The 52919-nt window shown below is 68.5% G+C and carries 53 protein-coding genes, 1 rRNA gene and 2 pseudogenes; 31 read left to right on the top strand and 25 right to left on the bottom strand.

Features of this window, described 5'->3' with window-relative positions; translation table 11 throughout:
- A pseudogene (locus tag HYG95_RS20615) lies at positions 1–554 on the bottom strand (hypothetical protein); the annotation flags it as partial.
- Between the two features lie 384 nt (positions 555–938).
- Here HYG95_RS20615 and HYG95_RS20610 point away from each other — a divergent pair.
- Together HYG95_RS20610 and HYG95_RS20605 are read left to right on the top strand one after the other, a co-directional pair.
- Positions 939–2456 carry a SulP family inorganic anion transporter gene (locus tag HYG95_RS20610; RefSeq protein ID WP_181700155.1) on the top strand — a complete coding sequence of 506 codons (1518 nt, stop codon included), beginning with the start codon at positions 939–941 and terminating at the stop codon, positions 2454–2456.
- 1 nt (position 2457) lies between these two features.
- On the top strand, positions 2458–2826 hold the full coding sequence (locus HYG95_RS20605) for a MerR family transcriptional regulator (protein ID WP_181700153.1): 369 nt from the start codon (positions 2458–2460) through the stop codon (positions 2824–2826).
- On the opposite strand, the gene HYG95_RS20600 is transcribed toward HYG95_RS20605, so the two are convergent.
- On the bottom strand, positions 2827–3873 hold the full coding sequence (locus HYG95_RS20600) for a hypothetical protein (protein WP_181700151.1): 1047 nt from the start codon (positions 3871–3873) through the stop codon (positions 2827–2829).
- Positions 3874–4042: 169 nt separating this feature from the next.
- On the opposite strand from HYG95_RS20600, the gene HYG95_RS20595 reads away from it, so the two are divergent.
- The 6 genes from HYG95_RS20595 to HYG95_RS20570 all read left to right on the top strand — a co-directional run bounded on the left by HYG95_RS20595 (position 4043) and on the right by HYG95_RS20570 (position 10810).
- Positions 4043–6115, top strand: coding sequence for an acyltransferase family protein (locus HYG95_RS20595; RefSeq protein WP_181700149.1), 2073 nt, complete (start codon positions 4043–4045; stop codon positions 6113–6115).
- A gap of 56 nt (positions 6116–6171) precedes the next feature.
- Positions 6172–6753 carry a TerD family protein gene (locus tag HYG95_RS20590; RefSeq protein ID WP_067496979.1) on the top strand — a complete coding sequence of 194 codons (582 nt, stop codon included), beginning with the start codon at positions 6172–6174 and terminating at the stop codon, positions 6751–6753.
- A 157-nt stretch (positions 6754–6910) separates the two neighbouring features.
- The gene (gene nhaA / locus HYG95_RS20585) at positions 6911–8200 is read left to right on the top strand and encodes a Na+/H+ antiporter NhaA (RefSeq protein ID WP_370465861.1); all 1290 of its coding nucleotides are present in this window, start codon (positions 6911–6913) and stop codon (positions 8198–8200) included.
- Positions 8201–8215: 15 nt separating this feature from the next.
- Positions 8216–8743 carry a TerD family protein gene (locus HYG95_RS20580; protein WP_181700145.1) on the top strand — a complete coding sequence of 176 codons (528 nt, stop codon included), beginning with the start codon at positions 8216–8218 and terminating at the stop codon, positions 8741–8743.
- Positions 8740–9441, top strand: a complete 702-nt coding sequence (locus HYG95_RS20575; RefSeq protein WP_181700143.1) for a response regulator transcription factor — start codon at positions 8740–8742, stop codon at positions 9439–9441. Before HYG95_RS20580 ends, HYG95_RS20575 begins: the two co-directional genes overlap by 4 nt.
- The gene (locus HYG95_RS20570) at positions 9428–10810 is read left to right on the top strand and encodes a HAMP domain-containing sensor histidine kinase (RefSeq protein WP_181700141.1); all 1383 of its coding nucleotides are present in this window, start codon (positions 9428–9430) and stop codon (positions 10808–10810) included. Before HYG95_RS20575 ends, HYG95_RS20570 begins: the two co-directional genes overlap by 14 nt.
- A 196-nt stretch (positions 10811–11006) precedes the next feature.
- Here HYG95_RS20570 and HYG95_RS20565 read toward each other — a convergent pair whose 3' ends face one another.
- Positions 11007–11672, bottom strand: a complete 666-nt coding sequence (locus tag HYG95_RS20565) for an MspA family porin (RefSeq protein WP_067496968.1) — start codon at positions 11670–11672, stop codon at positions 11007–11009.
- Positions 11673–11706: 34 nt separating this feature from the next.
- Complete coding sequence (locus tag HYG95_RS20560; protein WP_225280896.1) at positions 11707–12351, bottom strand: MspA family porin; 645 nt, start codon at positions 12349–12351, stop codon at positions 11707–11709.
- Positions 12352–12636: 285 nt separating this feature from the next.
- On the opposite strand from HYG95_RS20560, the gene HYG95_RS24940 reads away from it, so the two are divergent.
- Complete coding sequence (locus HYG95_RS24940; protein WP_157105087.1) at positions 12637–13008, top strand: hypothetical protein; 372 nt, start codon at positions 12637–12639, stop codon at positions 13006–13008.
- Positions 12957–13421 carry a CinA family protein gene (locus tag HYG95_RS20550; protein WP_370465860.1) on the top strand — a complete coding sequence of 155 codons (465 nt, stop codon included), beginning with the start codon at positions 12957–12959 and terminating at the stop codon, positions 13419–13421. The genes HYG95_RS24940 and HYG95_RS20550 overlap by 52 nt, the downstream gene beginning before the upstream one ends.
- Here HYG95_RS20550 and HYG95_RS20545 read toward each other — a convergent pair.
- Positions 13418–14455 carry a beta-ketoacyl-ACP synthase 3 gene (locus HYG95_RS20545; protein WP_181700137.1) on the bottom strand — a complete coding sequence of 346 codons (1038 nt, stop codon included), beginning with the start codon at positions 14453–14455 and terminating at the stop codon, positions 13418–13420. The genes HYG95_RS20550 and HYG95_RS20545 overlap by 4 nt on opposite strands.
- Before the next feature lie 93 nt (positions 14456–14548).
- Between HYG95_RS20545 and HYG95_RS20540 the strand changes: the two genes are divergently transcribed.
- Complete coding sequence (locus HYG95_RS20540; RefSeq protein ID WP_181700135.1) at positions 14549–15130, top strand: TetR/AcrR family transcriptional regulator; 582 nt, start codon at positions 14549–14551, stop codon at positions 15128–15130.
- On the opposite strand, the gene HYG95_RS20535 is transcribed toward HYG95_RS20540, so the two are convergent.
- The 7 genes from HYG95_RS20535 to HYG95_RS20505 all read right to left on the bottom strand — a co-directional run bounded on the left by HYG95_RS20535 (position 15121) and on the right by HYG95_RS20505 (position 19988).
- Positions 15121–16044: an alpha/beta hydrolase gene (locus HYG95_RS20535; RefSeq protein ID WP_181700133.1), complete on the bottom strand. Its 924-nt coding sequence runs from the start codon at positions 16042–16044 to the stop codon at positions 15121–15123. The genes HYG95_RS20540 and HYG95_RS20535 overlap by 10 nt on opposite strands.
- A gap of 40 nt (positions 16045–16084) precedes the next feature.
- Positions 16085–16627, bottom strand: a complete 543-nt coding sequence (locus HYG95_RS20530; RefSeq protein WP_181700131.1) for a YaeQ family protein — start codon at positions 16625–16627, stop codon at positions 16085–16087.
- A 13-nt stretch (positions 16628–16640) separates the two neighbouring features.
- Positions 16641–16991 (bottom strand): MmcQ/YjbR family DNA-binding protein, encoded by a 351-nt coding sequence (locus HYG95_RS20525; RefSeq protein ID WP_067496964.1) that lies wholly within the window; start codon positions 16989–16991, stop codon positions 16641–16643.
- A gap of 31 nt (positions 16992–17022) precedes the next feature.
- Complete coding sequence (locus HYG95_RS20520; RefSeq protein ID WP_220139656.1) at positions 17023–17850, bottom strand: metal ABC transporter permease; 828 nt, start codon at positions 17848–17850, stop codon at positions 17023–17025.
- Positions 17851–17891: 41 nt separating this feature from the next.
- Complete coding sequence (locus tag HYG95_RS20515) at positions 17892–18620, bottom strand: metal ABC transporter ATP-binding protein (protein WP_181700127.1); 729 nt, start codon at positions 18618–18620, stop codon at positions 17892–17894.
- Positions 18617–19546, bottom strand: a complete 930-nt coding sequence (locus HYG95_RS20510) for a metal ABC transporter substrate-binding protein (protein ID WP_181700125.1) — start codon at positions 19544–19546, stop codon at positions 18617–18619. The genes HYG95_RS20515 and HYG95_RS20510 overlap by 4 nt, the downstream gene beginning before the upstream one ends.
- Positions 19547–19613: 67 nt before the next feature.
- Positions 19614–19988: a cupin domain-containing protein gene (locus HYG95_RS20505; protein ID WP_181700123.1), complete on the bottom strand. Its 375-nt coding sequence runs from the start codon at positions 19986–19988 to the stop codon at positions 19614–19616.
- A 70-nt stretch (positions 19989–20058) separates the two neighbouring features.
- Here HYG95_RS20505 and HYG95_RS20500 point away from each other — a divergent pair, with 70 nt between their 5' ends.
- Entirely contained in the window at positions 20059–20508 is a 450-nt protein-coding gene (locus HYG95_RS20500; protein ID WP_181700121.1) for a MarR family winged helix-turn-helix transcriptional regulator, read from the top strand.
- Between the two features lie 199 nt (positions 20509–20707).
- Entirely contained in the window at positions 20708–20932 is a 225-nt protein-coding gene (locus HYG95_RS20495; RefSeq protein WP_181700119.1) for a hypothetical protein, read from the top strand.
- Positions 20933–20936: 4 nt separating this feature from the next.
- Here the strand turns inward: HYG95_RS20495 and HYG95_RS20490 are convergent, their stop codons facing one another.
- Together HYG95_RS20490 and HYG95_RS20485 are read right to left on the bottom strand one after the other, a co-directional pair.
- Complete coding sequence (locus HYG95_RS20490; protein WP_181700117.1) at positions 20937–22361, bottom strand: amidase; 1425 nt, start codon at positions 22359–22361, stop codon at positions 20937–20939.
- Between the two features lie 94 nt (positions 22362–22455).
- Entirely contained in the window at positions 22456–23148 is a 693-nt protein-coding gene (locus tag HYG95_RS20485; protein ID WP_181700115.1) for a hypothetical protein, read from the bottom strand.
- 100 nt (positions 23149–23248) lie between these two features.
- On the opposite strand from HYG95_RS20485, the gene HYG95_RS20480 reads away from it, so the two are divergent.
- From HYG95_RS20480 to HYG95_RS20435, 10 genes and pseudogenes are all read left to right on the top strand, one after another.
- The gene (locus HYG95_RS20480) at positions 23249–24508 is read left to right on the top strand and encodes an ATP-grasp domain-containing protein (protein WP_181700113.1); all 1260 of its coding nucleotides are present in this window, start codon (positions 23249–23251) and stop codon (positions 24506–24508) included.
- The gene (locus tag HYG95_RS20475) at positions 24505–25326 is read left to right on the top strand and encodes a hypothetical protein (protein ID WP_370465858.1); all 822 of its coding nucleotides are present in this window, start codon (positions 24505–24507) and stop codon (positions 25324–25326) included. The genes HYG95_RS20480 and HYG95_RS20475 overlap by 4 nt, the downstream gene beginning before the upstream one ends.
- Positions 25323–26405, top strand: coding sequence for a PLP-dependent cysteine synthase family protein (locus HYG95_RS20470; protein ID WP_181700111.1), 1083 nt, complete (start codon positions 25323–25325; stop codon positions 26403–26405). The genes HYG95_RS20475 and HYG95_RS20470 overlap by 4 nt, the downstream gene beginning before the upstream one ends.
- Complete coding sequence (locus HYG95_RS20465) at positions 26402–27667, top strand: MFS transporter (RefSeq protein ID WP_181700109.1); 1266 nt, start codon at positions 26402–26404, stop codon at positions 27665–27667. Before HYG95_RS20470 ends, HYG95_RS20465 begins: the two co-directional genes overlap by 4 nt.
- Positions 27664–28641 carry a kinase gene (locus HYG95_RS20460; protein ID WP_181700107.1) on the top strand — a complete coding sequence of 326 codons (978 nt, stop codon included), beginning with the start codon at positions 27664–27666 and terminating at the stop codon, positions 28639–28641. Before HYG95_RS20465 ends, HYG95_RS20460 begins: the two co-directional genes overlap by 4 nt.
- Positions 28638–29351, top strand: a pseudogene (locus HYG95_RS20455) (ABC transporter ATP-binding protein); the annotation flags it as partial. The gene HYG95_RS20460 and the pseudogene HYG95_RS20455, both read left to right, overlap by 4 nt.
- A gap of 194 nt (positions 29352–29545) precedes the next feature.
- Positions 29546–30625 (top strand): iron ABC transporter permease, encoded by a 1080-nt coding sequence (locus HYG95_RS20450; RefSeq protein ID WP_181700103.1) that lies wholly within the window; start codon positions 29546–29548, stop codon positions 30623–30625.
- A gap of 32 nt (positions 30626–30657) precedes the next feature.
- On the top strand, positions 30658–31632 hold the full coding sequence (locus HYG95_RS20445) for an ABC transporter substrate-binding protein (protein ID WP_181700101.1): 975 nt from the start codon (positions 30658–30660) through the stop codon (positions 31630–31632).
- A complete protein-coding gene (locus HYG95_RS20440) occupies positions 31629–32189 on the top strand; it encodes a GNAT family N-acetyltransferase (protein ID WP_181700099.1) in 561 nt (186 codons plus the stop codon). Before HYG95_RS20445 ends, HYG95_RS20440 begins: the two co-directional genes overlap by 4 nt.
- 66 nt (positions 32190–32255) lie before the next feature.
- Positions 32256–33833 carry an AIM24 family protein gene (locus tag HYG95_RS20435; protein WP_181700097.1) on the top strand — a complete coding sequence of 526 codons (1578 nt, stop codon included), beginning with the start codon at positions 32256–32258 and terminating at the stop codon, positions 33831–33833.
- 135 nt (positions 33834–33968) lie between these two features.
- On the opposite strand, the gene HYG95_RS20430 is transcribed toward HYG95_RS20435, so the two are convergent.
- Complete coding sequence (locus tag HYG95_RS20430; protein WP_181700095.1) at positions 33969–35198, bottom strand: hypothetical protein; 1230 nt, start codon at positions 35196–35198, stop codon at positions 33969–33971.
- Positions 35199–35390: 192 nt separating this feature from the next.
- Entirely contained in the window at positions 35391–36677 is a 1287-nt protein-coding gene (locus tag HYG95_RS20425) for a hypothetical protein (RefSeq protein ID WP_181700093.1), read from the bottom strand.
- Positions 36678–37008: 331 nt separating this feature from the next.
- Between HYG95_RS20425 and HYG95_RS20420 the strand changes: the two genes are divergently transcribed.
- Both HYG95_RS20420 and HYG95_RS20415 read left to right on the top strand, forming a co-directional pair.
- The gene (locus tag HYG95_RS20420) at positions 37009–38154 is read left to right on the top strand and encodes an acyl-CoA dehydrogenase family protein (RefSeq protein ID WP_181700091.1); all 1146 of its coding nucleotides are present in this window, start codon (positions 37009–37011) and stop codon (positions 38152–38154) included.
- Between the two features lie 97 nt (positions 38155–38251).
- Complete coding sequence (locus HYG95_RS20415; RefSeq protein ID WP_181700089.1) at positions 38252–38740, top strand: DUF4254 domain-containing protein; 489 nt, start codon at positions 38252–38254, stop codon at positions 38738–38740.
- 6 nt (positions 38741–38746) lie between these two features.
- On the opposite strand, the gene HYG95_RS25215 is transcribed toward HYG95_RS20415, so the two are convergent.
- Positions 38747–39055, bottom strand: a complete 309-nt coding sequence (locus HYG95_RS25215; protein WP_067496918.1) for an Rv3235 family protein — start codon at positions 39053–39055, stop codon at positions 38747–38749.
- Between the two features lie 314 nt (positions 39056–39369).
- Positions 39370–40200 (bottom strand): DUF72 domain-containing protein, encoded by an 831-nt coding sequence (locus HYG95_RS20405; RefSeq protein ID WP_370465856.1) that lies wholly within the window; start codon positions 40198–40200, stop codon positions 39370–39372.
- A 105-nt stretch (positions 40201–40305) separates the two neighbouring features.
- On the opposite strand from HYG95_RS20405, the gene HYG95_RS20400 reads away from it, so the two are divergent.
- The 5 genes from HYG95_RS20400 to HYG95_RS20380 all read left to right on the top strand — a co-directional run bounded on the left by HYG95_RS20400 (position 40306) and on the right by HYG95_RS20380 (position 45136).
- A complete protein-coding gene (locus HYG95_RS20400) occupies positions 40306–41505 on the top strand; it encodes an MFS transporter (RefSeq protein ID WP_181700087.1) in 1200 nt (399 codons plus the stop codon).
- Positions 41502–41696, top strand: a complete 195-nt coding sequence (locus HYG95_RS20395) for a hypothetical protein (protein ID WP_181700085.1) — start codon at positions 41502–41504, stop codon at positions 41694–41696. The genes HYG95_RS20400 and HYG95_RS20395 overlap by 4 nt, the downstream gene beginning before the upstream one ends.
- Positions 41697–41787: 91 nt before the next feature.
- Positions 41788–42333, top strand: coding sequence for a YceI family protein (locus HYG95_RS20390; RefSeq protein WP_181700082.1), 546 nt, complete (start codon positions 41788–41790; stop codon positions 42331–42333).
- 26 nt (positions 42334–42359) lie between these two features.
- Entirely contained in the window at positions 42360–43562 is a 1203-nt protein-coding gene (locus HYG95_RS20385) for an Ig-like domain-containing protein (protein WP_181700080.1), read from the top strand.
- Between the two features lie 125 nt (positions 43563–43687).
- Positions 43688–45136 (top strand): LCP family protein, encoded by a 1449-nt coding sequence (locus HYG95_RS20380; RefSeq protein ID WP_181700157.1) that lies wholly within the window; start codon positions 43688–43690, stop codon positions 45134–45136.
- Between the two features lie 70 nt (positions 45137–45206).
- On the opposite strand, the gene fadD32 is transcribed toward HYG95_RS20380, so the two are convergent.
- Positions 45207–47081, bottom strand: a complete 1875-nt coding sequence (fadD32, locus tag HYG95_RS20375) for a long-chain-fatty-acid--AMP ligase FadD32 (RefSeq protein WP_181700078.1) — start codon at positions 47079–47081, stop codon at positions 45207–45209.
- On the bottom strand, positions 47081–48301 hold the full coding sequence (locus HYG95_RS20370; RefSeq protein ID WP_181700076.1) for a KasA/KasB family beta-ketoacyl-ACP synthase: 1221 nt from the start codon (positions 48299–48301) through the stop codon (positions 47081–47083). The genes fadD32 and HYG95_RS20370 overlap by 1 nt, the downstream gene beginning before the upstream one ends.
- 181 nt (positions 48302–48482) lie before the next feature.
- On the opposite strand from HYG95_RS20370, the gene HYG95_RS20365 reads away from it, so the two are divergent.
- Positions 48483–49469, top strand: coding sequence for an acyl-ACP desaturase (locus tag HYG95_RS20365; protein WP_181700074.1), 987 nt, complete (start codon positions 48483–48485; stop codon positions 49467–49469).
- Here the strand turns inward: HYG95_RS20365 and HYG95_RS20360 are convergent.
- The 5 genes from HYG95_RS20360 to rrf all read right to left on the bottom strand — a co-directional run bounded on the left by HYG95_RS20360 (position 49457) and on the right by rrf (position 52916).
- On the bottom strand, positions 49457–50776 hold the full coding sequence (locus HYG95_RS20360) for a sensor domain-containing diguanylate cyclase (protein ID WP_181700073.1): 1320 nt from the start codon (positions 50774–50776) through the stop codon (positions 49457–49459). The genes HYG95_RS20365 and HYG95_RS20360 overlap by 13 nt on opposite strands.
- 48 nt (positions 50777–50824) lie before the next feature.
- On the bottom strand, positions 50825–51634 hold the full coding sequence (locus tag HYG95_RS20355) for an SAM-dependent methyltransferase (protein ID WP_181700071.1): 810 nt from the start codon (positions 51632–51634) through the stop codon (positions 50825–50827).
- Positions 51635–51720: 86 nt separating this feature from the next.
- Positions 51721–52368 carry a YdcF family protein gene (locus tag HYG95_RS20350; protein WP_181700069.1) on the bottom strand — a complete coding sequence of 216 codons (648 nt, stop codon included), beginning with the start codon at positions 52366–52368 and terminating at the stop codon, positions 51721–51723.
- A 151-nt stretch (positions 52369–52519) separates the two neighbouring features.
- On the bottom strand, positions 52520–52651 hold the full coding sequence (locus HYG95_RS24930) for a hypothetical protein (protein WP_255495570.1): 132 nt from the start codon (positions 52649–52651) through the stop codon (positions 52520–52522).
- A gap of 148 nt (positions 52652–52799) precedes the next feature.
- A 5S ribosomal RNA gene (gene rrf / locus HYG95_RS20345) occupies positions 52800–52916 on the bottom strand.
- Between the last annotated feature and the right edge of the window lie 3 nt (positions 52917–52919).

The following is a 52919-nucleotide window of genomic DNA, read 5'->3' as shown; positions in this document are numbered from 1 at the left end:
GGGGCGTTGTGGGCGGGCACACCGGTGAGCTCACCGTGGCAACCGCTCCATTCGCTCAGTTCCGCGAGGTAGTCACCGTCGACGGCGTGCCGGGCGGCGGCCGAGCGCATGGGTTCGGCCAGCTCGGGCAGCAGCATGTCCGGGACGTGGCGGGCCGCGGCGCCGAACCGTGCGGCACAGCGCGACACCGTACGCAGGTCGCGCGCCGGGATGGGCAGGTCGGGAAAGCGGCGGCGATCCGAGCGGCGCACATGGATGGCGGCGGCCAACCGGATGTCGTGGTCGCTCGGCGAGCGCGGGGTGAGCTCGACCCGCGCGAGGTGATCGGTCCGCGCGGGGTCGGGCAGTCGTTCGACGACCGCGTGCCAGCCCAGCATCGCGAACGCGACGGTCAGATGGTGCAGCGCGGCACCGCAGCTCACCGTCAGCGCACGGGCGCGCGGATCGGTCGCGCCGACCTGTCGGCCGAAATCGGCGAACAGGTCGACGCGGCCGTGACCGATGCGCCACCGCCACGGTTGGGTGTTGTGCACCGACGGTGCTCGCACGGCCATCTCCACCGCGTCACGGCACGTCTGTGTACTGGGTCTTTTGCGAAGCAATGTCCGCCCCCGATTTCCTTTTGGCGAATACTCCATTTCTAAAGCTCGGTAACCGACCCTAGGCGCGCCACCTGGCACTTTCCATGTGATCTGAGCCGTTGACCAGTTCGTGACCTGAGCGCCGATCGGCGAGAACCCCCGTCGATCGCCGAATCCTGCGCCCGCTCCCCAGTACGAGGACGGGCGACAGTGGCGAAGCTCGCACCTGCGGTTATCTCGTCGTGACCGCCGCCGACCAACTCTACCCTTACGGGAGGGTAGGGTTGGTCGATCGTACGAGCGTCCGCTCGTGCCGGCCGAGCGCCGTGAGGGCGAAACTTTCGTTGGGAGCAGCCGATGGGGACAGCCGTGTCCGCCGGTAGACAGACCGAAGGGTCGGTGATGGCCGCCCTGCGCAGCCCGCGCCGACTCCGCACCGAAGTGCTGGCCGGGCTGGTGGTCGCGCTCGCCCTGATCCCCGAGGCCATCTCGTTCTCGATCATCGCCGGGGTCGACCCACGGGTCGGCTTGTTCGCGTCGTTCACCATGGCCGTCACCATCGCATTCGTCGGTGGCCGCCCGGCGATGATCTCGGCCGCGACCGGCGCGGTCGCCCTGGTGATCGCGCCCGTCATGCGGCAGTACGGACTGGACTACCTGATCGCCACGGTCATCCTCGCCGGCGTGCTGCAGATCGTGCTCAGCGTGATCGGGGTCGCGCGGCTGATGCGATTCATCCCGCGCAGCGTGATGGTCGGGTTCGTCAACGCGCTGGCGATCCTGATCTTCACCGCGCAGATCCCACACCTGCTCGGGGTGCCGTGGCTGGTGTATCCGATGGTCGCCATCGGTATCGCGATCATGGTCTTGCTGCCCAAGCTGTCCGACGTCGTTCCTGCCCCGCTGGTGGCGATCGTGCTGCTCACCGCCGCGACCCTCGTGTTCTCGCTCGACGTGCCGAACGTGGGCGACGAGGGCGAGCTGCCGTCGAGCCTGCCATCCTTGCTGATCCCCGATGTGCCGTTCACGCTGGAAACGCTGAAGATCATCGCCCCGTACGCGTTGGCGACGGCGTTGGTCGGCCTGCTCGAATCGCTGATGACCGCCAAGCTCGTCGACGACATCACCGACACCCACTCCGACAAGACCCGCGAGGGCTGGGGCCAGGGTGTGGCCAACGTGGTGACCGGCTTCTTCGGCGGTATGGGCGGTTGCGCCATGATCGGCCAGACGATGATCAATGTGAAGTCCTCCGGTGCGCGCACCAGGATTTCGACGTTCCTGGCCGGATTGTTCCTGCTCATCCTGGTCGTCGGGCTCGGTGACATCGTCGCCCTGATCCCGATGGCCGCCCTCGTCGCCGTGATGATCATGGTGTCGGTGGGCACCATGGACTGGCACTCGATCGCCCCGAAGACCTTGCGCCGCATGCCTGTCGCCGAGACCTCCGTCATGCTGGTCACCGTCGCCGTCACGGTGGCCACGCACAACCTCGCCTACGGCGTGATCGCCGGTGTGCTCACCGCGATGGTGGCCTTCGCCCACCGCGTCGCTCACTTCACCGAGGTCGAGAAGATCGGCGAGGCCGATATCGACCACGACGGCGACATCGACACCCGGGTCTACAAGGTGCGCGGCGAACTGTTCTTCGCCTCGAGCAACGACCTGGTGTACCAATTCGACTACGTCGACGACCCACGCAATATCGTGATCGACATGTCCGACGCGCACATCTGGGACGCCTCGACGGTCGCCACCTTGGACGCGATCACCACCAAGTACGAGTCCAAGGGCAAGAAGGTCGAGATCGTCGGGCTCGACGCGGCCTCCGAACAGCGCCACGGCAGGCTCTCCGGGCACCTGGCAGGGCACTGAGATGCCCGCCCGCGCGCATTTGCAGATCGGTCAGGTCGCCGAACGAACCGAGTTGTCGGTCAAGACGATTCGGCACTACGACGAGGTGGGCCTGGTGCGGCCCTCGGCACGCAGCGCGGGCGGGTTCCGCCTGTACACCGAGGACGATATCGACCGACTGCTGGTGATCCGCCGGATGAAGCCGCTCGGCTTCACCCTGGCCGAGATGGGCGAATTGCTGTCCGCCCTCGACGATCTCAGCGACCCGTCGGCCCGCGAACTGCTCGCCGCGTTGCACGCCAAAGCCGAGGACAGCGTCGCGAAACTGCGCCGCCAGCTCGGTTACGCCGAGGAGTTCACCACGTTGCTCGCCGAGCGTCGAGCGCGTTGATCACTTCTGCCAGTAGTTCTTCGGGCCGACCGTGGTGGCCGCCGCGTTGGCGCCCGCCTTGCACCATTCCTCGAGGCTGCTGTTGTCGGACAGGTCGATGTAGATGCCGGTGGCCTGGGTGAAGTAGCGGTGGCTGTAGGCCGACCACTGCACCCGGGTGGCGGACATGATGTCACCGTGGCAGGTATCGCTGGCCAGACCCGTTGTGGGACACCAGATTCCCCAGTCCTGGGTCTGCCCGTCGAGGGTGTCGTAGGCGGAGCGGGCGGCGGAGTTCGTGGGGAACACCAGCACGTTCACCGACACCAGGATGTGGTCGTCCTTGTCGATATAGGAGCCGGTGATATTGGTGGTGCACCCGTTGGACGTGATCGCGGACGACACGTTGTCGGAGTTGCCCGGCTGATCGCACCCGTGTTCGCCGCTGGCACGCAGGGTGTAGAGCACACCCTTGGAGTCGGTGAAGCTTTGCGGCAGCAGGGCTTTCACGGTGAGCGGGGTGTCGTCGGTGGCGGCGCTGTCGAGGGTGTTCCAGTCGAACGGCTTCGAGGTCGGTGCGGCCGAGGTGGTGGAGTAGGTGGACGGCACCGTCGAGGACGTGGTGGTCGGCGCGGCGACGACCGGCGAATCGGAATCGGAGTTACCGCCGATCACCACCGCGATCACGATGAGCACGAGGAACGCGCAGACCACCGCACCGCCGATCAGCCACGGTGTCGACGAGGACCCCGACCGCGCGTACGGCGGACGCGGCTGCTGCCACTGCGGCTGCCCCATCATCGGTTGACCCTGCATCGGCTGACCGTGCATCGGTTGTCCCGGCACCGGCTGCTGCCACGGCTGGCTCACCGGTGGCTGCTGCCACGGCTGACTCTGCTGACCGACCGGCCACTGCGGCTGACTCATCGGCGGCTGCTGCCCGAAACCGGGCGTATCCGCGCGCACCGTCGGCGGGGCGGCATCGGCCTGTTGCCCGTCGGCACGCGGTGTCATCCACCACGAACCCTGATCTTCGGCACCCCCGGCGGGCGGATCTTCGCGTGTCACAGGTCTCTCCCAGCCCCGCGCGGCATCGATCGGTGATGTCCGCGTCCCTTCCCGAAATTTTGGCGCCTGTGCGGGTGGAAGGCAAACCCGTCGCGCCATGTTCGCTGCGGCGCACGGTTTTCGATGCCTCGATGTGACATCCACGCGGGCCGCGTGATAGTCACATGACATGGCGTGGTCACCCTCGGTTCTCTCGCCGGAGACCTCGGCAGGTTCGGGCTCGACGGCCGAACGACGCAGCGGCACAGTGCAATACCGCTCCGACCTCGACGGTCTGCGTGGCCTCGCGATCGGCCTGGTCGTGGTTTTCCACATCTGGTTCGGCCGGGTGTCGGGTGGCGTAGACGTCTTTTTGGTGCTGTCCGGATTCTTCTTCACCGGGATGCTGCTGCGCCGCGCCGAGCACGGTCCACGCGGGTGGGTGTGGCCGGTGGTGCGGCGGACCGCGCGGCGGCTGCTGCCTGCCATGGCGGTGGTGCTGGCCGGGGTGTTGGTTGCCTCGACGCTGTTGCTGCCCTACACGCAGTGGTCAGCGGTCGCGGCGCAGACGCTCGCCTCGCTGCTGTTCGCGCAGAACTGGGAATTGGCGCTCACCTGGGCCGACTATCTGGCCGCCGACCCGTCGGTGAGCCCACTGCAACACCTCTGGTCGATGTCGGTGCAGGGCCAGTTCTATCTGGCCGCGCTGATCCTGGTCGCGGTGTGCGCACGGCTGCGACAGGCCCGAGCCGTTGTCGGTGTGATCGTGGTCGCCGCTGCCGCGGCATCGTTCGTGTACGCGACCCGGGGCACCGCGACCCATCAGGGCTGGAACTACTACGACACCTTCGCGCGCGGCTGGGAACTGCTGATCGGCGCGGCGCTCGCGGTCGCCGCGCCGTACCTGGTGCTGCCGCGCTGGTGCCGGGCGCCGCTGGCGGCCCTCGGCATCGCGGGAGTCGTGCTGTGCGGCTGGCTGATCGGCGACGCCGCCAATCGTTTCCCCGGCCCGGCCGCCCTGCTTCCGGTGCTCGCGGCCGCCGCGGTGATCGTGTCGGTCGCCAACGTGCCACGCCACGAATGGGACGGGCCCAACCGGCTGCTCGCGCACCGGCACATGCGGTTGCTCGGCGAGCTCGCCTACCCGCTGTACCTGTGGCACTGGCCGATTCTCATCTTCTTCCTCACCGAACGCGACAGCCCCGACGTCGACCTGCTCGGTGGCACCGGGGTGATCGCGGTGTCGCTGGCATTGGCCTGGCTCACCAACCAGCTGATCGAGAAACCACTGCGCGCCAAGACGCGCCGGCCCGGCAGGCGCCTGGTCACCGCGGGCGTCGCGGCACTGCTCGCGGCCGTGGTGGCGACCGCGTCGGCCTGGGAGTTCGCCGTCGTGCGGGCGGCGCCACCGGCCGCGACCACCGACGTCGAGGCGACCAGGTACCCCGGTGCGCGAGCACTCACCGCGAACACGCCCGTCGCCCCCGAACCGTTGCGGCCCAACCTCTTCGAGGCCCGCAACGACCAGCCACCGCCGACGCTCGACGGTTGCATCGCCGACTGGAACACCCGCTCCGTCATCACCTGCACCTACGGCGACCCCGATGCCGAACGCACCATCGCCATGGCGGGCAGCTCCCACGTCGAACACTGGTTGCCCGCGCTGCAGGTGCTGGCCGAGGAGCATTCCTTCCGCATCCAGGTGTATCTGAAGATGGGCTGCCCCCTCACGCTTGCCGAGGACGCCACCTACAACGGCGAACCCATCCCCGACTGCCGGGACTGGTCGCGTGAGGTGATCGACCGGCTCGGCACCGACCGCCCCGACTGGGTGTTCACCATCGGCACCCGGCCCCGCGACGCGGGCGGCGACGAGACCCCGCCGGAATTCCTCGATGTGTGGACGGCCCTGTCCGAGCGCGGCCTCGCGGTGCTCACCCTGCGCGACACACCGTGGCTGCGCCGCGACGGCGTGCGCTACCGCGCCACCGACTGCCTGGCCTCGGGCGGCGACCGCATCAGCTGCGGCATGCGCCGTAGCGACGCACTCGACCCGATCGACCCGCAGCGTGAAGCGGCGGCGCCCTTCCCGCACGTCTTCCCCGTCGACCTCACCGACGCCGTGTGCGGCCCGACCGTCTGTGCCGTCGCCGAGGGCAATGTGCTGATCTACCACGACGAGCACCACCTCACCGCCACCTACTCGCGCACCCTCGCCGACGCGCTCGGCCGCGCCATCGGTCCCGTGCTCGGATGGTGGTGAGGTAGCGAAATCGCTTGGGCATGCGGGCAACTCGGGAAGTCCGTAGCCTCGGAGCTGTGATTACTCTGAAGAAGGAAGACGGCGCGGCCGATCTCGCCGGTATCACCAAGATGAGCGTGGGGGTGAGCTGGGACCCGTCGGCCGGTTCCAGCGGTGGACTGCTCGGCATCGCCCGCCGCAAGCGCGGCGTCGACCTCGACCTCGTCGCCGTCCTGATGCAGGGTGGCGAGCCGGTGCGTTTCGCCGGTCTCGATTCGCTCGACCCGCTCGGCAACGGCGCGGTGCTGCACACCGGTGACGAGCAGACCGGCGCGGCCGCGGGCGACGACGAAACCGTGCACGTCACCTTCGCGAATGTGCCCACCGCGATCGACGCCATCGTGTTCGTCGCCGCCGCGTTCAAGAAGGGGTCCTCGTTCGACAAGGCCAACAACGTCTCGTTCAAGATCTACGACGCCACCGGCGCCGACAGCCAGCCGGTGGCCGATATCTGGCCGTCGTTGCTCGGCGCCGAGAACGCCAACGCCATCGCGCGGGCCTTCCGCAACGGGCCGGTGTGGCAGCTCGAGGTGCTCGATCGCAAGGGCAAGATCAAGCAGGGTGACAAGCAGGCGCTGCTGCGTTTCGCCCTCGGCTAGCGACGCGCACGGTTTGCACGGGGTGCGGTCGGTGCGGCAAAGTTAGGCTCGGTGCGCCGGGAAGTCTGGTCGGCAGCCCGGCTCGAATTCGGTCGAGCGGGGTTCGAGCGAAGACGGGAACCCACATGTCCGCACCTACCTCTCCCCGGCACGGATGATCCGCGCGGCACGTCGCACCGTTCTCACCCGGGGCAGCTGGCCCGAGGCCCGTCGCGTCAGCGCGGTGCTGCGCCGCGAAACGGTCGGCGGTGTCCTGCTGATCGTCGCGGCGATCGTCGCCCTGGTCTGGGCCAATACGCCATGGGCGGATGCCTATGTGGCACTGCGCGACTACCGCATCGGCCCCGAATCGCTGCACCTGAACCTGACGCTGAGTCAGTGGGCCGCCGATGGGCTGCTCGCCATCTTCTTCTTCGTCGTCGGCCTCGAACTCAAACGCGAGTTCGTGGCGGGCGATCTGCGGGATCCGCGCCGCGCCGCGCTGCCGGTGGTGGCGGCCGTCGGCGGGATGGCTTTACCCGCGCTCATCTACTTCGCGATCAACCGGGGCGGCGCGGTCGACGGCTGGGCGATCCCCACCGCCACCGACATCGCCTTCGCGCTCGCCGTGCTCGCGGTGATCAACACCCACCTGCCCACCGCGCTGCGCACCTTCCTGCTCACCCTCGCCGTGGTCGACGACCTGCTCGCCGTCACTGTGATCGCCGTCTTCTACACCAGCGAACTGCACCTGCCCTACCTGGCGCTTGCCCTGATCCCGATCGCCCTGTTCGCTGTCGCGGTGCAGCGCCGGATCAGTTCGCCGTTCCTGCTGGTGCCGCTGGCCCTGGTGACGTGGTGGCTGGTGCATTCCTCCGGCGTGCACGCCACGGTGGCGGGCGTGCTGCTCGGTTTCACCGTTCCGGTGCTGGCCGGGCGCGGCGAGACCGACACCGAACACGGCCTGGCCGAGCGGTTCGAACACACCATCCGCCCGCTCTCGGCCGGGGTGGCGGTGCCGGTGTTCGCGTTCTTCGCGGCCGGTGTCACCATCGGCGGTCTCAGCGGGTTCACCGATTCCCTGGCCGACCGGGTGACGCTCGGCATCATCGCGGGCCTGGTCGTCGGCAAGCTCGTCGGCATCACCGCGACCACCTACCTCACCGCCAAACTCACCCGCGCCGAACTCGACGCCGATCTGGCCTGGGTGGACGTGGCGGGTGTCGCGCTGCTCGGCGGCATCGGTTTCACGGTGTCGCTGCTGGTCGGCGAACTGGCCTTCGCGGGCGACCACACCCGCGCCGACCACGTCCGCATCGGCGTGCTGTGCGGCACGCTGGCCGCGGCCCTGCTGGCGACCATCGTGCTGCGCGCCCGCAACCGCGTCTACCGCCGCCTCGACGAGGCCGAACACGTCGACGCCGACGGCGACGGCATCCCGGACGTCTATCAGCAGACCCCACCCTGATCCAGGAGCTCCACCATGTCTCTCACCCACGTGACCGTCGGCCTCGGCTGGGACCCCGCGCCACCGAGCGGCCCCTTCGGCAATACCCGCAAGGACATCGACCTCAATGTGACGGCCCTGGCGTTCGCGGGCAACGACTTCGTCGACGCGGCGTTCCACGAACAGCTCACCTCCCGGGACGGTGCCCTGCGCCATCTCGGCGACAGCGTCACCGGCGACGGTGACGGCGACAACGAGATCATCACCGTCGACCTCACCCGCGTCGACGCCGCGATCAGCACCATCGTCTTCCTCGTCACCTGCTACACCGGACAGACCTTCCAGCAGGTCGTCAACGGCTTCTGCCGCGTCGCCGACAGCGTCGCCGGGGTGGAACTCGTGCGCGTCGATCTGCGCAGCGCCACCTCGCACACCGGCTTCGTGCTCGGCAAACTGCACCGCACCGGTTCGGGCTGGGAGTTCGCGATGATCGGTGACCCGATCTTCGCCGATCACCCGACCGTCGCCCTGCCCCAGCTGACCGTATATTTGAGCCCGGTATGAGCGCGCAGTTGATGATCGTGGAGGACGACACCCGGGTACGGGAGTCGTTGCGGCTGGCGATGGAGGACGAGGGGTATGTCGTCGCCGAAGCCGAAAGCGCCGAACACGCGCTGGAACACGTGCACAACGTCGGGGTACCGGACGTCCTGATCGTCGACCTCATGCTCGGCGGCATGGACGGTTTCACCTGCATCCGCGAGGTGCGCCGCGAACACGACGTGCCGATCATCGTCGTCAGCGCCCGTGACGACACCCACGACGTGGTCGCCGCCCTGGAAGCAGGCGCCGATGACTTCGTCACCAAACCGTTCGAGGTCAAGGAGCTGACCGCCCGGATCCGGGCCGTGGGCAGGCGCACGCGCAACAGCACCGAACGCGAGGTGGTCGAACTCGTCCTCGACGCCGACCGGCAGCTGATCCTCTGCCCGGAGCGCGGTTCGGTGCGGCTGGCGGGCGAAGACGTACACCTGACGCTCACCGAATTCCGGTTGCTGTGCGAACTGGCACAGAACGACGGGCTCGTGCTGAGCAGGCAGGTGCTGCTCGACAAGATCTGGGACCGCGGCTTCTTCGGCGACGACCGCATCGTCGACGTGCACATCCGCCGCCTGCGCACCAAGATCGAACGCGATCCCGCCGAGCCGCGCCTGATCGTCACCGTGCGCGGGCTCGGCTATCGCCTCGATGCCGGGTCCTGAATTGCCCACCCGGTTACGTGGCCTGCGTGGTCGCGTGACAGCGGCGTTCGTCCTCAGCGCCAGTCTCGTCGCGGTGCTGCTGTCGGGCTCGGTGTATGCCATCAGCACCAATTACATGGAGTCCCAACGGGTTCGGACGGTCGAACGCGCGGTAGGAGTGCACGCCGAGATCCTGCGGTTGCGGATGGAATCGCTGGCCACGGGACAGGAGGCCCTCGAATCGTTGCGGCTGCCCGCCGGAACCATCGCCCTCCTCGATACCACCACGGGCACCGGTGTGCTCGGCGCCGACCAGGCCACCGTCGCCACGCTCGAACGGGCCGCCCAGGTGCCGTCGCCTGCCACCCGTGTCCGGATCGCGGGCGAGCCTTATCTGCGCACCGCGACCTACGTCGAAAACGGCGCCGTCCTCCAGGAATTCGCGCCGCTGCGCGAGCTGGAGGACACCCTGAAGATGCTGCGCACCATCCTTTTCGCCTGCGCGGTGCTCGCCGTCGCGGTGGCCGCCGCGCTCGGCGCCTGGGCCGCGCACCTCGCGCTGCGCCCACTGCGCCAGGTGGCGGGCACCGCGTCGCGCATCGCCGCGGGCGACCTCGACCTGCGCTTGTCGCGGCCCGAAGATGTCGACCTGTCGCCGACCGTCGAGGCCTTCAACGCCATGGTCGACTCTCTGCAGCGGCGCATCGAACGCGAACGCAGGCTCGTCTCCGACCTCAGTCACGAGTTGCGCACCCCGCTCACCACCCTGACCACCACCGCGACCGTGCTGGCCGGGCACCGCGACGAACTGTCCGAAAGACCGCGCGCCGCACTGGGACTGCTCGTGGAGGAGACCACCTACCTGCGCGGTCTGCTCGACGACATGCTCGCCCTCGCGCGCGCCGAGGCGGGCATCCACCGCTCCGACCCGGCGCCGCTGTCGCTGGCCGAACTGCTTGCCCACCTGCTCGCGAGCCGTCGCATCGAGGCCGAGGTACTCACGACCATCGACCCGGGACTGGTGCGCGGGCGGCGGATGGAACTCGAACGCGCCCTGCTGAACCTGCTCGTCAATGCCGAACGCCACGGTGGCGGTGTGGCCGCGGTGCGCGTCGAGCGCGACGGTGAGGACGTGCGGGTCACCGTCGACGATGCCGGACCCGGCGTCGAGGCGGCCGATCGCGAGCGCATCTTCGAACGCTTCGTCACCGCGTCGCGCCGGACCGGCGGCACCGGCATCGGCCTGGCGCTCGTCGCCGAAACCGTTGCGGGACACCAGGGCCGGATCCGCTGCGCGGAGCGGCCGGGCGGCGGTGCGCGCTTCGAGTTGACGCTGCCCGCGCTGGATCGTCACGTGATCGCAAAGAAAACGTCCGAGCCGCCGCAATGAATGTGGTCCATTCTCGTCACGGTCACCGGGTCGGGTGATCGCCACGGCCTCGGGCTGGAGGAGGACAAGTCGCGCTGCCACGGCACGCGGCCGATTCCCGAAGCCGTCGCGCGACACCGACACCGGTGACTTCTCGTCATGACACAGCGGGGCCCGGCGCCACTCGGACGCCGGGCCCCGCTGGGGTCGATCGGGATCAGCCGATGCTGAAGGGCTGGCCCCACAGGGTGACGACCGAGCTCACGTTCTCGGTCTCCACCTTGACCTTCACGAAGGCACGCGCCTGGGCGTACCCGGCGCAGCCGCTCAGGCCGATGGTCGAGTCGGCCCAGGTCACCGAGCCGCTCTTGCCCTTGAACTTGTTGTTGGTGCCGTGGTCCTCGTTGCCGTAGTCGTCGGCCTTCTCGATGTCGAGAATGTAGAACGACTTGGCCTGGCCGGGGCCGAGGCTCAGTTCGGCACCGGACTCGGCGCCGACGCTCACGTCCTCGCCGTCCCAGCTGCTCTCGCCTTCGACGCCACCCTCGACGCCGCCGCCGTCGATGTTGACCTGGCAGCCCACCACGTAGCCGGGGTAGATCTTGCCGCCCTTGGCGTTACCGGAGACCTCCACCTGCGCGGAGCCGGACACCCACGCGTTGCGGTGCACAGGGGTCGAGCCCATCGAGGGGCTGATGAGGGCCGACTCGCCGACCAGGCGGACGGTGACGGTCGAACCGTCGGACAGGGTCTTGACGATCTCGCCGCCGGGCAGCGGAACGAAGGTGTCGGCGTTGGCGGCACCGGCGGACAGCAGGCCGAAGGTCACGGCGGCCGCGCCGACCAGACCGGCCATGCGGGCCGAATTCTTACGGTCGATCATGTGTGTCATTCCTTGCGATCGAAGTCGGATGCGCTCAGCCGATGCTGAACGGGGCACCGTAGAGGGTGGTCTTGGAGTAGTGGTCGCCGATGATCTCCACGACCGAGTAAGCGCGGGCCTGTGCGTAACCGGCGCAGCCCTGGATCTCGATCTCGACGTCCTGGTACTCGACCGAGTAGACGCCCGCCTTCAGGATGTCCTTCTTCTCGATCTGGACGAACTTCACCTCGCCGGGGCCCAGGTCGAGGCCGACCGAGCCGCCGATGCTGCCGCCGGACAGGTCGATGCCGCCGGAGACGCCCGCGGAGATGGCGTCGTCACCGATGGCCACCTGGCAACCGACGATGTAGCCGGTGTTCAGCTGCGAGGCGCCGTGGGTGGAGGAGTTGTTGGAGCCGTCCTTGCCCGCCGGACCGTTGAACGGGCCGACCTCGCCCTCCGGCGTCGCGGTGACGTCGGCGGTGACGGTGCCCGAAACCCAGGCGACGCGGCCCGCGCCGTTGGCCGCAAGCGAAGGCGAAACGGTGGCACGCTCGGCGGTGCGGGTGATCGTCACGCCCGGGCCTGCCTTCTGGCCGTCGGGCAGCGGGACGAAAGCATCGGCGCCGGCGGAACCGGCGGCGAAACCACCGAGTGCGACCGCGGCGGCCGTGGCCACGTAGAAGCGTTTGATTGTCATTCTTCCCCTCATCAGGTTCGAGCGGTATCGCCTCGACGTCGGCACCTGGCAGGGCGCGTCGATGGCCGGATCGAAGCATTCACGCGCCCCATGGCGGGGTGAGAACCAGTCGAGGACCCGGCGATGAAGCTCATGGAACGAGAAGATTTCCGGTTCTTTGCGATGGTGTTGCGATGGGCGCAGACCGTTCGTCACACCTGCGGCGGTCAGCCAATGTTGCGAAGTTCGGTATAGGGGGCGTGATTTCGATGTTCCCTGGATAGTTGCTGCGTTACGGTTTCCCACATGGACGACATCGAGTTGGATTTGCCGAGCGTCGCTTCTCCCCACAACTCCGGGCGAATTCTCGACATCGGCGCGGTCGGATTGCGCAATCCGCTTCCGGTCGACGGTGAACAGACCCACGCCTATGTTTCCTGCGTCGACGGCACCACCCTGCGGCTGCCGGATTCTTTGCAGAACTGGGCCATGCAGACCCTCGCCGCGAACTACGACCTGCGCGCCACCGGCCTGCCGTCGCTGTTCCCGTGCCGGTTCGAGTTCGGCATCCGCGACGGGGCGGCCTACGCTGTTCCGGTCAGCGATCAGGCGCGTCAAAGGAGGCCATCATCACCACCGCAGCAGATGTCGGCGACTTCGCCAAGCGTCACGGGCTGACAGTCGCCGTAGCCGAATCCCTCACCGGCGGTAACCTCGCCGCCGCCCTCGCGGCGGCACCCGACTCCGCGCAATGGTTCCGCGGCGGGGTCGTCGCCTACTCCGTGACGGTGAAACAGTCCGTTCTCGGTGTGCCCGACGTGCCGGTGGTGTCGGAGACGGCCGCACTGGCCATGGCCGAAGGCGTGCGGGCACTGACCGACGCCGATATCGCCGCCGCGACCACCGGCGTCGGTGGCCCGGGCGATCAGGACGGCGAACCGGCGGGGTCGGTGTGGTGCGCTGTCGCCACCCGCGACAGCTCCTGGGCCGTGCACCGGAATTTCGACGGCGAACCCGAGCAGGTGCTCGAGCAGTCGGTGCGGTGCGCGCTGGAGATGTTGGGCGAGAGCGAGAAACGCTTCACCGGCTAGACGATCGGTGGCAGGTGCACCACCTGGCCCGCGTACGCCAGACCCGCGCCGAAGCCGAGCAGCAACGCGGTCTGGCCGGGTTCGGCGCCGCCGCTGCGCAGCAACTGTTCCATGGCCATCGGGATCGAGGCGGCACTGGTGTTACCGGTGTCGACGATGTCGCGCGCCACGGCGACGGTGTCGGGCAGGTCGAGGGTGCGGACCAGCGCGTCGGTGATGCGGATATTGGCCTGGTGCGGCACGAAGGCGTCCAGGTCGGCGGCGGTCACACCGGCCAGCTTCAAGGCCTCCCGGCACGCCTGCTCCAAAAAGGTGACGGCCCAGCGGAATACCTCCGTGCCGTTCATCCGGATGTAGGGCCGCACCGTCGTGCCGCCACTGGCCTCGGCGGCCGCCACTTCGGCGAAGTACTCCTGGAAGTCCTTGTCCTGCTTGATCGCCGAGGTACGTGACCCGTCCGAGCCCCACGCCACCGGGCCGATCCCCTCCTGCTCGGCGGCGCCGACGACCACCGCGCCCGCGCCGTCGGCGAAGATGAACGCCGTACCGCGATCGGTGCGGTCGAGCAGGTCCGAGAGCCGTTCCACACCGATCACCAGCACGTGGCGCGCCTGGCCGGAGCGGACCAGGTTGGCGGCATCGGCCAGCGCGTAGCAGAAGCCCGCGCACCCGGCGGAGATGTCGTAGGCAGCGGTGTCGTGCATGCCGAGTTCGGTGGCGACCACCGCGCCCGCCGAGGGGCCGAGCACCATCTGCGACGAGGTCGCCAGCAGCACGGCGTCGACCTGATCGGCGGTGATGCCCGCGGCGGTGAGGGCGTCGCGCGCGGCAGCGGTGCTCATCGACACGATGGTCTCGTCGTCTTCGGCCCAGTGCCTGGCGGCGATGCCGGATCGGGTCTTGATCCATTCGTCGGAGGAGTCGATGGCCTCGACGATCTCCGAGTTGGGCACGACGCGGCGCGGCCGGTACACGCCGAGGCCGAGAATTCCCGTGTGGGTGGTCGGAATCGAGGTGGCGATGGGGGTTGGCATGACATCCTCTCCATGTGAACCGATCGGTTCATCCGTCATAAGGTCTAACATGAACCGATCGGTTCAATCAAGCGTTTCGGGGAGGAGAGTCGGATGCCGGCCGGACCACGCGCCCGACTGATCGAGCACACCATCGCGACCGTGCAGGAGCACGGTGTGCACGCGGCGGCGTTGAGCGAGCTGCTCAAGCGGAGCAATACCTCACGCAACTCGCTCTACCAACATTTTCCCTCCGGCAAGAGCGAACTGGTGCAGACCGCGGCCCGCATCGTGTCGCGGCTGGTGTACTCGCACGTCAGCGCCGTGGCCGACGCCCTGCAGACCGCGCCGTCGGCGCAGCAGTGGCTGACCGACCTGTTCGCCTTCTGGCGGGTGCCGCTCGAACAGAGCGAGTTCCGGGCCGGATCGTTCATGATGGCCGCCGCGCTGGACGAGAGCGATCCGGTGGTGCAGTCGATCGCCGGGCAGGCCTTCGCCGAATGGACCGCGCGCCTGGCCGACGGCATCGTCGCGGCCGGGATCGAACGCGCGACGGCGGTGTCACTGGCCGGGTTCCTGCTCACCACCATCGAGGGCACCATCGTGCACAGCCGGGCGCTCAAGTCGGCGCATCCGTTCGATCAGGCGGTCACCCAGCTGGCCATCCTGTTCAACTATCACCTGTCTCAGCGTTGAGGTGAAACATCCTGTGCGCCATCGAGATCGGCGCACAGGGTGGTGACGATGCGGCGGCGGGCTTGCGCACCTTCGGGACTCGGGGTCAGCGGGTACACGTGCACCAGGCCCGGTTCCTCGATGTAGTCCAGGTCGACACCGGCCGCGCGGGCCTTGTCCCGCAGCAGTCGGGCATCGGGGTTGAGGATGTCGTCGGTGCCGGTGAACAGGGTGAGCGGGCCGAGGCCGGTGAGATCGCCGAACAGGGGGCTCACCATGGGGTCCTTCATCGGCAGCTCGCCGCTCCACCGGCGGCCGTAGACGAGGCCGCCGTCGCGACCGAGCCATGGGTCGCGCTGCTGCACGACCGCGATCTGCGGGTTCTCGAGAGTGAGGTCGAGCGCCGGGGAGATGAGGACGGTGCGTGGCAGCGTGGTGCCGAGGTCGCGCAGGTGCAGTGTGGTGGACAGGGCGATCTGGCCGCCTGCCGAATCGCCGGCGAGGAAGGTGGGGCCGTGTTCGTCGGCGCTGCTGCGGACGAGGTCGGCTACGCGGGGAATCACGTCCGCTGCCGTGCCGAACGGAATGAGGGGGTAGATCGGCACCGTCACCGTGAGCCGGGCACGGATCGCGAGCATGGCGGCCAGGCGCCAGTGCTGCACCGCGATCTCACCGACCCAGCCACCACCGTGCGCGTACACCAGGCCGCCGCGTGATTTTCCGGTGCGCGGGGTGAGGGTGTACACGGGCCAGCCACGATCGCGCACCACGGCGATGTCGACTCCGCGCAGGGTGCGTGGCGGGCCGTAGGGCAGTGGGCGAAGCGCCAGCTCGCGGATATGGGCCTCGGCGCGTTCGGCATCGATGTAGTTCCGGTTGCGGCGCGCTACTCGCAGGAACCCGGGAATCACGAACCGGCTCATCACTGTGGGCACCGCAACCTCCACTCGTACAGGTGCCCGCCAAATTACCCGTTCAGGCCAACGGTTGTTCGATGATGTCGGTCCGCAGACTCGAGCCGTTGAGATCGAGGTACACCATGCCCTCGGTGATCGACAGGCTCGCGGTATTGCGCCGATCCACCAGCCGCGCGGCCTCGTCGATGAACGCCCGATCGAAACTGTAGAGCGGAATCGCGGCCGCGTTGTGAATCTTCTTGCCCGCGTACTGCGCGAGCACCTTCACCGGATCCCGATGCGTGTACACCGCCGCCCGCCCCGCCAGCTTGCTCCCCCGATGAATCCGCTCCGAGTCCGGCGCCCCCACCTCGATCCACGCCGTCGTCCGCCCCGTCAGATCCCGCACCTGCACCGCGGGCTCGTCGGTAGCCGAGATCCCACCCTCACTGAACACGATCCCCTCCTCGTACTGCAGGCAGTACGCCAGAATCCGCGTCACCATGTACTCGAGCGTCTCGGAAGGATGCCGAGCCACCCGCAACTCCAACTCCTCATAAACCCCCCGATCCACATCGGCGAGCTGAATAGCAAAAGTGTGCACAGTAGCGCTGATTCCCATAAGACCCGCCACCCTAGTTGGTAGCGGACTCATGAGACTCCAGGAGGGCTCGGGGGGCGGCCTGGGTCCAGGAGTCGGTGATGATGGCGGTGAGTTCGTCGTGGTCGTCGAGGGCGGAGAGGCGGACGCGGACCCAGGCGTTGTTCGCTTCGTGGGAGGCGATCCAGAACTTGGCGGGTTCGGCTTGGACGAGTTCGTCGCGGTCGATGATGGGGCAGCGGACGGCCATCGAGGTCTCGTTCTCGGGGAGGGTGAGGAACAGGCGGCCCGAGACCTTGAAAATCGGCATGCCCCAGGCGAATTCCTCCGCCGTGCCGGGCAGGGACCCGGCGATGGTGCGGACATCGTCCCCGGTGACTGTCATGACCCGATCATCTCAAAACGCACCGACAGGTTCAGACGGCGAGCTTGGCCGAACGGGCCCGGCTCGCGGTGATGCGGCGGCCGATGATCCCGTGGCGCGGCGCGAACAGGTAGACGAGGGTGAAGGCGACACCCTGGGTGACCACCACCATCCCGCCCGCGGCGGTGTCGAGGTGGTAGCTGATGTAGAGACCGGTGACCGCGCACAGCACCGACACGGTCGGCGCGATCAGCAGCATCCGCGAGAAACGGTCGGTGAGCAGGTAGGCCGTGGCGCCCGGAATGATGAGCATGGCCACCACCAGCACCACACCCACCGCCTGCAACGCCACCACCGAGGTGAGGGCGAGCAGGGCGAGCAGCGCGGTGCCGAGCACACGCGGATTGAGGCCGATGGCGTGGGCGTGGGTGGCGTCGAAGGCGTAGAGGGTGAAGTCGCGCCGCTTGAGCACCAACGCGACGAGCACGATCGCCGCGAGGATCATGATCTGGATCATCTCCCCGCGGCTCACCCCGAGCAGATTGCCGAAAACGATGTGGTTCAAGTCGGTTTGGCTCGGTGTCACCGACACCAGCACCAACCCGAACGCGAACAGCGTCGTGAAGACGATCCCGATGGCCGCGTCCTCCTTCACCCGGCTGGTATCGCGCACCACCCCGATCAACGCGACCGCGAGGAACCCGAAGATCACCGCACCCACCGCGAACGGCCAGCCGACGATGTAGGCGAGCACCACCCCGGGCAGCACCGCGTGCGACACCGCGTCACCCATCAGCGACCAGCCGATCAGCACCAGCCAGCACGACAGCACCGCGCACACCACGGCCGCGGTGACCGTGGTCGCCAGCGCCCGGACCATGAATTCGTAACGCAGCGGATCGAGGAAGAATTCTTCGAGGGTCACCGGTCTGTGTCCAATCCGAATGCCTTGGCCAGGTTCTCGGGCCGCAACACCACGTCGGGGTCGCCGTGTTCGAGTACCCGGCGGTTCAAAAGCACTGCCTCGTCGGCCAGTTGGGGCAGGGCGTGCAGGTCGTGGGTGGACACGAGGATCGTCGCGCCACCGGCGGCCAGCTCACGCAGCAGCGCGGTGATGGTGGCCTCGGAGCGCTTGTCCACACCGGCGAACGGTTCGTCCAGCAGCAGGATCGTCGCCTCCTGCGCGATGCCGCGGGCCACGAAGGTCCGTTTCTTCTGTCCTCCGGAGAGCTGACCGATCTGCCGGTCGGCGAAGTCGGTGAGTTCGACCCGGGCCAGAGCCTCTTCCACGGCGGCCTTGTCGGCCTTGCTCGCGCGCCGGGTGAAACCCATTTTTCCGTAGCGCCCGGTCATCACCACATCACGCACCGACAGCGGGAACGTCCAATCCACGTCCTCGGATTGCGGCACGTACCCGAGGGCGCCCGCCTTGCGCGCGGCGGCGGGTGCGCCACCGTTGACCAGCACCCGGCCACGATCGGGCGTCACCAGCCCCATGACGGTCTTGAACAGTGTCGACTTCCCCGACCCGTTCATCCCGATGAGCCCGCAAACCCGACCCGATTTCAAGGTGAGTTCCACGTTGTCGAGGGCGAGCACATCGCCGTAATGAACTGTCACGTCCTGGATTTCGACAACAGGCGCGGTCATTTCGGTGCTCCCGCCAGTGCCGCCGCGATGGTGTCGGCGTCGTGCCGGATCAGGTCGAGGTAGGTCGGCACGGGACCGTCCGCCTCCGACAGCGAGTCGACATACAGCGTGCCGCCGAAGCGCGAACCGGTCGCCTCGACCACGCGCTGCATCGGCGCGTCCGACACCGTCGACTCGCAGAACACGGCGGGCACCCCACGCTGGCGGACGAAGTCGATCACCGACCCGATCTGCTGCGGTGTGGCCTGCTGTTCGGCGTTGACCGGCCAGATGTACTTCTCCGTCAGCCCCGCGTCGCGGGCCAGGTAGGAGAACGCCCCCTCGCAGGTGACCAGCGCTTTCTGGTCGGCGGGCAACGTGCTGACGGCGGCCACCAGCTCGTCACGGACCGCGCCGAGCTCGGTTTTGTACGCCTCGCCGTTGGCGCGGTAGGCGTCGGCGTGGTCGGGGTCGAGGTCGGTGAACGCGCGAACCATGTTGTCCACATAGATCTGCGCGTTCACCGGCGACATCCACGCGTGCGGATTCGGCTTGCCCGCGTAGGCGTCCTCGCTGATGTTCATCGGTGTCACGCCCTCGCTCACCACGGCGTGCGGCACCTCGAGGTCGGCGACGAACTGGGCGAACCAGGCCTCGAGATTGAGGCCGTTGTCGAGGATGAGATCGGCCTTGGCGGCCTTCTTGATATCCCCCGGCGTCGGCTCGTACCCGTGGATCTCGGCGCCGACCTTGGTGATCGACTCGACCCGCAGATGCTCACCGGCCACATTGCGCGCCATATCGGCGAGCACGGTGAAGGTGGTGAGGACCACCTTCCGGTCGTCGTCGGACGCGGCGACGCCACCGCAAGCGGTGAGCGCGAACACCATGACACTCAGCGCGCACGCCGCGAGTACTCGCGGCGAACGGTGGAACCCAACCTTCATCCCGGAATTATATTGTTCGGGTGACCGAACTTTCAAGTTCAGCCACCGAAACAGCGGTGGTGACCGGTCACGATGCCCAGGGCGGAACGAAAGTCGACCCGTCCGGCAACTCCGCGGCGAAGCCGGCGCGGACGGTGACCAGCAATCGCGCGCCCGCCCCGGCTTCGTCGGTGAGCGCGATGAGCGAACCGGCGGGCGCCACGGCGGCATCACCGGGTCGCAGGGTGGCCGACTCACCGTCGATGGTGAGGACGATTTCGCCCGTGAGCAGCACGAATGCCTCCTCCCCGAGGATCCGGTGAGCGACGCCGACCGTGCCGGGCGCGATCTCGGTCTGCCAGACGCACAGGTCGGAACTGCCAGTGCCGGGGCGGATCAACGAGGTGAAGCGGGCGTTGTGCACTTCGTGCACCTGGGCGTCGGCGGAACGGACTACCGGCATTGCGTCTCCCTTATGGTCAAGTTACTTGTCTATATAGTCAAGTAGCTTTCCTATCCCGTCAAGTGCCAGAATGACGAGCATGCCCCCTGCCGGTGACCTCCCCTTGTTGCTGCTCGCGGCAGCCGCCCAGGTGACCGACGCAGTCCAGGCCGGGGTCGCCGCAGCCGGCTTCCCCGATGTACGGCCGGCACACGGATTCGCCTTCGTGCGAATGGCACCCGACGGGGCGACCGTCGGTGAGATCGCCGAGCATCTCGGCGTCACCAAGCAGGCGGCAAGCCAACTGGTCGACGAGCTGGTCACCAAGGGCTACGTCGAACGCAATCCGCACCCACGCGACGCACGCGCCCGGCTCATCACGCTCACCGATCGCGGCTGGGCGTGTACTCGCGCCGCCGACGCGGCCTTGGGCGAACTCACCAAAAACTGGTCCGAAACCCTTGGCACGGGCGACCTCGTGCAGGTCAGGGACGCGTTGGCCCGGGTGGTCGCCCCCGGCCGGGTCCGCCCGAGCTGGTGAGGACGTAACCCTTCGCGGCGGACGAACGATCTTGTTTCGGGTATCCGTTAATCCGAACAACAGGATTTTCGAAACCTGCGCGCGACATCGCGACGAGCGGCATACTCGGCTGCGAGCGGTGACGCGCCACCGCAGCACCCCGGGCCGCCGGTCCGGGCCGTGCCTCGTCACGCACCGTTCCCGCTATCCCGGAGTTCGAATGTCTGCTCTTGCCACCGTCACCTCGGTCGACACCATCACCCGCCACAAGTACGAGCGGCTGCAGTACACCGGTTCGGCCGGTGTCGTCGCCTCCCTCGAAGACCCTCGGCTGGTGGACCGCTGGCGCACCGAGCACCCCACCTGGCGGGGCGAGCACTGGGCGTTCGAGGCGGGCACCACCGGCAGCCTCCGCCCGATCAACGTGGCGACCCGCCACAACTGAGCCCTCAGGCCGCGCCCGCGTCGGCGCGACGGTCGGTGATCCGGGGGAACGGGCTGGCCGCTTCCAGCTGATAGGCCAGGTCGAGCAGGGTTCGCTCCGCGCCGCGCGGGGCGGCCAGCTGCACCGAGCCGGGCAGACCCGTCGGCAGCAGTCCGTGCGGAAGCGAGATGCCCGGTCCCCCACCGACATTGTTGAGCGGCGTGAAGCCGACATAGTCGACGAGCTTGGCGAACAGGTCGTCGAAGGGCTGGTCCGGCGCGAGTTCACTGATGCGCGGCGCCGGGTGCGACAGCACCGGGCTGAGCATCACATCGATATCGGCGAAGTGCCGGTCGTAGGCGGCGGTTCCGGCGCGTAGCCGCCACGCGGCCGCCGCGGAACCCAGTGGGTTGCGTTTGGCCATTCCGATCAGGCCGGTGGTGAACGGGTCGAGTTTGCGCGCGTCGAATCGTCCGCGATGACCGAGCCGGAACGACAGCGTCATCGCCGCGGCCATCACCGCCCAGTACTGCTTGAAGTCGTCGACGAAGCGCGGGTCGACCTCCAGCCGCTTCGCGACGATCTCGTGCCCGAGGCCCGCGAAGACATGGACGGCCGAATCGAGGACGGCCCGGTTGTCGGGATGCACCGGCCTGCCGAACACGTCGGCGGTGACCACGCCGATGCGCAGTCGTCGCGCACTCGGCCCTTCCACCAGCCCCACCGGCGCCAGTTTCGGGTGGGCACCGAAACTCTCGACCGCGGCCAGGTAATGCGCCGTATCGCGCACCGACCGGGTGAGCACACCCTCGGCCACCAGATGCACCGGCAGTTTGCGCGCGCCCGGCTGGTCGAGCAGCCGGTACCGGGTGGGCTTCAATCCCACCAGGCCCGTCGCGGCGGCGGGAATGCGAATCGAACCACCGCCGTCGTTGGCATGGGCGATCGGCACCGCCCCGGCCGCGACCAGCGCCGCCGACCCACCCGAGGACGCGCCCGCCGAGAACTCCGGATTCCACGGGTTGCGCGTCGGCGGGCGGTGGACGAACTCGGTGCTCGCGGTGAGCCCGAACTCCGGCAGGGTCGACTTGCCGAGCACGACGACACCCGAGTGCAGGAATTGCGCGGCGGGTCCGCTCGTCGCCGTCACCGGGTGCGGCGTGAACGCGGCCGACCCGTGACAGCTAGGCAGCCCGGCGACATCGGTGTTGTCCTTGACGAACGCGGGCACCCCGGCGAACACGCCGGCGGTTTCGGGTGCCGAGGCGGCCCGTTCGAAGCTGCGCACCTGCACGGCGTCTAGGCGCGGGTCGACGGCCTGGGTCCGGGCGATCGCGGCCTCGATCACCTCGGCCCGGCTCACCTCCCCGGCGCGCAGTGCGGCGGCGAGGCCGACGGCGTCGTGGTCGCCGAGGGCGTCGTCGGTGAATCCGTGGACGGCAGAGCTCATGACCGCAGCCTAATCGCGACCGTACGCGCGGGTAACGAACTTCGCTCAGACAGTGCGGCCCGCCCAGCAGTGGGCGAGCCGCACGAGCGGACCCCTACTTGGCAGGCGCCGTGAACGGCTGGTTGATCGTGGTGACGTACTGGATCACGGCGCCGATGGCGACCGGCGCGGTGACGAAGATCTGACCCGCGAGGACACCGAGGAAACCGACGGCGGCCGCACCCGCGACACAACCGGCCAGCGGTCCCGCACCGAACAGGGTGAGCAAGGCACCGGTGAGCACGACGCCCGCGGCGGCACCGGCGAGGCAACCGAGGGCCGCGCCGCCGATGCCACCGACGAGGGTGCCGATGGTGGCGCCCATGGAGATGGTGCTCGTCATCCGGGACCAGGCGGCCTGTTCACGGTCGTATTCGGACTTCCAGGGCGCCTTGTCCTCGAACGGCAGGGCGACCGGCTTGTAGACGGCCTTGTCCATGCTCAGCACGGGAGTGAGGGTCGCCGTTGCGCCCTCGACCCGCGCGTCGATGGGGAACTGGAAGTCGTCGACGGCGAAGGTCAGCGGCGTCGCGCCGACGACGGTGCCTGCCGCGTCGCGCACCTGCAGGGTGCCGTTGTCGACCACCAGCGAGCCGTGCTCGATCTCGATGACCGAGGTGGTGCCGTCGGTGTGCGCGGTGTATTCGACCGGCCGCGGTGCCGCGGGTTCCGCCTGGGCACCGGCTGCGGTGACGGCCAGCGCCGACAACGAAAGTGCCACGGGCACAGCGATTTTCTTCAAGAACATGGGTGATTCCTCATCGATTTCAGCCGATCGCGGTGACCGGCGGTGGCAATCGTATCGATAATGGTTATCATTATCATATCGATGAGGCTGGGAGGTCGTAGTGGGACATCTGCTGATGGTGGAGAGCTGGGTCGGCTCGATGAGCACCCTGCTGCCGCAGGGAATCAAGGACGGCGGACACCGATTCAGCTTCCTGACCAGGGATCTCGGGCATTACCTCCGCCCGGGCACACCGTCGCCGCACCCGCTGCTGGCCGCTGACAATGTGTTCACCGCCGAGACCAACGACGAGGCCGCGCTGCTGCCGTATGTACGAAAGCTGCACGAGCTCTTCGGTTTCGACGGCGTACTCACCTCGTGCGACTACTACCTGCCGACGGTGGCCGCGATCGCCACCGATCTGGGTCTGCCCGGTCCCGGCCGGGAGGCGGTGGTGGCGGCGTGCGACAAGTACCTGACCCGCGAGATGTGTCGCGCTGCCGGAGTTCCCGGGCCGGACTTCGCGGTCGCCGAGACGACGGACGAGATCCTCGGCGCTGCAGATCGATTGGGCTATCCGCTGGTGGTGAAGCCGATCGATCTGTGTGGCGGGATGTTCGTGTGCCGGGTCGACGACGACGCCGAGTTGCGCGCCGCAGTCGAGCGTATCGCTGGATTCCCGGTGAACGCGCGTGGGCAGCGCAGGTCACCGCAGGTGCTGGTCGAAAGATGCGTGCAGGGGCCGGAATTCAGTGTGGAGACGGTGACCGTTGCCGGGCAGACGACTGTCGTCGGGGTCACCGACAAGCAGCTCACCGGCGCCCCCGCCTTCATCGAGTCGGGCCACATGTTCCCGGCCGACCTGTCGGCTATCGACCACCAGGCCGTCGCCGAGACCGCCGTTGCGGCAGTCGAAGCGCTCGGTCTCGACGCGACTGTCGCCCATACCGAGGTCAAGCTCACGACGGACGGGCCGTGCCTGATCGAGGTGAACCCACGGCCCGCAGGCAACCGGATCACCGAGCTGGTCCGCCGGGTCACCGGCATCGACCTCACCAGGGTCCATGTCGAGGCAGTCCTGGGCGGGACACCTGAGCTCACCCCGCGGCAGACCGATGCCGGGAGCGCCGCCGTCGCCTTCGCCGTCCCCGACCGGGCAGGCGTGGTGATCCGTGTCGCCGGGGCGGCCGGCTGGGCCGACGATCCGCGCATCGTGGAACACAAACTCCCGGAACCCGGCGCCGAGGTCCGACCGGCCACCGACAACAACACCTACCTCGGCCACGTCCTCGTGACGTCCGAAAATCCGGGCGAGGCAGGCAAACTCGCCGATGCCCTGATCTCCGAGCTGCGCGTCGAGCTCGACGGCGGTGCCGCGTGATCCAGACGCACCCCGCCTCGATGGCCGAGCTCACCACGTGGGCACGATCCGGACGACTCGGCCCCGACCCCGACACTCTGAAAGCATCGACCGCCTTTCTCACGACCTACGGCACCAGGCACGCAGGACGCACCCGCGCCTACCGCAACGAGGTGCTCAGCATCCGGGTCGGTGCGGCAGTCGGCTCGTGTGGGCTCGAACCCGGTTCGGCCACCGGCGATCTGATCGACGACTGTGTCGCGGCGACCGTCGGTGACCTGCTCGAACACCGGGTCGGGGCGGTGCGTGTCGCGGCGCTCGATGCCTATCTGATGCATGTGCACCCGCACCCCCACGCAGGTGGTCTGCACGGTAGCCCCGTGGTTGTGGCGGGACCGACCTCGTTGACGAAATCGCGGCGCCGCGCCGACACCGTCATCGATCTGCTCCCCTCCGGGGTCACCAAGGTACTGGTGGTCGGGGTGGTCGGTTCGCTGCTGGCCGAGTTGCGCGACCGTGGTATCGCCTATGTGCCCTGCGATCTCGCGGGCGGTGTCACCGAGTGGGGCGAACCGATCTTCGAGTCCGTGGCATCGGCTCCGTCCGACTACGACGGACTGCTCGTCACCGGAATGACCCTGGGCAACGGCACATTCGACGAATTCCGCGCGATCGCGCGCGAGCGGGGACTACCCCTGGTTCTCTTCGCGCAGACGGGCAGCGCGGTGCTGCCCTGGTTCCTCGGCGCCGGAGTGCACGCCATCTCGGCCGAGCCGTATCCGTTCTTCTCTCTCGACGGTGCCGCGAGCACCCTGGTCACCTACCGGGAGCTCTCATGACCGCACCGCAACCCGGCCTGCTGCAGCTGATCGGTGGCACCCCGGTCGTCCGGATCCCTACCGGAAAAAGCTGGTACACAGCCAAACTCGAATCGGCGAGCATCGCCGGGATGAAGGCTCGTGCGGCCGTCTCGATGATGCGGGCGGCGGCCGCGCGCGGCGACCTCGCACCGGGTGCGACGATCATCGAATCGACCAGCGGCACACTTGGATTGGGTCTTGCCCTGGCAGGCAAGGCGCTCGGACATCCGATCGTGCTGGTTGTCGACGACGAACTGGAACCGGACCTGCGCGCCCTCTTCTCGGCGTTCGGCATCACCCTCGAGGTGGTCACCACCCCGCACCCGACCGGCGGCTGGCAGCAGGCCAGACTCGACCGGCTGGCCGAACTGCTGGCCGCGACACCCGGCGCGTACTGGCCCGACCAGTACGACAACCCCGACAATGCCGCTGGCTACCAGGCCATGGGCGCCGAGATCCTCGCGCAGGTCGACGACGTCGATGTGCTCGTCGCCTCGATCGGTTCCGGCGGCCACTGCGCGGGACTCACCCGCGTGCTGCGTACCCGCTGGCTTCGGCTGCGGGTGATCGGCGTCGACGCCGTGGGCTCACGCATCTTCGGTCAGCCCGACCGCCGCAGGCTCATGCGCGGCCTCGGCAGCAGCATCCTCCCCCGCAACGTGGCCTATGCCGACTTCGACGAGGTGCACTGGGTCGGTGCCGCCGAAGCCGTCGCGTCCTGCCGCGCACTCGCGGCACGCACCGGAATCGCGGGCGGCTGGAGCACCGGTGCCGCCGCCCTGGTCGCCGCCTGGATCGCCGACCGCGAACCGCACTCCCGCGTACTCACCGTCTTCCCCGACGGCCCCCACCGCTACCTCCGCACCATCTACAACGACACCTGGTGCCGCGCGAACGGCCTGTTCGCCCCTCCCGCAACAGAACCCACAACCATCCCGACCCCCGACTGCGCCGAGGTCAGCGGCTGGGGCCGTTGCACAGTGGTCCGCGACCCCGCCCCCGCGTCGACCGATCCCGCCACCGCAGTGCACGACGACGCTGCCGAGGTGCTCGGGTGAGGACGACGTTTCTCGCGCTGCCCGAGGGCGTGCGGTTGCTGCTGGTCAATCATCTGGTCGGGCATATCGGTTTCTATCTGCTGATCCCGTTTCTCGCCGACTATCTGCTGCACGACCTCGCGCTGTCGGCGGCCGTGGTCGGCGTCGTGCTCGGGGTGCGCAACCTGAGTCAGCAGGGCCTGTTCCTCGTCGGGGGTTCGGCGGCGGATCGGCTGGGGGCGCGGGGCGTGATCATGGTGGGGCTGGCCGTGCGGGCGCTCGGGTTCGCGTTGTTCGCACTCGGTGGTTCACTGCCGGTGGTGCTCGCGGCGGCGATCCTCACGGGTTTCGCGGGCGCGCTGTTCAATCCGGCCGTGCGCGCGTATATCGCCACCGACAGTGGTTCGCGGTCGGCGGAGGCGTTCGCGCTGTTCAACGTGTTCGGCAATGCGGGATCGGCGATCGGGCCGGTGCTGGGGACCGTGCTGATCGCGGCGGGCTTCCGGATATCCGCCCTGGTCGCGGCCGTGATTTTCGTGGTGCTTGCGGTGGTTCAGTGGATACTGCTGCCCGCGCGACCGGTTCCCGCGCACGAGAGCGGGATCGGCGCCGACTTCACGACCGTGTTCACCGATCGCCGTTTCTGGGCGTTCACCTTCGCCCTGATGCCGATGTTCGCATTGCAGAGCCAGATCTATTTTCTGCTCACGTTGCAGGCACAGGACAGCGCCGAGCCCCGGTACCGCGCCGCGGCGGTGGCCGCGCTGTTCGTGGTGGAGACCATAGCCGTTGTGGCCCTGCAGGTTCGGGTCACCGCAGCGCTCATCCGTCGGCCTAGGCGCGGGCCCGCGATGGCGGCCGGAATGGCGATCATGGGCGTGTCGTTCCTGATCGCCCCGGCCGCCGCGGGTGTCGTCACCGGCGTGGGCAGTGGACTCGCGGGGACCGTACTGCGGGTGACTCCCGTGGTGGCAGGCGCGGTAGTGCTGGCCGTCGGGGTGACGGCGGTACAGCCGTTCGTGAACGAGTCGATCGGCCGCTTCGCCGGAAACCGGCTCACCGGAACCTATTTCGGGGCCTTCTACCTGGCATCGGGACTGTTCACCGTCGTCGCGACCTCGCTCAGCGGCGCGGTGCTCGACCGGGCGGGCGGGTCGCTCACCTGGCCGCCCGCATTGCTGTGCGCCGGGATCGGCGTGCTGTCCGCGGTCGCGATCCTCGGCTTGCATCGGCGGGCCGTGCTGCCCGATGCCGACATCGCTCACTCGGGAGACCGCACATGACTGATTCCCGCCATCCGGTGCGCGAGTGGCGCACGCCTTTCGTCGAGCACCGGACGGCCGACACTCCGGGTATCGGCGTCGGCCGCGCCAACGGCAGTTGCGGGGAGCTGCTGCAGGGCGTGCTCGACGGGGACCGCCATTTCCTCGTCACGCTGCCCATCCAGCACGGCTCCGTCGCCGTCTTCGAACCCGGAGGTGACGACATCACCGTCGTCCCCGGCCACAAGTCGAAGGCTCGGCGCCTGGCGAGCGCGATGGTCGCGCGCTCACGGGTGCTGCGCGGCGGACGACTCACCGTGCGCAGCGAATTGCCCGAGGGCAAAGGCCTGGCCAGCTCCACCGCCGACCTGGTGGCGACGGCTCGCGCGGTCGCCGATGCCGAAGGCCGCACGGTCGGCCTCACCGAACTCGAAGCCGACCTGCGTGCCATCGAGCCCTCCGACGGGGTGATGTATTCCGGCACGGTCGCCTATTTTCATCGGGAGGTGCGTCTGCACACCCGGCTGGGCGCCCTGCCGCCGCTGACCATCGTCACCGGCGACGAGGGCGGGATGGTCGACACCGTCGAATTCAACTGCACCGAACCGTCTTTCGGCCCCGGGCACCAGCGCGAATACGCCGGATTGCTCGACGAACTCGGTGTCGCGATCGTGCGCGGGGACGTGACGGCGATCGGCGCGGTGGCCACCCGCAGCGCTGTGCTCAGCGCCGCGTTCCGCCACCGCCCGCATCTGGACTCGACCATCCGGGAAGCACGCGCGCTCGGCGCGGTGGGTGTCGTCGTCGCGCACAGCGGCACGACCACCGGAATCCTGCTGAGCGAGAACGACCGCGACTATCGCACCAAACTCGCTGCCGCAGAGCAGCTCTGCGCTTCCTTCGGCTGCGCGGTGAGCGTGCATCACACCCGCCGACCGGTCCGGGGACACCGGCTTCCGCACGAGCGCCTCCCGAGCAGAGAGCTACCCGCATGATCACCATCGAACAGGTCCGCTTCGGCTACGGCGGACGAATCACCTTGGACGACATCAGTTTCCGCGCCGAGCCGGGCAGCACGGTCGGGCTGATCGGCCCGAACGGGTCGGGCAAGTCGACGCTGCTGCGCCTGCTGTACCGCGCCCTGCGCCCGGCTGGTGGGACCATCACGATCGATGCCACCCCGGTCGGCACACTGCGCGGACGGGACCTCGCCACCCGCTTGGCCGTCGTCGCTCAGGAATCACCACCGGACACGCCGATCACGGTCGCCGAGACGGTTCTGCTCGGCCGGGCGCCCTGGGTCGGTGCCTTCCAAGGGTATTCACGCGCCGACCGCATCACCGCGGCCGCCGCCCTGGCCCGCGTCGGCGCCCGTGACCTGGCCGACCGCCCCTTCGCGACCCTCTCCGGCGGCGAACGTCAACGCGTCCTCATCGCCCGCGCCCTGGCCCAGCAGGCCGACCACCTGCTCCTCGACGAACCGACCAACCACCTCGACATCCGCTACCAGCACGAACTGCTCTCCCTGGTCCGAGGCCTCGACGAGACGACGACCATCGTCGTCCTGCACGACCTGAACCTGGCCGCCCGCTACTGCGACCACCTGGTCCTGCTCGACAACGGCCGCGTCGCCGCCGCAGGCGAGGTCGACGAGGTCCTCACCCCCGAAACCCTCGAGCCCGTCTACCGCATCCCCGTCCGCCGCACCACCGCCTTCGGCGCCACCCAACTCCTCTTCGGACCGTCGGACGATGCGGAAGAACACAACCCGGTTGTCGCGGAGGCCGCCGAGATCCACCCCACGCCGGCTGACCACACTCCCGACGGCGCAGCAGAACTCACCGATGACGGCCCCGTCGGGTCATCGTCGACGACCGACACCCGAGAGGCGGCGACGCGATGACCGCGACACTGGAAGTCGAGCAGATCGTCGACGACCTCGATCACGCACGGCACCGCACGCGCGCAGTGCTGCTGATCGGCGGACTGCTCATCGCACTCGCCGTCACCGTGTTGGTGGCGGCCGGGTTGGGGCCGGTGGCCGTTCCGCCGGGCACCGTTGCCCGGATCATCGGCCACCACACGTTCGGCCGACCGGTGACTCCCGATTGGACCACCGCGCAGGACTCGATCGTCTGGCTCGTCCGGGTGCCGCGTGTGCTACTCGGCGCGCTCGTCGGCGCCGCCCTGGCGATCACCGGCGCCGTTCTGCAGACCATCGTGCGCAATGTGCTCGCCGATCCGCACATCCTCGGCGTCACCTCGGGCGCCTCGACCGGTGCCGCCGTCTACCTGCTGTTCGGCGTGAGCGCGGCGGCCACCTCCGCCGCACTCGCGGCGAGTGCGTTCATCGGGGCACTGATCGCCACGGTGCTGCTGTTCGCCATCTCCCGGATCAACGGGCAGCTCACCTCGCTGCGACTGCTGCTCGGCGGGGTGACCATCGGCTACATCTTCTCGGCCGCCACGAGCTTTCTGATCTTCGCCTCCGACCGCCCCGAAGGCGCGCGGACCGTGCTGTTCTGGCTGCTCGGCTCGCTCGCCCCGGCGGCCTGGTCCTCGGTGACGACCACCGTCGCCGTCGTCGCGGGCGCCCTGCTCGCGGTGCTGCTGATGGCGCCACGCCTGGACGCGCTCGCCGCGGGTGACGACACCGCGCGCACGCTCGGCTTCGCCCCGAATCGAATCCGGTTGTGGGCGTTGCTGATCGTGGCACTGGCCGTCGGTGCGGTGGTGGCCGTCGCGGGGGCGATCGGCTTCGTCGGGCTCATCGTTCCGCATGTGGCGCGGCTGTGTGTCGGCGGAACCCACCGGCACCTGCTGGTGGTGAGCGCCCTGCTCGGCGCGCTGTTTCTGGTGATCGCCGATGTGGGTGCGCGCACCGTTTTCGCGCCGCGCGAATTGCCCATCGGCATCGTCACCGCCGCTGTCGGCGCGCCCCTGCTCCTGCTGCTGATCCGGCGCTCCCGCGCCTCCTGATTTCTGCTCCATCGAAAGGAATACCGATCACCGTGTTCACAGGTGTCTCCTCCGCACGTCACCGTGCGATCCCCGCTCTCGCGCTGTTCGCCGCTGTCGTCACCGGTTGCGGCGCGCCCGCACCGGCCACCACCACGGCGGAAGACGGCTTCCCCCTGACCGTTTCGAGTTGTGGGCGTGATGTCACCTTCGCCGCGCCACCGCAGCGGGTCGTCACCGTCGGCTCCATCGCCGCGCCGACGATCGCCGCCGCCGGTGCCGCCGACCGCATCGTCACTCGCACCTTCGAAGCCGCCGCCTTCCCGGGCCAGTACGGTGATGCCCTGAAAGGCATCGAGATCACCGCTCCGACAGCCGAACTCGCTCGCGAGGAGATCATCGCCCGCACCCCCGACCTGGTGGTGAGCGTCGAGGGACTGTCGGTGACCCCCGACGACCTGGCCCAGGTGAACATCCCGCTGATCGTCACCCGTGGCTACTGCCGCGACGCGGCGGGCACCTTCGAGGACGTCTTCGCCGACATCACGCTCTACGGCAAGCTCTTCGGCACCGCGGGCGCCGCCGACGCCGAAGTCGCGACGCTGCGGCAGCGCGTGCGAGCGGTCACCGAAAAGCACAGCGGCACAACTGCTCCTCGACGTGCGGCGGCGCTGATCCTGTCGCGCGACGGGGCCCAGCTCAAGGCCTACGGCTCCCAGAGCACCGTCCACGAACAGATGCGCATCCTCGGCCTGTCCAACATCTACGGCGACATCGCCAAACGCAATTTCGAAGCCAACACCGAAACGCTCATCGCCCAGGATCCCGAGGTGATCATCCTGCTCACCCAGGGCGACCAGACCCCCGAATCGGTGCGAACCACCCTTCGCCAGCGCCCCGAGCTGGCGGGATTGCGCGCCATCCGCGAGAACCGGATCATCGTCGCGCCCTTCGGCTACACCGGTCCGGGACCGGTCGCCGTCGAGGGTCTGGAAGTGCTCGACCGCGAACTGGCGGGCCTGCGATGACCTCGACCACCACCGACTATCTCGTCCGCCCGGCCGGTCCCGGCGACCTGACCGGCGCGCGCAGCGTCATGCTCGACACCTTCTACCAGGTGTTCGGCATCGGCTACCTGCCCGAACACCACCACGACGTGATCGACCTCGACGCCACGTACCTGCGTCACCCGCGCAATCGCCTGTGGGTGGCCGAGCACGAGGGAGTCGTCGTCGGTACCACCGCGATCCGCGCGCAGGGGCCTGCGCACCCACCACATCCGGCCGAGCTGGCACGCCGCTATCCCGACGGCACCACCGCCCAGCTGTTCCGGGTCTACGTCCGGCCCGAGCACCACCGGCGTGGGCTGGCCACCCGGCTCGTCACCGCCGCCGTCGAAACTGTCCAGGAAACAACGGAATTCGACCGGCTGTACCTGCACACCGACGCGCGGACACCGGGCGCCCTGGAGTTCTGGCTCACCTTCGGCCACATCGTGCACGACGCGCGCGGTCCGCACGACGGATTCCAGACCGTGCACCTCGAGGTCCCCCTCGACCGGCCGGATCGGGAACTGGCGCGGTGACGGCTCACACGGCACTATCGAACTCGTGGAACAGCAGCGAAACCGCCCGCGTCCGGGTGCCGTGTCGTGACCGTGCTCGCACCGGGAGAGAACCGGCCCGCGCCGGGCGATGAGCTGACCGTCACCGTGGCCTGTTCGGCCCCGGTCGACGTGTCGGCGCTGTTGCTCGACACCGCGGGCAAGGTGCGCTCCGACGCCGACTTCGTCTTCTTCAACCAGCCGACCGGGCCGGGTGTGGTGTACCGGCACGGCAACGGTGGGCCCGACATCGTGCAGGTGAAGACCTCCGCGCTGCCCGCCGATGTGGACAAGGTGGTGGTGACCGCAAGTCTCGACGGACGCGGGCCCGCCACCTTCGCCGCCGTCGGCGATCTCACCGCCACCATCCAGTCCGGGCCGACCGCCCTGACGTTCCCCGTCTCCGGGCTCACCACCGAGAGCGGTGTGGTGTGCGTGGAGATCTACCGACGCGGCGGGGCGTGGAAGGTGCGCGCCATCGGCCAGGGATACGACGACGGACTCGCGGGCATCGCGTCGGCCTACGGGGTGAACCTCGACGACGAACCGGAACCCGCCGCGCCCCAAGGGAATACGACACTTCCCGCGCACCCGCCGCAGCATCCCGGCGCCCCGATGCCTCCCGGGCAGCCCCCGGTGGGCGGGGGTCACCCCCTTCCTGGTCACGGCCTTCCCGGGCAGTTCGCACCTCCCGGACCACCTGGCACGTACCCACCACCTGGGCAGGCCCCGGCCCCCGGACAAGGCGCCTACGCTCCTGCGCCCGGATATGCACCAACCCCCGGACCCGCCGCCTACCCGCCGCCTGGGCAGTTCCCCCAGCCTGGTCAACCGGGTTCCCCACCACCCGCTCACCCTGGTGCGCAATCTTCGTACGCCTCTCAGCAAGGAGTCCCACCCGTGCACAGCGACCTGTTCGACCCCTCGCATGCCGAGGTCAACGGCCTCGGTATCCAGAAGCAGGGCGGCAAGATGGTCAAGGTCGGGTTGAACGGGGAGGTGATGGCGCGGTCCGGCTCGATGGTGGCCTACCAGGGTGACCTGAAATTCGAAGCGCTCGGCTCCGGTGGCATCGGCCGCGCGATCCGGCAGCACCTCACCGGCGAGGGTGTGCCGTTGATGAAGGTGAGCGGGCGCGGCGACCTGTTCCTGGCCAACAGCGCCGCCGACGTGCACATCATCGACCTCGACGGCTCCGACGGTCTCACCATCAACGGCGCCAACGTGCTCGCCTTCGACTCCACCCTGCGTTACGACATCGGCCGGGTACAGGGCGCGGCCGGAATCGCCTCCAACGCGGGTCTTTTCAACTGCGTCTTCACCGGCCGCGGCCGCATCGCCATCACCACCCACGGCACCCCGGTCGTCCTCACCGTCGACCAGGCCACCTACGCCGACCCCAACGCCGCCGTGGCCTGGTCCTCCAGCCTGCAGACCGGCATCAAACGCAACGACTCCTTCGGCCTGGGCCGCCTCATCGGCCGCAGCACCGGCGAAGCGAGCACCCTGTCCTTCTCCGGCCGCGGCTTCGTCATCGTCCAGCCCTCCGAACTCCCTCCCGGCGGCCTCCTCGGCGGCACCGGCGGCGGGCAGCAAGCAGGCACCGGCGGCAGCCTCTTCGGCTGAACGGCGTCCACACCGGGTCGGGCCGTCGGCCACGACCGCCCATTGCCCGAAACGTCTGCGACGGAGCACCCCGACGCCCTTACAGTCGAGGGCGGCGGTGCTGCTCGCGCATACGGTAGCCACTGAAAAGCCCGGTCAGCGGTGCGGCGTGCCCTGCTCATCGGGAGCGTGACGCCGCCACACCAGCAGCGCACAGCCGACGATGACGGCCGTCGCGATCAGGACGGGCGTTTTGCTGTCCAGCGCCGGGGAGTACGTGTCGGGAACGTACGCGGTCCACCCGGACTCGCTGCCTCCGGTGAACCGGGTGTCTCCGAGCAACGTCGCGACGAACAGCACGGCGAATGCTGTGACGGCGGTAGTCGGTGCGGCGGGAAAACACGTGCCGATCGCGAATCCGGCCACGGCGGGCAGCACGAAGCGGAAGGTGAGGTCTGTGAGGGTCGTGGAGTCGACGACGGCCGGGAGCAGCCCACTGGCGGTGACCACCCCGCACCCGAGAATTCCTATCAGCGGCCGCCGACGAGCTATGCCGATCAGCACACCGACCACCACCAGCCCGATCTGCGCCGACGCACCGAGCCGATCCGGCCCGGAGACCGCCGACGAGTCCACGGCGAGCATCGCCGCCACCGCCAGCACCGTCAGCACGGCCGTTCCGTCCTGCCGCGGCAACCGAAAGCTCAGCGCGACAAGGGCGATCACGGCGACCGTCGCTACCGCGACAGCAGGGTCTCCACCGGCCTGGGCGGTCACCGCGACCGACACCGCCAGGCTGAGCGGGACAGCGATGCCCGTCAGCACTCCCCGGCCGGTGGCCTCGCCATCCACCGCCTGCCCGCGAAACCCGTAGACGACCAGCGCTGCCACCAGTGCGACGAGTACAGCCCAACTCACTGCAGGCCCGGAAGTCGACGGTGCCTCCAGGTAGTCCGCGTACCGCTCCGGCATCCCGGTATCGACCTCGAGTCGCTCGCCGTACAGCACCGCGATCAGCGAGCCGGCCACGAACCACACCCGCGCGCCCACCGGAAGCACGGCTGCCCCGATAACTAGCCCGGCACCGACCGCGACCACCACGCGCTGTTCCACAGCCGTACCGGCGCCTGCCACAAGCAACACGATCCCGACCGCCCCGGCGACCGCGACAACGATCCGACGGGGCGCGAACCGACTGATCAGAGCGATGGTCAGCACCGCGACGACGGCAGCCCCGGTCGCCTCGTACACCGGCTCCGGCGGAAACAACCAGCCCGATCCGGACGCGACAACAGCGAACGCACGGTCGGCACACGCGATCGCACACCCGCTGACATACCCGCCGATCAAGCCGACCGCCGCAGCGACCACCACACGCATGTTCATTCACACCCCTGCCGTCCGAAACAGCGCCCACGCCGCCGACGAATCGCCCGCCATGGTGAAACGGTTCGGTGCCGTCGGCATCGCCGGTCGTGGAGGCTACGACGGTAGCTTCCGTTTCAGCGTTCGGTGTGGCTCCGTGTCCGAGCGGCGCCCGGCATGTCGGACCGCGAGTGGGAGGCGACGAGGCCCCGTCTACGACCCCGCGCGCTCCTTGCGGGCCTGCCGCCGAGCCTCGCGCATCTCGTTGAGTTCCTGCTCCAGGCTCTCGGCGATACGGAACTGGCCGGTGTCGTAGATGCTGGTCGGCTCGATGGCCTCGTAGCCGAAGTTGGCTTCGGCAAAGGCCTTTTCGACTCGGGCCTCGATGTCGGAGATCGTGCTCTTGCGGGCGGCGGGGACCGAGTCGGTGGTCTTCACCTGCTCGACCGGCTTGGGCGCTTCCTTCACCGGCTCGGCGGCGGCGACGACGGTCTTCTTGGCCGTTGCCTTGTCACCCGAGGACGGCTTGCCGATGCCGAAACGCTTGCGCTTCTCGGCCGGCCTGCCGTTGGAGACCGGCTCGGACGGGGTCCAGGCGGGTTCGCGGGTGATCGGGGCGGTCACCGACGGCGCGGGCGGTGCCGACTCGATGCGGGTGCTTCCGGTCATCGGCGGGGTGTAGGTGAGGCGCACGCCGTCGACGGCCTGCCGGTTGAGGATGCTCTCGGCGGGGTCGGGCAGGTCCCTGACCTGGCTGGTCGCCCGGGTGATCGCCAGGCCGTACCTGGCACTCACCGCGTCGTGGATGAGCAGCGCGACGCCGATCATCACGGGCGCGACGGCGTGCACGGCGGCGTCGTACCAGCGGCCGTCACGCACATAGGGATAGGTGTTGAGCGTGACGGTGAGCGAGAGCAGCGCCATTTCGGCCAGCGCAACCTGGCGGCGGTTGTCGATGACACCCCACTCGGCCACCTTGTTGGTGCCGACCATGATGATGATCAGACACACGCTGATCATGGCCTCGAGCAGGTAACTGAACCAGAACAGCGGGTCGGTCGGCCCGCCGGGCGCGATGTTCTGCTGCACGTTCACCGCCGACCACAGCATGCCGGCGGCGACCACGCCCGCAAGGGCTTTCAGTGACCAGGACCGGTGCCGATACAGCGAGGCGAGTTTGGCGTGCGGGCTCGATTCGCGCCGCTGGGCGGCCATCGCCTTCCTGGCGAGCAGCAGATCTCGCATGTCGGCCTTCTCGATAGCTTCGGTGGTCTGCCTTGCACGGTCCGAGGCCTGCGCCATCGCCTGGGTGTGTTTCCAACGCTGCTCGCGATCCTGTTCGCGGATGCGTTCGGCGAGTTCACGTTCGGCGCGCAGTTCGTCCTCGGACAGGGCGTCGGTGAGCGCCGGGTCGAACTGGTAGGCGAGTCGTCCGCGCGCCCGTTCGACGCGCTGGGCGAGCTGGCTGACGTCGTCCTCGAGGGGCGATTCGCTGGTCATGCCAGACCACCGCCCCGGGATCGCGATGGCAGACAGGTGAGCACACGTGTGAACGGCACACGCCATTCTTAATGCATTCACCCTCCGGCGCGAAACCGATGCTCCCACACCACTGCCCAAATGCGGCGCGCCGCGAGCGACACGCGCATTTCACACCTGCGGCCGAAACAGCCCACTTTTCACTTCACTGCGGCTCAAATGTTGTCGAACACCGTTCGCCACCCCGACCGAAGCCGCTATTGTCACTCCGCCAATATTGGTACACACTGTATCCGTAACCACCGGTCACGCCTGAGGCCGGTGCTGTGCCGAGCCGTAATAAGGAGACTCGATGGCCGCCAATCGGTCCAGCTGGATGAACGAGGATCTGGACGCCCTGCGCGACCTCGCCCGCGCCTTCATGGCCAAGGAACTCGTCCCGAATATCGACAAGTACCGCGAGCAGCACCATGTGGATCGCGACCTGTGGAACAAGGCGGGCGAAGTAGGTCTGCTCTGTCTGTCGATCCCGGAGGAGTACGGCGGCGGTGGCGGCACCTTCGCCCACGAGGCGGTGCTGATGGAGGAGCAGGCGCGCGCCGTCGACACCTCCTGGGGCGTGAGCCTGCACAACGGCATCGTCGCCCACTACCTGCTCGCCTACGGCACCGAGGAGCAGAAGAAGCAGTGGCTGCCCAAGATGGCCTCCGGTGAGGTCGTCGGCGCCATCGCCATGACCGAGCCCGGCACCGGCTCCGACCTGCAGGCCGTGAAGGCCAAGGCGATCCGCGACGGCGACGAGTACGTGATCAACGGCTCCAAGACCTTCATCACCAACGGCGCCCAGGCCGACCTCATCATCCTGGTCGCCAAGACCGACCCCACCCAGGGCGCCTCCGGCGTCTCGCTGGTGCTGGTCGAGGCCGACCGCGAGGGCTTCCGTCGCGGCCGCGTGCTCGACAAGATCGGTCAGAAGGGCCAGGACACCTCCGAGCTGTTCTTCGAGGACGTGCGCGTCCCGGTGAGCAACCTGCTCGGCTCCCAGGAGGGCCAGGGCTTCGTCCAGCTGATGCAGCAGCTGCCCCAGGAGCGCCTGATCGTGGCCCACGGCGCGGTCGCGGGCATGGAGGTGGCGCTCGAGCACACGCTGCGCTACACCAAGGAGCGCGAGGCGTTCGGCCGCCCGGTGTTCGGTTTCCAGAACACCAAGTTCAAGCTGGCCGAGGTGGCCACCGAGGCCCGCATCGCGCGCGTGTTCATCGACGACTGCATCGAGAAGCACCTGCGCGGCGAGCTCGACATCCCCACCGTCGCGATGGCCAAGTGGTGGTGCACCGACAAGGCGATGCAGATCGCCGACACCTGCCTGCAGCTGTTCGGTGGCTACGGCTACATGAACGAGTACCCGATCGCGCGCATGTGGGTGGACAACCGCGTGCAGCTGATCTACGCGGGCACCAACGAGATCATGAAGGAGATCATCGCGCGCAGCCTGTAGGACCGCGGGCGGAACCGTCCGACCTATCCGTATCCGCAACCGGGACGAATGTTCTTCGGAAAGCGGTACGAACAGGACAAGGATGGTGCGGCGAAACGTGGACAGGGAACCGGGATTGCCTGCCCGCGCCGACATGATGCGTGCCGTGTGCGGGGTCGCCGGGTCCGCCGACCCCGTGCTCGCGGCCGCGCACGAACTGGCGGCCCTGCACGAACGCCGCGAACAGCTGGTGCCCGGCGACACCAGCGATATCGATTGGGAGCGCGCCCGGTTGGTCTGCGAGATCGACCGCTGGGTGCTGCTCCGCTCGCCGAAACCACCGACCACGGCGCCGATGCACACCGAGAGCATCGGCGCCGTTGTCGATCGCATGGCCCATTTCGCCGCGCTCACCTACCGGGCGCTGGCCTGCGGCGCCGAGGCCGATTTGCGCGCCGCCCAGCAGCGGCTGCACGAATTGGCCTGCGGCTACGACGATCTCGTCGCCGAGGTGGCCAACGGCACGCGCCGCCTGCCCGATGGCTCCGACGACGCCCCCGACAGCGGCCGCGACCAGGCCGACCAGCATCGGCCGGGCACCGAATAGCCTTCTTCAATACATTCGCAGCGCGACCAACCGCCAGGTGTCCTTGCCTGATTCGATCCGTCCGGCGATGGCGAGAGTGCGGTCGCCCCGCTGATACAGGGCGAACACTTCAGCTGCTCCAGGTTCCGCCGAGGTCTGACGTACACGAGTGAGATTGGCGGCGCCCAATCCCTTTCCGGGAACCAGATCCTGGGCGAGCATGGTGGCGACCGCCGACACCACCAGCGGATCGGCGAAGGGTCGCAGATGCGTCACCGACCGACGCCGATCGAGAACTTCGAGCACCCACCGCAGCACCTGCTCGGCGAATCGCATTGTGTCCGTGTGCGCTTCGGCGACCGGCGTCTGCGCCACACACGCACCGCGCACCGCGCGCCTGATCCCGGCGGGCGTCCCGTGCCCGGACCGCCGCGTGCGCGCCCGGGCAACCCGGTGCGGCACAACCGCTTCCGATCGCCCGCCGGGCTCCAAGCGCGGCTCACAATGCGGCGCGGGCAACAACGACGTTCCATCCATCGACCCAGACATGGGCTGTCCCCTCGAGTCCCGCCCACACACTCCCCAGTGATGGCGCACAGCATGCCACGACCCTCCGACAAGTGTGCGCGGAATCGACGCGGACAGGCTGGTCAGAACAGTGTCATCGGTTCCTCGGTACCGCCCGCGGGTTGCGGTGGCAGCTCGGGAATCACCGCGGCGACCTCGGCGTGGAACCGGCGGGCCAGGTCGCGGGCGGCTGCGTTGTCGGGTGTGTGCACGAAGACCGTCGGCGACCGGCCTTCCCGCAACCACTGCGCCACCGTCTCCACCCAGGGCTCCCACCCGGCTACCGTGCGCTCCTCGTCGGAGCGGCCGTGATAGCGCACGATCGGGTACTCGGTGAGCGCTCGGGTACGCCTGGGCACCCGAGGCTTCTTCGCCCGCGCCTCCGCCTCGGCCGGGTCCGCCGACGGCCCGTCGAACAGCACCGTCGTGTCGAAGGGGACCCATTCGGCACCGATCCGACCGAGCACCCGTTCCAGCTGCACGGCGGCGCGGTCGTCGGTGAAGAAGGCCGGGTGCCGCACCTCGACGGCGCAGCGCAGACCCGAGGGCAGCTCCCGCTGGAACCGGGCGAGCGCGCCGAGATCACCCGGACCGAACGACGCGGGCAGCTGCAGCCACAGCGCGTGCACCCGGGAACCGAGTGGCGCCATCACGTCCAGGAAGGCCGCGAGTTCGGCGCGCGCGTCGACGAGCCTTCGTTCGTGGGTGATCGCCCTCGGCGGTTTGAGGACGAACCGGAAGTCCGGCGCGGTCTGACGCGCCCAGGATTGCACCGTCGAGGCCGAGGGGGTCGCGTAGAAGGTCGTATTGCCCTCCACGGCGCCGCAGTGCGCGGCGTAGGAACGCAGCTTCTCGGCCGACGCGGGCCACTGCGGATGAGTCCACATCGCACACCCCACCCGCAGCTCACGCACTACCCGACCGTATTACAGCGAGCGCCCGTCCCTAAAATGAGACCGGTTGCCACCATTTCGCCCGTGCGCGTTTCCCCGGTGCGCGCACGACGGAAAGGGCCTGTGATGGCGATTCTCACCAGCGAGCGGCCCCGTGCCGTCCCGGCGACCCGCGCCTGGCAGGCGGTCTCGGCCGCCGTGGTGGCGATCGCCTGGGGCGGCAACGAGTTCACCCCGTTGCTGGTGATGTACAAGGGGCACGGACTGGCCGCCACGGCCGTCGATCTGCTGCTTTTCTACTACGTGCTCGGCATCGTGCCCGCCCTGCTCATCGGCGGTCCGCTGTCGGACCGCTTCGGCAGGCGCCCGCTCATGCTGCCCGCCCCGCTCATCGCCGCGGCCGGTTCGCTGTTGCTGGCGGCGGGGGCGTCGTCGGTGCCGATGCTCGCGGCCGGGCGGATGCTGTGCGGTGTCGCACTCGGGCTGGCGATGGCCGTCGGCGGCAGCTGGCTCAAGGAATTGTCCGGGCCAGGCGTCGGCGCCCGGCGCTCGGCGATGAGCCTGACCGCCGGTTTCGCCCTCGGCGCGGGTGTGGCGGGCGTGCTCGCACAGTGGGGCCCGCTGCCCGATTCCACCGCGTATCTGGTCAATGTGGCGCTGTGTGTCCTGGCCACGGCCTGGCTGGTGCGAGCACCGGAAACCGCGCGGCGACAGACACATCCGACCCGGCTGCTCCACGATCTGAAGATCCCCGCCGCAGGTCACCGCCGCTTCCTCCGGGTGGCGGTGCCCGTGGCCCTGTGGTTGTTCACCGCCAACGCCACCGCCTACGCCGTGCTGCCCACGCTCATGCTCGGGCAGGTCGGCGACGCCCCGATCGCGTTCTCCGCGCTGGTCACCATGGTCACGCTCGGTTGCGGTTTCACCATTCAGTCGGTCGCGCGCCGCATCGACCGGCCCGGCACCGCCCGCGCCGCGGTGCTCGCGCTCGTGCTGCTCACCGCCGGCATGCTGCTCGCCGCGTGGACCGCGTCGACCCTCACCATCGGCGCGACACTGCTCACCGCCGTCGTCCTCGGCAGCGGATACGGCATCGGCCTGGTCGCCGGCCTGCAGCAGATCGAGCGGATCGCGGGCCCCGGCGACCTGGCCGGGCTGAACGCGGTGTTCTATTCGGTGAGCTACCTCGGATTCGGTGTGCCCGCGATCCTGTCGGCACTGCACGGCAGCTTCGGCTTCGGTTATCCCGCCATGTATCTGGTGACCGCGGTGATCGCCGCGGGCTGCCTCGCGCTGGTCGCGGCCAACTATCGTGAACGAGTATGAGCACCGACCCGGTCGAAACCCTGCGCCGCTGGGCGGATTCGGGCGCGATCTGGCGGGTGCTCACCCGTCGCGCCGACAGCGTCACCATCGGCTTGTTCGAATGCACCGGCGGCCAGGAAGTCGACCGGTTCACCTCCACCGACCCCGCGCTGCTGCGGTTCCTCGGCGAACGGACGAGCAGCGATAGCTGACCGATACTCCCCGCCGGGCTAGGCTGGGTTCCGTTATCGCTTCACACCCCGTCGGCCGTCCCACGGCCGGATCGTCAAGTGAGGAGAGATCATGTCGGCACCTGCCAAGGGACTGGTCGCGGGAACCTGGGTCATCGACCCCGCCCATTCCAGCCTCGAATTCTCGGTTCGTCACCTCATGGTGAGCAAGGTGCGCGGCCGGTTCACCGACTTCTCCGGCACCCTCGTCGTCCACGACGACGGCACCGCCGACGCCGAAGCCGAGATCCAGGTCGCCTCACTCACCACCGACAATCCCCAGCGTGACGCCCACCTGGCCACCGCCGACTTCTTCGACGCCGCCAACTATCCGACGGCCACCTTCAAGGCCACCGGATTCAAGGCCCTGGGCACCGAATTCAGCGTCACCGGCGATTTCACCGTCCGTGGTACCACCCATCCGGTCACGCTCGAGGTGGAGTTCCTCGGCACCGGCCCCGGCATGGCCGATGCGCCGGTCGCCGGTTTCACCGCGACCGCCACCGTGAACCGCCGCGATTTCGGCCTCACCATCGACATGCCGATGGCCGACGGTGGCGCGGTGATCGGCGACAAGATCAACCTGACCCTCGACATCGAGGTCGGCCTGCAGAGCTGAGCGGAACCGGACCGAGGGAGGGGCAGATGATCCGACAACGTTGTTCGGCCGCGCTGGCCGCCGTGCTCGTGCTGCTGCTGGTCGCGGCCTGCGGCGGCTCGACCACCGACTCCGGGTCCTCGACCCAGGCCCCACCCGAGGCTGTCGTCTCGGTGTCGCCCGAGTCGGGCGCCACCGAGATCGACCCGCTGGCCCCGGTCCGGGTCAGCACCAGCGAAGGCACGCTCACCTCGGTCACGATGACCAATGAGCAGGGCAGCGAGGTCGAGGGCGTCTTCACCCCCGATCGCACCGCCTGGAAGCCGACCGAACCCCTCGGCTACGGCCGCACCTACACGATCACCGCCGCGACCGACCGCGGCACCGAGCCGACCACCTCGACGTTCACCACGCTCGCCCCCAACAACCAGACCAAGGTGTATTTCCGCACCACGGGCGGCACGGCCCTGTCACCACAGGGAACCTTCGGCGTCGGCACGGTTGTCGCGGCCCACTTCGACGAGAACGTGCCGGATCGGGCCACCGCCGAACGGCACCTGTCGGTCACCACCGACCCGCCCGTCACCGGCTCCTGGTACTGGCTCGACGACCGCAACGCCCACTGGCGCCCGCAGAACTACTACGAGCCGGGTACCCGCGTGACGCTCGCCGCCGATATCTACGGCAAGGACCTCGGCGGGGGGCTCTACGGCCAGGAGGACACCAAGACCAGCTTCACCATCGGCCCGTCCCACGTGTCGATCGTCGACGACACGACCAAACAGGTCCAGGTCTACGAGAACGGCACGCTGGTGCGCACCATGCCGACCTCGATGGGTCGCGGCGGCAGCGAACAAGTGGCGGGCAAAACCATCTCCTTCTGGACCCAGCCCGGTGTCTACACGGTGATGGACAAGGCCAATCCGGTCGTCATGGACTCCTCCACCTACGGCCTGCCCGTGAACTCGCGCCTCGGCTACAAGGAGACCATCGGCTGGGCGACCAGGATCAGCACCGACGGCATCTACCTGCATCAACTCGACGACACCATTTGGGCGCAGGGCAACACCAACGTCTCGCACGGCTGCCTCAACCTCAGCGGGGAGAACGCGCGCTGGTTCTACGAGTTCTCCCAGCCCGGTGATGTGGTGGAGATCCGCAATACCGGCGGCGCACCGCTCGAAGTGTGGCAGAACGGTGACTGGAGCGTGCCCTGGGACCAGTGGCTGGCGGGTAGTGCCCTGAGGTGAACCGGATCGATGAACCACCGGCGCCCTGGCCGCGCCGGCAGCCACCCAGGCGTATCGGCGCCCCACCCGTCCCCCGGTCGACCGGCCATGCCCGGCTCCGCCGCATCGGCTCGATCGTCACCAGGATGTTCGTCGCCGCCGCCGCGCTCGCGGTGCTGGCGGGTACGGGCCTCGCCTGGTCGGCGAAGAACGGTTTCGATGCCGGTTTCCTGCACTCCGACGCCCTCGGCGACGACGCGCCACGCTCGCTCGACGGCGCGGTCAACATCCTGCTGATCGGCCTGGACACCCGCAAAGACCTCGACGGCAAGGACCTGCCGAAAGCGATCCTCGACCAGCTGCACGCCGGTGACGGCAGCGAAGGTGGCTACAACGCCAATTCGCTGATCCTGCTGCACATTCCGGCCGATATGAGCAAGATCGTCGCCTTCTCCATCCCCCGCGACAACTATGTGGCGGTCACCGGCATCCCCGGCTACTCGCGCATCAAGATCAAAGAGGCATACGGCCTGAAAAAGGCTGTGGTGCAGGCGAAACTGATGGAGCAGGGCGTCGACGACCCCGTAGAACTCGAGCGCCGCAGCCGGGAGGCGGGCCGCGAATCCATCGTCACCACGGTACGCAACCTGGTCGGAGTGCCGATCGACCGGTTCGCCGAGATCTCGCTCGCCGGGTTCTACGACCTGGCCGACGCGGTGGGCGGCGTCGATGTGTGCCTGACCAACGCCGTCGACGACAGCGAGTTCTCCGGCGCGGTGTTCCCCGCGGGCCGTCAGCATCTCGACGCGTCCCAGGCCCTCGCGTTCGTGCGCCAGCGCCACGGTCTGCCCAACGGCGACCTCGACCGCACCCACCGCCAGCAGGCCTTCCTCACCTCGGTTGCCAAGTCGCTCAAGGACTCCGGCACCCTCACCGATCTGAGCAAGTTGTCGGCGCTGATGGATGCGGCCCACCGCGACGTCGTGCTGTCGCAGGACTGGGACCTGTTCGAGTTCGTCCGCGACCTCGGTGCGGCGGGCAGCATCCCGGTCGAGTTCCGCACCCTGCCGGTGTTGCGCTACGACGTGATCGACGGTCAGGACGTCAATATCGTCGACCCGGCCGCCATCAAACGCGAGGTACGCGCGGCTTTCGGCCAACAGGCCCCGACAACCACTGTGGCGGCGGCGAATCCCGATGCCGTGGTGGACGTGCACAATGTCGGCTCGACGACCGGGCAGGCCGCCCAGGTGTCGAAGATGCTGACCGCGCGCGGCTACGGCACGGGCGAGGTCGGCAGCGGTGACGGCAACGACGAGCCCTATTCGGCGGTCACCTACGCCCCCGGCGCCATCCACGACGCGCGCGCTGTCGCCGAAATCCTCGGTGGCCTACCGGTTTCCGCGTCGCCCTGGGTGGAGGACGGCCACGTGCGCGTCGTCCTCGGCGCCGACTTCACTCCCCCGGCCGAACTGAGCCCGACCACCACCACCCGCCCCGTCACCACGACCAGCAGCGTCGCCGGACAGCCCCTGCCGGACGCAGGCCAACCACTCACCACCAACATCGGCGACACGATCCCCTGCGTGAACTGAGCCGCTCCGCAGCCGACGACAAAACGGCCCGGCCACCGGTTTCCCGGCGGCCGGGCCGTTTTCGGTGACCTCAGTCGACCGGAGCGTCCGGATAGTCCTGCTGCCGGTAGCCCCCACGCAGCGTCCCGTCGAGGTAGGCCGCCCGGCACGCACGCCGGGCGATCTTGCCGCTCGAGGTCCGCGGAATCGAACCGGCAGGCACCAGCAGCACATCACGCACCGTCACACCGTGCCTGCGCGAGATCGCCGCGCGCACCGTTTCGATGATCGGCTGCGGATCGAGTTTCGCCGCCCCCGAACCTCTTTCAGCCACCAGGACCAACTGTTCGGCGATGTCGTCGGCATCGGCCACCCGCACCGGCGCGGGCAATTCTCCCGCCGGAACCGAGAACGCCGCGATGAAGCCCGGCCGCAGCGCGTTGCTCGCTTCCTGTGCCGAATACTCGAGGTCCTGCGGGTAGTGATTACGTCCGTCGACGATGACGAGGTCCTTCACCCGGCCGGTGATGAACAGTTCCCCGTCGTAGTAGGCACCGAAGTCGCCGGTGCGCATCCAGGTCGCGTCCTCCGGCGCGCCCTCGGCGCGGCTGCCGGTCGGATTGCGGGTCACCCGGTTGTGGAAGGTCTGCGCGGTCTCCTCCGGCCGCCCCCAGTAGCCGATGCCCATATTGTCGCCGTGCAACCAGATCTCGCCGACCTCACCGTCGCGCCGCTCGATGCCCGTCTCCGGATCGACGATCACGGCCCACTGAGACCTGGCGACATACCCGCACGACACCTGCGCCACCGCCTGCGCGGCGTGCTCGTCGACCTCGACCATGCGCCCGGCATTGAGCTTGCCCCGGTCCACATAGACCACCCGCGCCTCGTCCTCGCGGCGGGTGGCCGACACGAACAGCGTCGCCTCGGCCATCCCGTAGCAGGGTTTGATCGCGGTCTTGGACAGCCCGAACGGCGCGAACGCCTCGTTGAACTTGCGCATCGAGGCCACCGACACCGGTTCGCTGCCGTTGATGAGCCCGATCACGTTCGACAGGTCGAGCGTCTCGTCGCCCTTGGGCAACCCGCGCACCGCCGCGTGCTCGAACGCGAAGTTCGGTGCGGCCGAGTAGATCTCGGCCCCGTCGGCCTGGGCTGCGAGTTCCTTGATCCAGCGCGAGGGCCTGCGGACGAACGCGCTCGGCGACATGATGGTGATGAACTTGCCGCCGATGGTCGGCAGGATCACGGTGAGCAGCCCCATGTCGTGGAACAGCGGCAACCAGGTGACACCACGCGCGTTCTCGGTGATGCCGATGGCGTCGATCATCTGGAGCAGGTTGGTGCCGACCGAGCGGTGGGTGATCTCCACACCGGCGGGCACCCGGGTGGAGCCGGAGGTGTACTGCAGGTAGGCCACGCTGTCGATCGAGATGTCGGGCCTGCGCCAGCGCGATCCCACCGCGTCCGGGATCGCCTCCACCGCGATGATTCTCGGCCTGCGCGTGTTCGGCTGTTCGCGGAAGAAGTTGCGTACCCCCGCCGCCGAACCCGTGACGGTGAGCACCGCGGCCGGCTCGCAGTCACCGAGCACCGCGTGCAACCGATCGCTGTGCCCCTGCTCCTCTGGATCGAACAGCGGCACCGCGACATTGCCCGCGTACACCGCCGCGAACAGCGCCACCACGTAGTCGAGCCCCTGCGGCGCCAGGACCGCGACACGGTCGCCCGGCTCGGTGACCTGCTGCAAACGCGCCGCCACCGCCCGCAACCGCACCCCGAACTCACGCCAGGTGAGCTCCTGGTATTCGCCGTCGCGTTCGCGCGAGTAATCGATGAACCGGTAGGCCAGCTCGTCGCCGTTGGCCTCGCTGTGCTTGTCGACGAAATCGATGAGCGTCTGGTTACCGGGAATGCGGATGGCGCCCTGCTCGTCGAGGTAGTCGTCGAGTGTCTCGCCGATCATCAGAACCGCCCGAAGGCCAGGGCCACGTTGTGCCCGCCGAAGCCGAACGAGTTGTTCACCGCGTAGTCGATGCGGCCCGGCCGCGCCTGACCCGAGACCACGTCGAGGTCGATCGCGGGGTCCTGGTTCTCCAGGTTCAGCGTGGGCGGGACGATGCTGTCGCGCACGCTGAGCACGGTGATCACCGATTCCAGCGCACCCACCGCGCCGATCGAATGCCCGAGTGCCGACTTCGGCGCGTACACCGAGGCATGCGACCCGATGGCCTTGCCGATCGCGTTGGCCTCGGCGGTGTCGCCGATGGGGGTGGCGGTGGCGTGGGCGTTGATGTGGGTGACGTCGGTGCGGCTGATGCCGCCGGTCTGCATGGCCCGCGTCATCGCCCGAGCCGCACCGGTGCCGTCGGGGTCGGGCGCGACCAGGTGGAAGCCGTCGGAGGTGACTCCCGCACCGAGCAGGCGCGCGTGGATCGTCGCCCCGCGCGCCTTGGCATGGGCCTCGGTCTCGATCACCATCATCGCCCCGGCCTCACCGAAGACGAATCCGTCGCGGTCGACGTCGAACGGGCGCGAGGCGCCCTTGGGGTCGTGATTGCGGGTGCTCATGGCACGCATCTGGGTGAAGGCCGCGATCGGCACCGCCTGGATGCAGCCTTCCACCCCGCCGGTCACCACCATGTCGGCATCGCCCATCACGATCATCCGCCACGCGTTGGCGATGGCCTCCGAACCCGACGAACACGCCGAAACGGGCGTGGAAACGCCTGCGCGCGCGCCCAATTCGACGCCGACACACGCGGCGGCGCCGTTGGGCATCATGGCCGCGACGGTCTGCGGCGACACCTTCCGGTAGCCGCCGTTGGACAGCTTGTCCCGCGCGTACAGCAGGGATTCGGCGCCGCCGAGCCCGGTACCGATGGAGACGCCGAGCCGATCCAGGTCGACCTCGGGGCTACCCGCGTTGCGCCAGACCTCACGGCCGAGCGCCACGGCCATCTGCTCGACGTAGGACAACCGGCGCGCCTCCTCGCGGGTGAGCGAGGCCGCCGGCGACACCTTCAGGTGACCACCGATCCGCACCGGAAGGTCGAAGTCGTCGATGAAGGAGTCCTCCAGGACGTCGATCCCGCTCTCGCCGTTGAGCAGACCTTTCCAGGTCGAGTCGACGTCGCCCGCGATCGACGTGGTCGCCGCAAGGCTCGTGACCACGATGTCCGTCATAATTCTTCGCTCACTCTCTCTAGCTATGCCACGACTGAACGGGAACCGCTGATGGAGCTGAACTGGTGAAGCGTAGAGAATGGCACCGCGTTTCGCCAGGTGCCTTGTGCCGGGTCTATTCTCGGCGACGACCGGCAACATTACCGACTCTTGCTTTTCCCTGCAGCGAAAGGGCACGAGCGTGGCCAGGAACCTCACCCAGCTGGAACTGCTGATCGAATTGGAAGATGTTGCGGCGCGCAATGTCGATCGTCATCTATCGATGGCCAAGGACTGGCACCCGCACGACTACGTGCCGTGGGAGCAAGGCCGCAATTTCGCATCGATGGGCGGAATCGATTGGGCGCCCGAGCAATCCGCCCTGAACGAGGTCGCCAAGGCGGCGATGATCACCAACCTGCTCACCGAGGACAATCTGCCGTCCTATCACCGGGAGATCGCCGAGAACTTCTCCCAGGACGGCGCCTGGGGCACCTGGGTCGGTCGCTGGACCGCCGAGGAGAACCGGCACGGCATCGTGATGCGTGACTATTTGGTCGTAACGCGCGGTGTCGACCCGGTCGCGCTCGAGAACGCGCGGATGATCCACATGACCAACGGCTACTCGGCCATGTCGGTGGTCGACGAGAAGGCCGGCGCCTTCGATGTGCGCGACACTTCCGGCGCCGGCTTCCTGTACTCGGTGGCCTATGTGACCTTCCAGGAACTGGCCACCCGGGTGAGCCACCGCAACACCGGCCGTGCCTGCGACGATCCGATCGCCGACCGCATGCTCGCCCGCATCGCCGCCGACGAGAACCTGCACATGATCTTCTACCGCAACCTGTGCGCGGCCGCCCTCGATCTGGCACCCGACCAGACCATGGAGGCGATCGCGACCATCGTGGCCGGTTTCCAGATGCCGGGCGCCGGCATGCCCGGGTGGCGCCGCAACGGTGTGCTGATGGCCAAGCACGGCATCTACGATCTGCGCCAGCACCTCGAGGAAGTCCTGCTGCCGGTGCTGCGCAAATGGGACATCTTCGATCGCACCGATTTCGGTCCGCGAGGCGAGAAGGCGCGCGACGATCTGGCCGCCTTCCTCGACCGGTTGCGCCACGACGTGGTTCGCTTCGAGGAACAGCGCGATCGTTCACTCGCGCGCGCGAAGCAACGTCAGCTGGTCTGATCGAGCGCGGGCGGCGACCGGTGCACCTGTGGCCGGATCGCCGCTCGCGCATGGTGTTTGTTCCGGTACATCGCGGCGTCGGCGGCCTGGAGCAGTTCGTCGGCGGCGGCCGGTGGCTGTTCGAAGAACGCGGTGCCGATGCTCACGCCCACGGCGAGCATGTGCCCGTCCACCTCGAGCGGCGCCGACAATGCCGCCATCAGCTCGTCGGCCAGTTCGGTCAATGCCTGTTCACCCGAACACTTTTCGACGAGCACGAGGAATTCGTCGCCACCGATCCGCGCGGGCAGCGCCGAGCGGGGGCCGAGGGTGTCGCGAAGGCGGTCGCCGACCACCCGCAGCACCCGGTCACCGATGGTGTGGCCCCACAGGTCGTTGATCTCCTTGAAGCCGTCGAGATCCAGATAGCACACGCCGACCGGCGGTTCGGCACCCGCGAGCCGGCTGAACAGGTGCGACCGGTTCGGCAGGCCGGTCAGCGCGTCGTGGTTGGCGTCGTGCCACAGCCGGTCGGCCAGCTGCTTGCGCTCGGTGACGTCGACCGCGACACCGACCAGGAACCGGATCGCACCCTCGGCGTCACGAACCGCCGACATCGACAGGTCGATCGAGGTGACCCGCCCGTCGTCGCGAACGTGTTCGGTCTCGGTCCGGAAGCTCTCCGACTCCCCCGCGACCATTCGCTGCAGTTCGACGAAGGCATCGTTGAGGTTCGCCGGGCCGAGGATGTCGGCGACGGTGCGCCCGACCATGGACTCGGGGGTCTGCCCCAGCATTTGGGCCAGGGTCAGGTTGCAGTTCACCACGCTGCCGGTCATGTCGACGGTGCCGATGCCGACCAGCGCACCGTCGAATACGGCCTCGAAACGGGCCTCCGACAGGGCCCGCCGGTCCTCTGCCTCCTGCGCGGCCGAGAGCACCGCGGCCAGCGTCTGTTCCTGTTCGGCCAGTGCCGCCGCCCGCAGCGCGGCGGTGAAACCGGCCGCGAAGTCACCCGCCAAAGCGACTGCGCGGCTACGGATTTCGGGGAGCGCCGGGTCGTCGGAGCCGGCGGCGGCGTGCTCGACGAGGTCGGTGCACAGCACCGGAACCGTGCGGCTCACCGCGGCCGGGTCGCGGTAGTTCACCGCGACAAGCATGCGCGCCGCCTGCCGGGCGACATCGGGGTCCTCACCACCGCGCGCGGCATCGATGAGACCCGTGCACAGGGCGGCGAGCATGTCCTCGATCTGGGAGCGGGTGAGGGTGGGAGCGACAACACCGTCGAGCGCGTCAGCCCACCGCTGCGCCAGCTCCCATGACCCCACCGTTCATCCGCCCCTGTCGTCGTCTCTCGCACCGCCGTGACGACGGGCTCAGCCCTTGCGCGCGACCCCACCGAGACCGAGCGAACGCCCGGGCTTCTCGTGCTGATCTCGCTCCGACTCAGGTCGCCACGCCGGCAGTTCCACCACGCCCGGCGACTCCAGATCCCAACCATCGAACATGGCGACGATCGCGTCCTTGGGCCGGAAATGGATACCGACCCGGTTCTCGTTCGCCGCGTTGGCGCTCAGTTTACCCGCGTCCTCCGGCCGCAATTCCGAGGTCAGATGGGAGATGGCGACGAGACTGCCCGGTGCGACCACCTCCCGCAGCGCGCTCACCTTCCCCGCCGGATCGTCGTCGTCGGACACCAGATGCAGCACCGCGATCAGCAGCAGCCCGACCGGCTCCGCGAAGTCGATCAGCCCGGTCTCCCGGACGGCGGCCAGCAGGTCGTCGGTCTTGCGCAGGTCGGCCTCGATCGCGCCCGCCCGCTCGTTCCCGTGCAGGATCGTGCGCGAATGCATGACGGCCACCGGGTCGATGTCGACGTAGAGCACGCGCGCCTGCGGGTCGAGTTCGTGCACGATCTCGTGCACATTGCCCGCGGTGGGGATGCCGGAACCGATATCGAGGAACTGACGGATGCCCGCATCGAGCATGAACCGGACGGCCCGCCGCAGGAACGCACGGTTGCTCAGCGCCAGGCGCGGCAGATCCGGCACGAGCTTGGTTCCCATTTCGGCAGCCATCCGGTCGACCGCGAAATTGTGCGAGCCACCGAGTAGTGCGTCGTACATCCGAGCCGGGCTCGGTTGCTGCATATCGACACCGTCCGGTGCCCAGGCAGGCCTGTCCATCGCCGATCAACCCCTGTCTTTCCGCGCCGCGCGCCGGCGGCATTCGATGATCGTAAACTCCGGCACCGACATCGGCGCGGTTCGGTTCACTTGCCGGCACCGTACGGTTGCGCCCACAGCGGCGCCACGTCCGGCGTCATCGTCGCGACGACCGGCACCCCGGCTGCCAGAAAGTTCTCCAGCGCCCGGCGCATGTGGTCGGCCGAGGTGATGAGCACCGCCTTGTGCACGCCGAGTGCAGCCATGAGCTGCGCCGAGAATTTCGCGTTCTGCACGGTGGAACCGGCTTCGGTTTCGGCGTGCAGCCGGTGCTTTGCCACGCCGCGTACATGCAGCCAGTCGGCCATCACCTGCGCCTCGGTGACACCGTTGCGCGGATTGCCACCGGTGACGATCACCGGCGAGGCGGGTGACATATAGGCCTGGACCAGCGCGGCGTGCAGCCGGTTGCTCAGTTCGGCACGCATGGTGCCGTCGGGTTGCAGGCCGTAGCCGAGTACGACGATCGCCGTCTCGGGGCCGTAGGTTTCGGGCAGATCGATTCCCGCCACTCCCGCAAGGGAATTCGCGGCGCCGAGCATATCGGCGGTGACCCGGTCGGTGATGCCAGCGAGCGGGTCGGGTTCGGGTTCGGCGGCTACCGGTGCGGCGGTGAGAACCGCCCCGATGAGGGCGGCGGGAAGCACCAGTGCGGCAGCGCCGCGACGAAGAACTTGATGAGCGAGCCGGTCCATGCGACAACCTCCAGAGCGACGTCGCATAATGGTCGCGCACCGGGGCGCCAGGCACAGAGGTTTTTGAAATGTTGCCGATTCGCTTCTGAATCCGCTCCGTGGGACGAAACAGGCCCCCCGGTTCTTGGCCGAAGGACCTGCGGTACCTAGGTCAGAACGGCTGGCCGGAGAGCGAGCCGAGGATCAGGATCGGCAGGGCGATCGCCGAGAACAACGCGGAGCGGAGCGGATCGCCGGCCAAGTAGCCCTCGCGCAGCCAAGAAAGAGCGTCAGTAGAACCCATGAACATTCCCTTGTTCGAACGGCTCGAAATCGGTCACCCGGTGAATCGTGTCCTCGCCGCGAGACGTTACCGAGACTCATGACATGCATTCTCAGGAGAACGCAAAAAGGCCCTCCAGCATGGCTGGAGGGCCTTTTCGTGAATGATTGTCCGGCGGTGTCCTACTCTCCCACACCCTGTCGAGTGCAGTACCATCGGCGCAGGTGGCCTTAGCTTCCGGGTTCGGAATGGGACCGGGCGTTTCCCCACCGCTATAACCGCCGTAACA

Source organism: Nocardia sp. GTS18 (assembly GCF_013839555.1).
In the GTDB taxonomy this organism is placed as follows: Bacteria; Actinomycetota; Actinomycetes; order Mycobacteriales; family Mycobacteriaceae; genus Nocardia; species Nocardia rosealba.
This window is presented reverse-complemented; position numbering and strand designations above follow the sequence as displayed.

Excerpts from the sequence above, each read along its gene's own strand:
- HYG95_RS20610 (WP_181700155.1), top strand. The coding sequence starts at position 939 with ATGGGGACAGCCGTGTCCGCCGGTAGACAGACCGAAGGGTCGGTGATG.
- HYG95_RS20605 (WP_181700153.1), top strand. The coding sequence starts at position 2,458 with ATGCCCGCCCGCGCGCATTTGCAGATCGGTCAGGTCGCCGAACGAACC.
- HYG95_RS20595 (WP_181700149.1), top strand. The coding sequence starts at position 4,043 with ATGGCGTGGTCACCCTCGGTTCTCTCGCCGGAGACCTCGGCAGGTTCG.
- HYG95_RS20580 (WP_181700145.1), top strand. The coding sequence starts at position 8,216 with ATGTCTCTCACCCACGTGACCGTCGGCCTCGGCTGGGACCCCGCGCCA.
- HYG95_RS20575 (WP_181700143.1), top strand. The coding sequence starts at position 8,740 with ATGAGCGCGCAGTTGATGATCGTGGAGGACGACACCCGGGTACGGGAG.
- HYG95_RS20570 (WP_181700141.1), top strand. The coding sequence starts at position 9,428 with ATGCCGGGTCCTGAATTGCCCACCCGGTTACGTGGCCTGCGTGGTCGC.
- HYG95_RS20565 (WP_067496968.1), bottom strand. The coding sequence starts at position 11,672 with ATGATCGACCGTAAGAATTCGGCCCGCATGGCCGGTCTGGTCGGCGCG.
- HYG95_RS20560 (WP_225280896.1), bottom strand. The coding sequence starts at position 12,351 with ATGACAATCAAACGCTTCTACGTGGCCACGGCCGCCGCGGTCGCACTC.
- HYG95_RS24940 (WP_157105087.1), top strand. The coding sequence starts at position 12,637 with ATGGACGACATCGAGTTGGATTTGCCGAGCGTCGCTTCTCCCCACAAC.
- HYG95_RS20545 (WP_181700137.1), bottom strand. The coding sequence starts at position 14,455 with ATGCCAACCCCCATCGCCACCTCGATTCCGACCACCCACACGGGAATT.
- HYG95_RS20540 (WP_181700135.1), top strand. The coding sequence starts at position 14,549 with ATGCCGGCCGGACCACGCGCCCGACTGATCGAGCACACCATCGCGACC.
- HYG95_RS20530 (WP_181700131.1), bottom strand. The coding sequence starts at position 16,627 with ATGGGAATCAGCGCTACTGTGCACACTTTTGCTATTCAGCTCGCCGAT.
- HYG95_RS20525 (WP_067496964.1), bottom strand. The coding sequence starts at position 16,991 with ATGACAGTCACCGGGGACGATGTCCGCACCATCGCCGGGTCCCTGCCC.
- HYG95_RS20520 (WP_220139656.1), bottom strand. The coding sequence starts at position 17,850 with ATGGTCCGGGCGCTGGCGACCACGGTCACCGCGGCCGTGGTGTGCGCG.
- HYG95_RS20515 (WP_181700127.1), bottom strand. The coding sequence starts at position 18,620 with ATGACCGCGCCTGTTGTCGAAATCCAGGACGTGACAGTTCATTACGGC.
- HYG95_RS20510 (WP_181700125.1), bottom strand. The coding sequence starts at position 19,546 with ATGAAGGTTGGGTTCCACCGTTCGCCGCGAGTACTCGCGGCGTGCGCG.
- HYG95_RS20505 (WP_181700123.1), bottom strand. The coding sequence starts at position 19,988 with ATGCCGGTAGTCCGTTCCGCCGACGCCCAGGTGCACGAAGTGCACAAC.
- HYG95_RS20500 (WP_181700121.1), top strand. The coding sequence starts at position 20,059 with ATGACGAGCATGCCCCCTGCCGGTGACCTCCCCTTGTTGCTGCTCGCG.
- HYG95_RS20495 (WP_181700119.1), top strand. The coding sequence starts at position 20,708 with ATGTCTGCTCTTGCCACCGTCACCTCGGTCGACACCATCACCCGCCAC.
- HYG95_RS20490 (WP_181700117.1), bottom strand. The coding sequence starts at position 22,361 with ATGAGCTCTGCCGTCCACGGATTCACCGACGACGCCCTCGGCGACCAC.
- HYG95_RS20485 (WP_181700115.1), bottom strand. The coding sequence starts at position 23,148 with ATGTTCTTGAAGAAAATCGCTGTGCCCGTGGCACTTTCGTTGTCGGCG.
- HYG95_RS20470 (WP_181700111.1), top strand. The coding sequence starts at position 25,323 with ATGACCGCACCGCAACCCGGCCTGCTGCAGCTGATCGGTGGCACCCCG.
- HYG95_RS20460 (WP_181700107.1), top strand. The coding sequence starts at position 27,664 with ATGACTGATTCCCGCCATCCGGTGCGCGAGTGGCGCACGCCTTTCGTC.
- HYG95_RS20450 (WP_181700103.1), top strand. The coding sequence starts at position 29,546 with ATGACCGCGACACTGGAAGTCGAGCAGATCGTCGACGACCTCGATCAC.
- HYG95_RS20440 (WP_181700099.1), top strand. The coding sequence starts at position 31,629 with ATGACCTCGACCACCACCGACTATCTCGTCCGCCCGGCCGGTCCCGGC.
- HYG95_RS20430 (WP_181700095.1), bottom strand. The coding sequence starts at position 35,198 with ATGAACATGCGTGTGGTGGTCGCTGCGGCGGTCGGCTTGATCGGCGGG.
- HYG95_RS20425 (WP_181700093.1), bottom strand. The coding sequence starts at position 36,677 with ATGACCAGCGAATCGCCCCTCGAGGACGACGTCAGCCAGCTCGCCCAG.
- HYG95_RS20420 (WP_181700091.1), top strand. The coding sequence starts at position 37,009 with ATGGCCGCCAATCGGTCCAGCTGGATGAACGAGGATCTGGACGCCCTG.
- HYG95_RS25215 (WP_067496918.1), bottom strand. The coding sequence starts at position 39,055 with ATGCGATTCGCCGAGCAGGTGCTGCGGTGGGTGCTCGAAGTTCTCGAT.
- HYG95_RS20400 (WP_181700087.1), top strand. The coding sequence starts at position 40,306 with ATGGCGATTCTCACCAGCGAGCGGCCCCGTGCCGTCCCGGCGACCCGC.
- HYG95_RS20395 (WP_181700085.1), top strand. The coding sequence starts at position 41,502 with ATGAGCACCGACCCGGTCGAAACCCTGCGCCGCTGGGCGGATTCGGGC.
- HYG95_RS20390 (WP_181700082.1), top strand. The coding sequence starts at position 41,788 with ATGTCGGCACCTGCCAAGGGACTGGTCGCGGGAACCTGGGTCATCGAC.
- HYG95_RS20385 (WP_181700080.1), top strand. The coding sequence starts at position 42,360 with ATGATCCGACAACGTTGTTCGGCCGCGCTGGCCGCCGTGCTCGTGCTG.
- HYG95_RS20380 (WP_181700157.1), top strand. The coding sequence starts at position 43,688 with ATGTTCGTCGCCGCCGCCGCGCTCGCGGTGCTGGCGGGTACGGGCCTC.
- fadD32 (WP_181700078.1), bottom strand. The coding sequence starts at position 47,081 with ATGATCGGCGAGACACTCGACGACTACCTCGACGAGCAGGGCGCCATC.
- HYG95_RS20370 (WP_181700076.1), bottom strand. The coding sequence starts at position 48,301 with ATGACGGACATCGTGGTCACGAGCCTTGCGGCGACCACGTCGATCGCG.
- HYG95_RS20355 (WP_181700071.1), bottom strand. The coding sequence starts at position 51,634 with ATGGACAGGCCTGCCTGGGCACCGGACGGTGTCGATATGCAGCAACCG.
- HYG95_RS20350 (WP_181700069.1), bottom strand. The coding sequence starts at position 52,368 with ATGGACCGGCTCGCTCATCAAGTTCTTCGTCGCGGCGCTGCCGCACTG.
- HYG95_RS24930 (WP_255495570.1), bottom strand. The coding sequence starts at position 52,651 with ATGGGTTCTACTGACGCTCTTTCTTGGCTGCGCGAGGGCTACTTGGCC.